This is a genomic window from Tibeticola sediminis, assembly GCF_003843835.1.
Taxonomy (GTDB): Bacteria; Pseudomonadota; Gammaproteobacteria; order Burkholderiales; family Burkholderiaceae_C; genus Tibeticola; species Tibeticola sediminis.
In genome coordinates this window covers 900,361-957,274 of sequence record NZ_RKQL01000001.1, presented here as the reverse complement: position 1 = coordinate 957,274, position 56,914 = coordinate 900,361, and the positions used below count along the sequence as shown (strand labels likewise).

General features: G+C 66.3%; 47 protein-coding genes and 1 pseudogene (2 of these 48 running past the window's edge). 31 read left to right on the top strand and 17 right to left on the bottom strand.

Translation table 11 applies throughout. The features are described 5' to 3' along the window. Positions 1-1,107, bottom strand: partial view of a methionine adenosyltransferase gene (metK, locus tag EDC62_RS04430; RefSeq protein WP_124220838.1) — the 5' portion only. Its footprint begins 75 nt before the window's first position; the window shows 1,107 of its 1,182 coding nt (coding positions 1-1,107); the start codon lies at positions 1,105-1,107; its stop codon lies off the left edge, out of view. Between the two features lie 148 nt (positions 1,108-1,255). On the opposite strand from metK, the gene EDC62_RS04425 reads away from it, so the two are divergent. Next, complete coding sequence (locus tag EDC62_RS04425; protein ID WP_124220836.1) at positions 1,256-2,101, top strand: lysophospholipid acyltransferase family protein; 846 nt, start codon at positions 1,256-1,258, stop codon at positions 2,099-2,101. Continuing rightward, positions 2,088-3,032, top strand: a complete 945-nt coding sequence (locus EDC62_RS04420; RefSeq protein ID WP_124220834.1) for a lysophospholipid acyltransferase family protein — start codon at positions 2,088-2,090, stop codon at positions 3,030-3,032. Before EDC62_RS04425 ends, EDC62_RS04420 begins: the two co-directional genes overlap by 14 nt. 80 nt (positions 3,033-3,112) lie before the next feature. Here the strand turns inward: EDC62_RS04420 and EDC62_RS04415 are convergent, their stop codons facing one another. Together EDC62_RS04415 and yihA are read right to left on the bottom strand one after the other, a co-directional pair. Then, positions 3,113-4,030, bottom strand: coding sequence for an alpha/beta fold hydrolase (locus EDC62_RS04415; protein WP_124220831.1), 918 nt, complete (start codon positions 4,028-4,030; stop codon positions 3,113-3,115). Between the two features lie 56 nt (positions 4,031-4,086). Beyond that, entirely contained in the window at positions 4,087-4,752 is a 666-nt protein-coding gene (yihA, locus tag EDC62_RS04410) for a ribosome biogenesis GTP-binding protein YihA/YsxC (RefSeq protein ID WP_124220829.1), read from the bottom strand. A 140-nt stretch (positions 4,753-4,892) separates the two neighbouring features. Here yihA and EDC62_RS04405 point away from each other — a divergent pair, with 140 nt between their 5' ends. The 5 genes from EDC62_RS04405 (at position 4,893) to EDC62_RS04385 (ending at position 11,176) form a co-directional block, all read left to right on the top strand. Then, positions 4,893-5,510, top strand: coding sequence for a c-type cytochrome (locus tag EDC62_RS04405; protein ID WP_124220827.1), 618 nt, complete (start codon positions 4,893-4,895; stop codon positions 5,508-5,510). 323 nt (positions 5,511-5,833) lie between these two features. Continuing rightward, on the top strand, positions 5,834-7,990 hold the full coding sequence (locus EDC62_RS04400) for a cytochrome c biogenesis protein ResB (RefSeq protein ID WP_124220824.1): 2,157 nt from the start codon (positions 5,834-5,836) through the stop codon (positions 7,988-7,990). Next, on the top strand, positions 7,987-9,324 hold the full coding sequence (gene ccsB, locus EDC62_RS04395) for a c-type cytochrome biogenesis protein CcsB (RefSeq protein WP_124220822.1): 1,338 nt from the start codon (positions 7,987-7,989) through the stop codon (positions 9,322-9,324). Before EDC62_RS04400 ends, ccsB begins: the two co-directional genes overlap by 4 nt. 194 nt (positions 9,325-9,518) lie before the next feature. Then, positions 9,519-10,529: a protein-methionine-sulfoxide reductase catalytic subunit MsrP gene (gene msrP, locus EDC62_RS04390; RefSeq protein WP_124220819.1), complete on the top strand. Its 1,011-nt coding sequence runs from the start codon at positions 9,519-9,521 to the stop codon at positions 10,527-10,529. An 8-nt stretch (positions 10,530-10,537) separates the two neighbouring features. After that, positions 10,538-11,176 (top strand): protein-methionine-sulfoxide reductase heme-binding subunit MsrQ, encoded by a 639-nt coding sequence (locus EDC62_RS04385; RefSeq protein ID WP_124220817.1) that lies wholly within the window; start codon positions 10,538-10,540, stop codon positions 11,174-11,176. Positions 11,177-11,211: 35 nt separating this feature from the next. Here the strand turns inward: EDC62_RS04385 and EDC62_RS04380 are convergent, their stop codons facing one another. Together EDC62_RS04380 and EDC62_RS04375 are read right to left on the bottom strand one after the other, a co-directional pair. Continuing rightward, a complete protein-coding gene (locus tag EDC62_RS04380; RefSeq protein ID WP_124220814.1) occupies positions 11,212-12,471 on the bottom strand; it encodes a nitronate monooxygenase in 1,260 nt (419 codons plus the stop codon). 209 nt (positions 12,472-12,680) lie between these two features. Then, positions 12,681-13,607 (bottom strand): prenyltransferase, encoded by a 927-nt coding sequence (locus EDC62_RS04375; protein ID WP_245968734.1) that lies wholly within the window; start codon positions 13,605-13,607, stop codon positions 12,681-12,683. Between the two features lie 185 nt (positions 13,608-13,792). Between EDC62_RS04375 and EDC62_RS04370 the strand changes: the two genes are divergently transcribed. Genes EDC62_RS04370 through EDC62_RS04360 form a run of 3 tightly spaced genes read left to right on the top strand, consistent with a single transcriptional unit; the run spans position 13,793 to position 16,311 of the window. After that, complete coding sequence (locus EDC62_RS04370; protein WP_124220811.1) at positions 13,793-15,463, top strand: FAD-dependent oxidoreductase; 1,671 nt, start codon at positions 13,793-13,795, stop codon at positions 15,461-15,463. Between the two features lie 24 nt (positions 15,464-15,487). Further along, positions 15,488-15,745 carry a DUF2783 domain-containing protein gene (locus EDC62_RS04365; protein ID WP_124220809.1) on the top strand — a complete coding sequence of 86 codons (258 nt, stop codon included), beginning with the start codon at positions 15,488-15,490 and terminating at the stop codon, positions 15,743-15,745. A 14-nt stretch (positions 15,746-15,759) separates the two neighbouring features. Next, on the top strand, positions 15,760-16,311 hold the full coding sequence (locus EDC62_RS04360; RefSeq protein ID WP_124220806.1) for a VOC family protein: 552 nt from the start codon (positions 15,760-15,762) through the stop codon (positions 16,309-16,311). A 251-nt stretch (positions 16,312-16,562) separates the two neighbouring features. Here EDC62_RS04360 and icmF read toward each other — a convergent pair whose 3' ends face one another. After that, positions 16,563-19,871, bottom strand: coding sequence for a fused isobutyryl-CoA mutase/GTPase IcmF (gene icmF / locus EDC62_RS04355; protein WP_124220804.1), 3,309 nt, complete (start codon positions 19,869-19,871; stop codon positions 16,563-16,565). Positions 19,872-19,913: 42 nt separating this feature from the next. After that, complete coding sequence (locus EDC62_RS04350) at positions 19,914-20,759, bottom strand: PPK2 family polyphosphate kinase (protein WP_124220801.1); 846 nt, start codon at positions 20,757-20,759, stop codon at positions 19,914-19,916. Between the two features lie 170 nt (positions 20,760-20,929). On the opposite strand from EDC62_RS04350, the gene EDC62_RS04345 reads away from it, so the two are divergent. The 4 genes and pseudogenes from EDC62_RS04345 to cqsA all read left to right on the top strand — a co-directional run bounded on the left by EDC62_RS04345 (position 20,930) and on the right by cqsA (position 23,717). Then, complete coding sequence (locus EDC62_RS04345) at positions 20,930-21,175, top strand: metal-sensing transcriptional repressor (RefSeq protein WP_124220799.1); 246 nt, start codon at positions 20,930-20,932, stop codon at positions 21,173-21,175. Between the two features lie 18 nt (positions 21,176-21,193). After that, positions 21,194-21,706 (top strand): annotated as a pseudogene (locus EDC62_RS13135) (MBL fold metallo-hydrolase); the annotation flags it as partial. Positions 21,707-21,901: 195 nt separating this feature from the next. Then, positions 21,902-22,318, top strand: a complete 417-nt coding sequence (locus EDC62_RS13130; protein WP_245968757.1) for a rhodanese-like domain-containing protein — start codon at positions 21,902-21,904, stop codon at positions 22,316-22,318. A gap of 130 nt (positions 22,319-22,448) precedes the next feature. Continuing rightward, a complete protein-coding gene (gene cqsA, locus EDC62_RS04335; protein WP_124220795.1) occupies positions 22,449-23,717 on the top strand; it encodes an alpha-hydroxyketone-type quorum-sensing autoinducer synthase in 1,269 nt (422 codons plus the stop codon). A 66-nt stretch (positions 23,718-23,783) separates the two neighbouring features. Here cqsA and EDC62_RS04330 read toward each other — a convergent pair whose 3' ends face one another. Further along, positions 23,784-24,785, bottom strand: coding sequence for a response regulator (locus tag EDC62_RS04330; RefSeq protein ID WP_124220793.1), 1,002 nt, complete (start codon positions 24,783-24,785; stop codon positions 23,784-23,786). After that, positions 24,782-26,068 carry a sensor histidine kinase gene (locus tag EDC62_RS04325; protein ID WP_124220791.1) on the bottom strand — a complete coding sequence of 429 codons (1,287 nt, stop codon included), beginning with the start codon at positions 26,066-26,068 and terminating at the stop codon, positions 24,782-24,784. Before EDC62_RS04325 ends, EDC62_RS04330 begins: the two co-directional genes overlap by 4 nt. Positions 26,069-26,214: 146 nt before the next feature. On the opposite strand from EDC62_RS04325, the gene EDC62_RS04320 reads away from it, so the two are divergent. Both EDC62_RS04320 and EDC62_RS04315 read left to right on the top strand, forming a co-directional pair. Continuing rightward, the gene (locus EDC62_RS04320; protein WP_124220789.1) at positions 26,215-26,883 is read left to right on the top strand and encodes a helix-turn-helix transcriptional regulator; all 669 of its coding nucleotides are present in this window, start codon (positions 26,215-26,217) and stop codon (positions 26,881-26,883) included. A gap of 31 nt (positions 26,884-26,914) precedes the next feature. Continuing rightward, positions 26,915-27,688 carry a type III pantothenate kinase gene (locus tag EDC62_RS04315; RefSeq protein ID WP_124220786.1) on the top strand — a complete coding sequence of 258 codons (774 nt, stop codon included), beginning with the start codon at positions 26,915-26,917 and terminating at the stop codon, positions 27,686-27,688. A 147-nt stretch (positions 27,689-27,835) separates the two neighbouring features. Here the strand turns inward: EDC62_RS04315 and EDC62_RS04310 are convergent, their stop codons facing one another. From EDC62_RS04310 to EDC62_RS04300, 3 genes are all read right to left on the bottom strand, one after another. Further along, positions 27,836-28,513 carry a TetR/AcrR family transcriptional regulator gene (locus EDC62_RS04310; protein WP_124220784.1) on the bottom strand — a complete coding sequence of 226 codons (678 nt, stop codon included), beginning with the start codon at positions 28,511-28,513 and terminating at the stop codon, positions 27,836-27,838. An 89-nt stretch (positions 28,514-28,602) separates the two neighbouring features. Further along, entirely contained in the window at positions 28,603-29,892 is a 1,290-nt protein-coding gene (locus EDC62_RS04305) for a patatin-like phospholipase family protein (protein ID WP_124220781.1), read from the bottom strand. 72 nt (positions 29,893-29,964) lie between these two features. Then, positions 29,965-30,654 (bottom strand): phasin family protein, encoded by a 690-nt coding sequence (locus EDC62_RS04300; protein ID WP_124220778.1) that lies wholly within the window; start codon positions 30,652-30,654, stop codon positions 29,965-29,967. 286 nt (positions 30,655-30,940) lie between these two features. Between EDC62_RS04300 and EDC62_RS04295 the strand changes: the two genes are divergently transcribed. The 8 genes from EDC62_RS04295 (at position 30,941) to EDC62_RS04260 (ending at position 39,240) form a co-directional block, all read left to right on the top strand. Beyond that, positions 30,941-32,926, top strand: coding sequence for an SDR family oxidoreductase (locus EDC62_RS04295; RefSeq protein WP_124220776.1), 1,986 nt, complete (start codon positions 30,941-30,943; stop codon positions 32,924-32,926). Positions 32,927-33,050: 124 nt separating this feature from the next. After that, positions 33,051-34,115: a dTDP-glucose 4,6-dehydratase gene (gene rfbB / locus EDC62_RS04290; protein WP_124220773.1), complete on the top strand. Its 1,065-nt coding sequence runs from the start codon at positions 33,051-33,053 to the stop codon at positions 34,113-34,115. Continuing rightward, complete coding sequence (gene rfbD, locus EDC62_RS04285; protein ID WP_124220771.1) at positions 34,112-35,038, top strand: dTDP-4-dehydrorhamnose reductase; 927 nt, start codon at positions 34,112-34,114, stop codon at positions 35,036-35,038. The genes rfbB and rfbD overlap by 4 nt, the downstream gene beginning before the upstream one ends. Further along, a complete protein-coding gene (rfbA, locus tag EDC62_RS04280) occupies positions 35,035-35,922 on the top strand; it encodes a glucose-1-phosphate thymidylyltransferase RfbA (protein ID WP_124220769.1) in 888 nt (295 codons plus the stop codon). The genes rfbD and rfbA overlap by 4 nt, the downstream gene beginning before the upstream one ends. Next, positions 35,919-36,467 (top strand): dTDP-4-dehydrorhamnose 3,5-epimerase, encoded by a 549-nt coding sequence (rfbC, locus tag EDC62_RS04275; RefSeq protein WP_124220767.1) that lies wholly within the window; start codon positions 35,919-35,921, stop codon positions 36,465-36,467. Before rfbA ends, rfbC begins: the two co-directional genes overlap by 4 nt. Beyond that, the gene (locus EDC62_RS04270) at positions 36,464-37,213 is read left to right on the top strand and encodes a glycosyltransferase (RefSeq protein WP_124220765.1); all 750 of its coding nucleotides are present in this window, start codon (positions 36,464-36,466) and stop codon (positions 37,211-37,213) included. Before rfbC ends, EDC62_RS04270 begins: the two co-directional genes overlap by 4 nt. Before the next feature lie 22 nt (positions 37,214-37,235). After that, the gene (locus EDC62_RS04265; RefSeq protein WP_124220763.1) at positions 37,236-38,012 is read left to right on the top strand and encodes an ABC transporter permease; all 777 of its coding nucleotides are present in this window, start codon (positions 37,236-37,238) and stop codon (positions 38,010-38,012) included. Then, the gene (locus EDC62_RS04260; protein WP_124220761.1) at positions 38,002-39,240 is read left to right on the top strand and encodes an ABC transporter ATP-binding protein; all 1,239 of its coding nucleotides are present in this window, start codon (positions 38,002-38,004) and stop codon (positions 39,238-39,240) included. The genes EDC62_RS04265 and EDC62_RS04260 overlap by 11 nt, the downstream gene beginning before the upstream one ends. Here EDC62_RS04260 and EDC62_RS04255 read toward each other — a convergent pair whose 3' ends face one another. From EDC62_RS04255 to EDC62_RS04245, 3 genes are read right to left on the bottom strand one after another with little or no spacing between them, the layout of a single operon-like run. Next, positions 39,241-40,380 (bottom strand): glycosyltransferase family protein, encoded by a 1,140-nt coding sequence (locus EDC62_RS04255; RefSeq protein ID WP_124220758.1) that lies wholly within the window; start codon positions 40,378-40,380, stop codon positions 39,241-39,243. Beyond that, complete coding sequence (gene wecB / locus EDC62_RS04250) at positions 40,377-41,495, bottom strand: non-hydrolyzing UDP-N-acetylglucosamine 2-epimerase (protein ID WP_124220755.1); 1,119 nt, start codon at positions 41,493-41,495, stop codon at positions 40,377-40,379. Before wecB ends, EDC62_RS04255 begins: the two co-directional genes overlap by 4 nt. Further along, positions 41,492-43,561 carry a glycosyltransferase gene (locus tag EDC62_RS04245; RefSeq protein ID WP_124220752.1) on the bottom strand — a complete coding sequence of 690 codons (2,070 nt, stop codon included), beginning with the start codon at positions 43,559-43,561 and terminating at the stop codon, positions 41,492-41,494. Before EDC62_RS04245 ends, wecB begins: the two co-directional genes overlap by 4 nt. A gap of 108 nt (positions 43,562-43,669) precedes the next feature. On the opposite strand from EDC62_RS04245, the gene EDC62_RS04240 reads away from it, so the two are divergent. Together EDC62_RS04240 and EDC62_RS04235 are read left to right on the top strand one after the other, a co-directional pair. Then, positions 43,670-45,406 carry a PIG-L family deacetylase gene (locus EDC62_RS04240; protein ID WP_124220750.1) on the top strand — a complete coding sequence of 579 codons (1,737 nt, stop codon included), beginning with the start codon at positions 43,670-43,672 and terminating at the stop codon, positions 45,404-45,406. A gap of 25 nt (positions 45,407-45,431) precedes the next feature. Continuing rightward, the gene (locus tag EDC62_RS04235; protein WP_170159006.1) at positions 45,432-46,358 is read left to right on the top strand and encodes a GNAT family N-acetyltransferase; all 927 of its coding nucleotides are present in this window, start codon (positions 45,432-45,434) and stop codon (positions 46,356-46,358) included. On the opposite strand, the gene EDC62_RS04230 is transcribed toward EDC62_RS04235, so the two are convergent. Further along, a complete protein-coding gene (locus tag EDC62_RS04230) occupies positions 46,331-47,371 on the bottom strand; it encodes an acyltransferase family protein (RefSeq protein ID WP_124220744.1) in 1,041 nt (346 codons plus the stop codon). The two genes, EDC62_RS04235 and EDC62_RS04230, sit on opposite strands and share 28 nt — an antisense overlap. Beyond that, the gene (locus tag EDC62_RS12965; protein ID WP_170159005.1) at positions 47,368-48,042 is read right to left on the bottom strand and encodes a Crp/Fnr family transcriptional regulator; all 675 of its coding nucleotides are present in this window, start codon (positions 48,040-48,042) and stop codon (positions 47,368-47,370) included. Before EDC62_RS12965 ends, EDC62_RS04230 begins: the two co-directional genes overlap by 4 nt. Before the next feature lie 97 nt (positions 48,043-48,139). Between EDC62_RS12965 and EDC62_RS04220 the strand changes: the two genes are divergently transcribed. The 5 genes from EDC62_RS04220 to EDC62_RS04200 all read left to right on the top strand — a co-directional run. Beyond that, positions 48,140-49,459, top strand: a complete 1,320-nt coding sequence (locus tag EDC62_RS04220; protein WP_124220739.1) for a FecR family protein — start codon at positions 48,140-48,142, stop codon at positions 49,457-49,459. Then, on the top strand, positions 49,456-51,450 hold the full coding sequence (locus EDC62_RS04215; RefSeq protein ID WP_124220737.1) for a CHASE2 domain-containing protein: 1,995 nt from the start codon (positions 49,456-49,458) through the stop codon (positions 51,448-51,450). Before EDC62_RS04220 ends, EDC62_RS04215 begins: the two co-directional genes overlap by 4 nt. Next, positions 51,447-52,760, top strand: a complete 1,314-nt coding sequence (locus EDC62_RS04210; RefSeq protein WP_124220734.1) for a YbbN family protein — start codon at positions 51,447-51,449, stop codon at positions 52,758-52,760. The genes EDC62_RS04215 and EDC62_RS04210 overlap by 4 nt, the downstream gene beginning before the upstream one ends. A 282-nt stretch (positions 52,761-53,042) precedes the next feature. Then, the gene (locus tag EDC62_RS04205) at positions 53,043-55,601 is read left to right on the top strand and encodes a beta strand repeat-containing protein (protein WP_124220732.1); all 2,559 of its coding nucleotides are present in this window, start codon (positions 53,043-53,045) and stop codon (positions 55,599-55,601) included. 433 nt (positions 55,602-56,034) lie between these two features. After that, on the top strand, positions 56,035-56,914 hold the 5' portion of the coding sequence (locus tag EDC62_RS04200; protein ID WP_245968733.1) for a transposase. 95 nt of this gene lie beyond the right edge of the window; 880 of the gene's 975 nt are visible here — the first part of the coding sequence; it begins with the start codon at positions 56,035-56,037; the stop codon falls past the right edge of the window.

The following is a 56,914-nucleotide window of genomic DNA, read 5'->3' as shown; positions in this document are numbered from 1 at the left end:
GAAGTGGCCATAGGCCGCGGTTTTTTCGTAGATCGGGCGCTGCAGGTCGAGCATCTGAATGATGCCCTTGGGACGCAGGTCGAAGACTTCCCGCACGATTTCGGCGATGCGCGCGTCGGGGATCACGCCCGTGCCTTCGGTGTAGACGGTGATGTTCATCGGCTGCGCGACGCCGATCGCATAGGCGACCTGGATCTGACACTGCCGCGCGAGGCCCGCGGCGACGATGTTCTTGGCCACGTAGCGCCCGGCATAAGCCGCCGAACGGTCGACCTTGGTCGGGTCCTTGCCGCTGAAGGCGCCGCCGCCGTGCGGACAGGCGCCGCCGTAGGTGTCGACGATGATCTTGCGGCCGGTCAGGCCGCAGTCGCCCTGCGGGCCACCGATGACGAAGCGGCCGGTGGGGTTGATGAGGTATTTCGTGCCCTGCAGCCACTCCTTGGGCAGCACGGGCTTGATGATTTCTTCGATCACCGCTTCGATGAAGCTCGGCTTCATCCGGGTCTGGGTTTCGCTCTGGTCGGGGCTGTGCTGCGTGGACAGCACCACCGTGTCGATGCTGTGCGGCCGGCCGTCCACGTAGCGCATCGTCACCTGGCTCTTGGCGTCGGGGCGCAGGAAGGGCAGGCGCCCGTCCTTGCGCAGCTGTGCTTGACGCTCGACCAGGCGGTGCGCGTAGTAGATCGGCGCGGGCATGAGCTCGGGCGTCTCGTCGCAGGCGTAGCCGAACATCAGGCCCTGGTCGCCCGCGCCGGTGTTGAGGTGGTCGTCGCTGGCCTGGTCCACGCCCTGGGCGATGTCGTTGCTCTGCTTGTCGTAGGCGACGAGCACGGCACAGCCTTTGTAGTCGATGCCGTATTCGGTGTTGTCGTAGCCGATGCGCTTCAAGGTGTCGCGCGCGGTCTGGATGTAGTCCACCTGCGCGTTGGTGGTGATTTCGCCGGCCAGCACCACGAGGCCCGTGTTGCACAAGGTTTCGGCGGCCACGCGCGAGCGCGGGTCTTGGCGCAAGATGGCGTCGAGGATGGCGTCCGAGATCTGGTCGGCCACCTTGTCGGGGTGGCCTTCGGAGACCGATTCGGACGTGAAGAGAAAGTCGTTCGCCATTTGAATAAACTCCTGAGGTGGGCTGTGGACGGCGGGTTGCGCTGCCGTCGGCTCGGGAGCTTCGGCGAACGCTTTAGCAGAGTTTTTTTACGTCGCCCTGCAAGTTGCTCATTTAACTCAGCGACGAACGCCATTTTATTCCTCCCGAATGACCTCCTGGTTCCTGTTGTTGTCGCGCTGGCCGCTCGGTGCCCTGCATGCGCTGGGCGCGGCTTTGGGCTGGCTGGTGTTCCTGGCTTCGCCCACCTACCGGCGTCGTTTTCTCGACCATGCGGCGCAGGCGGGCTACCGCTTCGCTCAGGTGCGCGCGGCGGTGGCCCACGCCGGGCGCATGGTGGCTGAGTTGCCGCGGCTATGGTTTGGCCGCCCGGTGCCGGTACGCTGGGACGGCGCCGAACATATCGAGGCGGCGCTGGCCGCCGGCCGCGGGCTGTTGTTTCTCACGCCGCACCTGGGTTGCTTCGAGGTGACGGCGCAGGCCTATGCTGCGCGCTTTGCGCCCGTCCATGGGCCGATCACGGTGCTGTTTCGGCCCGCACGCCAAGCGGCGCTGCGCGAGGTGGTGGCACGCTCACGCGCGCGCGAGGGGCTGGCTGCCGCCCCGGCCACGCTCGCGGGCGTCAAGCAGTTGCTCAAGGCGCTGCGCGCGGGCCATGCGGTCGGTTTGCTGCCCGATCAGGTGCCGCCGCAGGGCCTGGGCGTCTGGGCGCCATTCTTCGGCCGACCGGCCTACACCATGACGCTGGCTGCGCGTCTGGCGCGGCAAAGCGGCGCTGCGCTGCTGCTGGCCTGGGGCGAGCGGCTGCCGCGCGCGGCCGGCTACGTCGTGCATGTCGAGCCGTTCAACGCGCCCCTCAGCGAGGATGCCACCCAGGCGGCCGTGCAGATCAACGCAGCGATGGAAACCCTGATCCGCTGCTGCCCCGAGCAATACCTGTGGGCCTACGCCCGCTACAAGACGCCGCGTGAGGAACTGCGCCATGACGACGCCTGAGCCCACCCCCGACGCGGCCGCACCGAAGGCGCCAGAGCCCGCATCAGCGCCCACGCGCCGCGCGGCGGGCTTCCACCCGGGCATTGCCTTCATGCGCCTGATCGCGCCGCTTCCGCTGCCGTGGCTGCGGGCGCTGGGCTGGCTGCTGGGGCAGGTGCTGTATGTGCTGGCCGTGCCCAGGCGGCGCGTGGTGATGGTGAACCTGCGGCTGTGCTTTCCACACTGGCCGGTGGTCGAGCGCCGCCGGGTGGCGCGCGAAACGTTCGTGCGCTTTGCGCAGGCGTGGCTGGACCGCTCGTGGCTGTGGCACGGGCCGGCCGAGCGGGTGCGCGCGCGCGTGCGGCTCGAGGGCGCGGTCGAGGCGCTCGCCGACCCGAAGCCGACCCTGGTCTTCGCGCCGCATTTCTACGGGCTCGACGCCGGCGGCATGGCGCTCACGCTCAACTTCCAGCGGCCCATGCTCAGCATCTACACGCCGCAGCCGAACCCGGCCGTCGATGCCTGGCTGCATCAGGGCCGCAGCCGCTTTGGCGAGGTGCAGCTCTTCAACCGCAGCGACGGCGTCAAGTCGCTCGTCTCGGCGCTGCGCAAAGGTGGCCTGCTGTATCTGTTGCCCGATATGAATTTCGGCCCCGAAGAGTCGATCTTCGTGCCGTTTTTTGGCGTCAGCGCGGCCACCGTGCCCTCGCTGTCGCGCTTTGCGCGGCTGGCGCGCGCGCAGGTGGTGCCGGTGGTCACCCGCATGACGCCCAGCGGCTACACGGTGCAGGTGATGCCGCCCTGGCAAGACTTCCCGACCGACGACGTGGTGGCCGACACCACGCGCATGAACCGCGAACTCGAGGGCTGGATCCGCACCATGCCCGAGCAGTACTACTGGGTGCACAAGCGCTTCAAGACCCGACCGCCGGGCGAGCCGGGGGTTTACTGAGCCTTCGTTTTGGAAGTTTTCAGTATTGTTGCCGGAATGCCGGCGTAAAATGGTCGTTGCTTGCTCTTAAAAGCAGAGCATCAAGGCCGCGCGAGGAAGTCGTCGATGTGTGCGCGAACGGCTTCGGGCTGCTCGTGCAGCAGCCAGTGGGAGGCCCGCGGTAGGCGGCGCACGGTGAGTCGCGGCACCCAGTGTTCGAGGCCGTCGAGCAGCGCCGGCGGCAGCGCCGTGTCAGCGAGCCCCCAGAGCACGAGGGTGGGCACGTCGATGCGCAGCATCTCCGGCGGCAGCGTGACGGCCGCAGCGGCAGGGTCGGCGGCGCTGGGTGGGCGCAGTGGCGAGGCCCGGTAATAGTTGAGCGGCCCGGTCAGGCCCTGGCGCCAGACGGCGCGGTAGCGCTCACGCAGCGCCTCGCTCAGCCAGCCCCGGCCATCGGGTGCTGCGGGGTCGGCGCAGGCGCCCATGTTGGTAAAGAAGGGCCAAAGCCGCGCGTAGTCGTCGGCCGCCAGCAGGGCTTCGGCGTCGGGCCGGCAGAAGAAGTTCATGTAGGCACTCGCCGCCTGTTGCGCGGGGTTGTGCTGCAACTCGCGCAGAAAGCTGCCCGGATGCGGGGCGTTGAGGATCACCAGGCGCTCGAGCCGCTCGGGGTGCTGATTGGCGAAGTTCCAGGCCAGCGCGCCACCCCAGTCGTGCGCGATCAGCGCGGCCAGCGGCGCATTCGGGCTTTCGATCTTTGCGAGCGCGGCGAGGTCGGCGACGAGGGGCTTGGCCCGGTAGGCGGCGACGTCCGACGGCGCGCTCGAGCCCGCGTAGCCGCGCAGATTGGGCGCGATGCAGCGATAGCCCCGTGCGGCAAATGCGACCAGCAGCTCGTCCCAAACGAAGGCGGCCTCGGGAAAGCCGTGCAAAAACATCAGCACCGGTTGGCCCGCGGCACCGGCGCTGCGGCAACTCAGCTCGATGCCGTGGGGCAGGGTTCGAAGCTCGGTCTCGACCATCGCAAACACTCCTCGATCCATCGCGGCGCCCGAGCGGCTTCTTGGTCCGCCCGGCCTCAAGCCGCGGGCTGCGGATGCGCCCAGCTCCACAGGCTCAGAGCCAGCTCGTCGATGCCCTGGCGCTTGAGCGCGGAGAAGAGTCTCGCCTCGCCGCCGCCGGCCTGCAGTCGCGCAATCGACAGCGCACGCGCCTGCTCGGATCGCGTGAGCTTGTCGGCCTTGGTCAGAAGCAACATGAATTTCAAGCCTTCTTCGACCCGAGGGCGGATGACTTCGAGCAGCACCTCGTCGAGTTCGGTCACGCCCAGCCTGGGGTCGATCAGCAGCACCACGCCCGTGAGGTTGGCGCGGCTCACGAGGTAATTGGCCATCACCTGCTGCCAGCGCCGCTTGTCCGCCAGCGGCACAGCGGCATAGCCGTAGCCCGGCAGGTCGGCGAGTACCGCGTCGGTCACGCCTTGCTTGCCGAGCGTGAACAGGTTGATGTGCTGCGTGCGCCCAGGCTTGCGCGAAGCGTAGGCCAACTGCCGCTGCTGCGTGAGCGTGTTGATGCAGGTCGACTTGCCGGCGTTGGAGCGGCCGACGAAGGCGATCTCGGGCACCTCGAGCGGCGGCAGGAACTTCAGCTCCGGCGCGGTGGTGAGGAAACGCGCGGTATGGAGCCAGCCCAAGGCAGTGGCAGGGGTCGGAAGTGAGGGATCGGTGGCGGCGGCGGTGTTCATGGGCGTGAGGAAAAAATGCCGCGTTGGACGCTGCCGGCAGGTTCACGACCGTTGCGTCGGATCAAATCCTAACGCCTATGGACGTAAAGGCCGCATTGTAGAATCAAGACCGCTCGCGCTCCACGATACCAACTCACACCATGAAGCCGATTACCACCCTCCTGCTGTTCGCTGCGCTCGCCGCCCCGGTTTGGGCTGCGGAGCAAAAAGCCCCCGCGAAGCCCGATCTGGCCAAGGGCCAGGCCAGCTATGCCGCCGTGTGCGCGGCCTGCCATGGTGCCGATGGCAATGCGCCGACGCCCGCCTATCCGAAGCTCGCGGGCCAGCATCCGCAGTACCTCTACAAACAACTGGTGGAGTTCAAATCGGGCAAGCGTGCCAATGCCATCATGAGCGGCATGGTCGCATCGCTGAGTGAGGACGACATGCGCAACATCGCCTATTGGCTCGCCAGCCAGAAGGCGCAGCCTGGAGCCGCCAAGAACAAAGACACGCTGCTCATCGGTGAGCGCATCTATCGCGGCGGCATCGCCGACCGCCAGATTGCCGCCTGTGCCGGCTGCCACAGCCCCAACGGCTCGGGCATTCCGGTTCAGTACCCGCGTCTGGCTGGCCAGCATGCCGATTATTCGGTGTCCCAATTGCAGGCCTTCCGCGACGGCGTGCGGACCAACTCGGCGCAGATGACCGGCGTTGCGGCCAAGATGAACGACCGCGAAATGAAAGCCGTGGCGGACTACATCGCCGGCTTGCATTGAGGCCGCGCGGATTCATCCGCGGGCGCGCCGCGCCTGCCATCCCGGGAGCCGTTCCCGCGTGGCTTAAAGGTTCGGTGTGAAGGGTTATATCAGCAGCCGTTAATATTGCGGGCCTAAGGCGACGCTGAATCAGTTCTCGCGATGCTGCGTGCCCGCCCGCTGCCGGGATGCGCGGCACGCGAGGGACTGGTTTAGTGTCGCCCTAAGCTTCACGCGCGTGGAACGTGGCGTGAACTTTCTGGGGCCTGGCGCATCTCACGAGGGCGGGGCTTGCAAGAAGCCCCGCCCTTTTTTGTTCATTGAGTGACAGTCGGCAGCCCAACATGACGGTATCCACCCAGGGTCTCGAAGTTTCGTTTGGATCACGCGCCTGGCGTTCGGCGGTGGAACTGGTCTCGTCGATGCGATTTGCGATTTCGCTGCTGACGGTGATCTGCATCGCGTCGGTCATCGGCACCGTGCTCAAGCAGCACGAGCCTTACCCGAACTATGTGAACCAGTTCGGTCCGTTCTGGGCCGAGGTCTTTCGCAGCATCGACCTCTATTCGGTTTACAGCGCCTGGTGGTTCCTGCTGATCCTCGCTTTCCTCGTGTTGAGCACCTCGCTGTGCATCGCGCGCAACACCCCAAAAATCCTCTCCGACCTGCGCAGCTACAAGGAAGATCTGCGCGAAACCAGCTTGCAGGCCTTTCATCACCGCGCCGAAGCGCTGCTGCCCGAGCCGCCGCAGACCGCCGCCGAGCGCATCGGCCGCCAACTGGTGCAGGAAGGCTGGAGGGTGCGACTGCAGCCGCGCGAGACGGCCCACGGCCCCGGCGTGATGGTCGCGGCCAAGGCCGGGCAGGCGAACAAGCTCGGTTATCTGGCCGCGCACAGTGCGATCGTGCTGATCTGCCTGGGTGGCCTGCTCGATGGGGACCTGATCGTTCGCGCTCAGATGCTGCTCAACGGCAAAACGCCCTACAACGGCGGCGGCTTGATTTCCGACGTGCCCGCGCAGCACCGGCTGTCCGAGCGCAACCCCACGTTCCGCGGCAACCTGTTCGTGGCCGAGGGGACGAGCGGCGACACCGCCATCCTGAGCCAGTCCGATGGCATCTTGCTGCAAGAGCTGCCGTTTGCGGTCGAGCTCAAAAAATTCGTCGTCGAGTACTACGAAACCGGCATGCCCAAGCTCTTCGCGAGCGACATCGTCATACACGACAAGGCCACCGGCGAGAAACAGGAAGCCCGAGTGGAGGTGAACCACCCCGCCAGCTACAAGGGCATCGAAATCTATCAGTCCAGCTTCGATGACGGCGGATCGAGGGTCAAGCTCAAGGCCATTCCGATGCGCGCGGCCACGCGGCCCTTCGAAATCGAAGGCGTCATCGGTGGCAAGTCGCAGCTGACGAAAGGGCAGGGCGACGACGCCGAGAAGCTCACGCTGGAATACACGGGCCTGCGCGTCATCAACGTCGAAAATTTGGGCGGGCGTGAGGGCGGTTCGGACGGTGCCGTCGATGTGCGCAAGGTCGATCTGCAGTCCACCCTGGCGCGACATTTGGGCTCGGGCAGCAAGCCCTCGGCGAACAAGACCCTGCGCAACGTCGGCCCGAGCATCAGCTACAAGCTGCGCGACGCATCGGGCCAAGCGCGTGAGTTCAACAACTACATGCTGCCCATCGATGCGGGCGATGGCGTCCCCGTGTTTCTGCTCGGCGTGCGCGAGACGCCCGCCGAGCCCATGCGCTATTTGCGCATTCCCGCCGATGACCAGGGCTCGATGGACGGCTTCCTGCGGCTGCGCGATGCGCTGGCCGATCCGGCGATGCGCGCCGAGGCGGTGCGCCGCTATGCGGCACGCGCGGTCGACCCGGCGCAACCGCAGGTCGCCCGCCAGCTCGAAGTGTCGGCCGCACGGACGCTGGCGCTGTTCGCCGGGGCCGACCCTCAGGCAGGGACCCGGGGGGCGGGCCTGCAGGCCATTTCCGACTTTCTCGAAGCCAACGTGCCCGAACCCGAGCGCGAGCGCGCCGGGGAGGTGCTGCTGCGCATCCTCAACGGCAGCCTGTTCGAGTTGCAGGCGCTGGCGCGCGAGCGCGCGGGTCTCGCGCCGCTGCAGGCCGACGACGCTTTGCGCCGCTACATGAACTTGGCCGTGCTCGCTTTGAGTGACCTCGCGTTTTATCCCGCGCCGATGGCCTTCCAACTGGTCGATTTCCAGCAGGTGCAGGCCAGCGTGTTCCAGGTCGCACGCGCGCCTGGAAAGGCCGTGGTCTATCTCGGTTGCGCCTTGCTCATCATCGGCGTTTTTGCCATGCTGTACGTGCGCGAGCGGCGGCTGTGGGTTTGGCTCGAGCCGGTCGCCGGCGCCGGCGAAGGCGCGCGAAGCCGCGCGCGTATCGCGATGTCCACCCATCGTCGCATGCTCGATACCGACCGCATTTTTGACGATCTCCAACGCAAGCTCTTGAACCGGAAGGACGACCAGCCATGAACACTGCCACCGAGGCTTTGACGCTGCACGAGGGCTATTTCAGCCGGCGAACGCTCTACGACTGGCTGTTTGCGCTGCTCGTGGTGGGCGGCGCGGGTTTCGCATTCGCGCGCTACGGCCACGCGATGGATGTCTATGAAAAAGGCATCTTGCTGTGTGCCGCGCCGCTGGCGATTTGGCTCGGCTGGTTCTGGGCGCCGCTGCGCACCCTGATGCTGGTGGTGGCCGCCGCTTCGCTGTTGGCCATCGTCTCTTATCAGGGCGACTTGAAGCGTGCCGATTCGGTGTTCTGGCTCAAATACTTCCTCTCCAGCCAGTCGGCCATCCTGTGGATGTGTTTGCTGTTCTTCATGAGCACCGCGTTTTACTGGGCGGGCATGTTCGCCAAGAGCCAGGCCGAGGTGTTCGAGGGGCTGGGCTCGAAGATTGCCTGGGTGGGGGTGGCCATGGCGCTCATCGGCACCATGGTGCGCTGGTATGAAAGCCACCAGATCGGCCCGGATATCGGCCACATCCCGGTGAGCAACCTCTACGAAGTGTTCGTGCTGTTCTGCTGGCTCACGACCCTCTTCTATCTATATTACGAAGCGCAATACCAGACGCGCGCGCTCGGCGCCTTCGTGATGCTGGTCGTCAGCGCCGCGGTGGGCTTTTTGCTCTGGTACACGCTGGTGCGTGAAGCGCAGGAGATCCAGCCGCTCGTGCCCGCGCTCAAGAGCTGGTGGATGAAGATCCACGTGCCGGCGAATTTCATCGGCTACGGCACCTTCGCGCTGTCAGCCATGGTGGCGTTTGCCTACCTCATCAAGCAGTCGGCCTCGGAGACGCGCTGGTACAAGCTCGCGCCGCTGCTGCTGCTGGGCATCGTGCTGTGTTTCGAGCCCATCGTCTTTCGCCAGTCGCCCAGCGCCATGGCCGCGAATTCGGGGCTGAGCAGCTATTGGGCGGTGTATTTCGGCATTTCCGCGCTGATCGTCGGCGGCATTTTGCTCGCGCGCAAGCGCCTGGCCGAGCGCCTGCCGCCGCTCGAGGTGCTCGACGACGTGATGTACAAGGCCATCGCGGTCGGCTTTGCGTTCTTCACCATCGCCACCGTGCTCGGCGCGCTGTGGGCGGCCGAAGCCTGGGGCGGCTACTGGAGCTGGGACCCCAAGGAGACCTGGGCGCTGATCGTCTGGCTCAACTACGCCGCCTGGCTGCACATGCGGCTCATGAAGGGCCTGCGCGGCACGGTCGCTGCTTGGTGGGCGCTGGTGGGCCTCGCGGTGACGACCTTCGCGTTCATCGGCGTCAACATGTTCCTGAGCGGCCTGCACAGCTACGGCACGCTCTGAGAGGCTGAGAGGGGATTGGGCGCCCCTACGGGCACGCCCAATTCCCTCTCAGCCTCTGACTCGGGCGCGGTCGGCGGGGCTGTTGCGAGATCACACGCCGTGGGGGCATTCCGCCACGGTGTTTTTGTTTTTGCCTAGCCTGAAAGAATTCGCATGGAACCCCGACAAATGTGCATCCCCACCGGAGGCTTCTCATGTTGATTCGAACCCAAGACCGCGGATACGAACATCCGCTGAGCAGCGAAATCACCCCACGCGCGCTGGTCGAGAACCGACGGGCTTGGCTTGCGCGGCTCGCCACCGGGGTGGCCGGCGCGGCCTTGGCGTCCTGGGCGGCGCGCGATGCGCTCGCGCAGGGGGGCGGTGCTGCCGTGCCGCGGCCCGGAAAGCTGCCGGCGCTGGCGGCGACGCGATCGGCGCTGCCCGGTGCCGTCACGCTCGAAAAGCTCACCGACTCCGCGGACGCGACCAGTTACAACAACTTCTACGAGTTCGGCACCGACAAAGCCGAACCCGCGCGTCTGGCGCACACGCTCAAGACCGCGCCCTGGTCGGTCGAGATCGACGGCTTGGTCAAAAAGCCCGGCCGCATGGCGCTCGAAGACCTGCTCAAGCTCGCCCCGATGGAGGAGCGCGTGTACCGGCTGCGCTGCGTCGAGGGTTGGTCGATGGTGATTCCGTGGGTCGGCTATTCGCTGGCCGAACTGATCCGCCGCGTCGAGCCGCTCGGCAGTGCCCGCTACGTCGAGTTCACCTCGCTGGCCGACCCGGCCACGATGCCCGGCGTGCGCTCGCGCGTGCTCGACTCGCCTTATGTGGAGGGGCTGCGGCTCGACGAGGCCCTGCATCCGCTCACCATGCTCGCGTTCGGCATGTACGGTGAAGTGTTACCCAAGCAAAACGGCGCGCCGCTGCGCCTGGTCGTGCCCTGGAAATACGGCTTCAAGAGCGCCAAGAGCCTCGTGCGCATCCGCTTTACCGAGCGCCAACCCGCCACCGCCTGGGGCCGGGCTGCGCCGCAGGAGTACGGGTTTTATTCGAACGTGAACCCCAATGTCGATCACCCGCGCTGGAGCCAGGCGACCGAGCGGCGCATCGGCGAGGACGGCTTGTTTGCCAAGAAGCGCAAAACGCTGCTGTTCAACGGCTACGAGGCGCAGGTGGCGAGTCTCTACGCGGGCATGGACCTGAAGGTGAATTTCTGACGCGGCCCATGCCACGCACGCGCGCACGCGGGCTGCTCTCGCCCTGGGCAAAAGTGGCGGTGTTCGTGTGCGCCGCTGTGCCCGCGGTGTGGCTCATCGGCGCCGCTGCAACCGATCGGCTGGGCGCCAATCCGGCCGAGAGTCTGTTGCGTGGCACGGGCGACTGGACGCTGCGGCTCCTGTGCGTGACGCTGGCGATTTCGCCGCTGCGTCGTGGGCTGCAGCAGCCCGCGCTGGCGCGTTTTCGGCGCATGCTGGGGCTCTACACCTTCTTCTACGCCGTGCTGCACGCGCTGGCCTGGGCCTGGCTGGATCAAGGCTTCGAGTGGGCCGACATGGTGCGCGACATCGCCAAGCGTCCCTTCATCCTCGTCGGGTTCACGGCCTTCGTGCTGCTCGTGCCGCTGGCCGCGACTTCATTCAACCGGGCGATCCGCGCGCTCGGCGCGCGCCGGTGGCAGCGGCTGCACCGGCTCGTGTATGCGGTGGCGGGCCTGGCGCTGCTGCATTTTTTCTGGATGCGCGCGGGCAAGAACGATGATGCCGAGGTCGCGGTGTACGCCGCGCTGGTGGCGCTGCTGCTGGCCGAGCGCAGCCTCCATTTTTTCAAGAAAAACGCGGTTCTGCCGGCGTCGACGGGTCACTGAGTGCTCTCAAAAAAGAAGCGTCGCAGTGTGTGACGTCAGGCTTCCTCGAGCACCTCGGGCAGCGCGATGCGGTGGTCGGTGCTGAACTGGTAGTCGCGGAACACATGCTCGGCCGTCAGCAACTGATAGCTGCCGTCGGTGAGACGGTGCGAGGTGTCTTTGAGCCGGTAGGTGTAGTGGCCGCAGGTCCAGCACTTGAAGTTGCGCATGTGGGTGCACAAACACGTCTTGTCCCAGACATGGATGTCGCGTGAGCCAGGGTGCAGCGCCACTTCGCGGTTGTAGGCGTCGATGTAGGCGCACTGGCCCTTGGCGTCGAGCAGGTAACCGTAGGATTCGCAGCCGGGGCGGATGCCCGAGCCGATCGCCGGCGAGCTCTTGAGCATGCGCATCGGGTAGCCGGTCGGGGAGATCGTGTTGACCTCGATGTCTTCCTCATTGGCGCGGAAATATTCCTGCTTCACGTCGTCGGGCAGGCCGCACTCGTGCGTGACCGTAAAGCGGGTGGCCACCTGCACCGCCCGAGCCCCGTCTTCCAGGAATGAGACGGCGTCGGTGCCGGTGAAGATGCCGCCCGCGGCGATCAAGGGAATGTCGAGCTGCTCTTGCTCGAGCCAAGCGGCGATCTCGCGCACGATGGTGCGCAAATCGTATTGCGCCCAGTCGAGCCCAAAGCCCAGATGCCCGCCGGCGAGCGGCCCTTCGACCACGACGTAATCGGGCAGGCGCTCGAGCCGGGCGTTCTTGCGGATGAACAACTGCAGCGCGCGCAACGAGGACACGATGATGCCGAGCTTGGCGTCGCGAAAACGCGGATGGTCGGCAATCAGCGAGAACGAACCCAGGTGCAGGCCGGCGCTCAGCGTGATGCCGTCGATCCCGGCGTCGAGCGCGGATGCGAGCCGCACGCGCAGCGTCTCGGCCGGCCCGTTCATCGTGAGCTTTTCCATGCAGTTCACGAAGATCAGGCCCGAGCCCCGTTTGGCTTCCATCGTGCGGCCCACGTGCAAGCGCGTGGCTTCGGCCACATGGCCCAGGTCGAACTTCACGCTCGACTTGTCGGCATTGTCGATGTTGAGCTTGTAGAACTTGGTCTTTTCCTTGACGAAGCTGGTGTCGAAGCGCCGGTCGGCGACGTCGGTGATCAGGGCATCCGAAATATGTCCGATGCCGCCGAGGCGCGCGGCTTCGAGGGCCAGCTCGGCCGTTGAAATGTCGACACCCATGCCGCCCACGACGATGGGAACCAACTCATGGGAACCCAGTTGGAGACGGAAATCATCGACACGCTTCATGGCAAATTCGCTCGAGCGTCAGGCGCTCGCCGTTAGAACAATCGGTACCGAATTATCAACTTCTGGCCGTGGCCGCGCGAAAACCCCATGCGCATCCGCGGTTGTATGAACACCATCATGCGCGCCGAACTTGACGCCGCATTGACAACAAAGGCAATGCTGAACAAGTTCCCGTGATGGCGCGCGCGAGGGACTTGTTGAGCGTTGCCCTAAAGCGCGCGCGCCGCCAGGGCCAGCGACACCGACATCGCCAGCGCGTGCAGCACCGCCGCGGCGATCGTGTAGATGATCGCGGGCCGCAGCGCTTGCGGCGTTGTGGTATGTCGCCACAGGTAGACCGCCGCAGAAGCCGACAGCGGTGCCGAAAGCAGCCCCCAAATGGCGGTCGGCGGCTGGAGGTCGAACGCGACACCGACGGCCAAGAGCGCATAAGACGCGCTGGCCAGTGCGGTGTATGCCAGCGCGCTGCCTTGGGGCCCAAGCCGCACCGCCAGTGTGCGCTTGCCGACCTGGGCGTCGGCGGCGGCATCGGGGATGCCGTTGATCAGCAGGATGTTTGCGATCAGCCCTGCAAAGCTCGACGCGGTGGCCGCAGCCACCACGGAAACCGTGCCTCTTTGCACCGCGTAGGCGCCCAAAACCACCAACCACCAGGCGGCTGCAACGGCCAGTTCACCGAGGCCGCGGCGCATCAGCGACAGCGGCGGCGACGAGTAGGCCCAGGCCAGAAACAACCCGGCGAGCCCGATGCTGAAGACGACACCGCCACTGAGCACGGCGAGCAGCACCCCGGCGGGAATCACGAGCCCGAACAGCGCGAGCGCGACCTGCCGCGTGTCGTCCAGCGTGACGACGCCGTTTTGAATCAAGCGCGAGCCGCCGGTGAACGGGAACAGTCCGGCCGTGTTGGCCGCATCCGCGCCGCTGCGACCGTCTTCGAAATCATTGAGCACGTTGGCCGCCGCATGCGCGAGCACCGCAAGGCCGATCGTCGCAGCGGCGCGGCCCCAGGAAATGCCGCATCCACACGCGGCGGCCAAGGCGATGCCGAGCACGCAACCCGCCGCAGTGACGATGAGAAAGCCGGGGCGCGTCATGCGCCAGATGAGTTTCAGGTCGAGTGGGGTGGGGGACAAGGCAGGGTTCCTTCGAAGTGGGCATTCGCATTGTGCCCACCGACTCGGCAAAGTTGCCCGAAGACACGCCGGATGACACGCGAGGCGAGTGGCTGCTAAGATTACGCATCCGTAAATCAATTTACCAATGCGCGATTTTGAGCCCCGTTCGCGGGGGGTGCGCGCGCCCGAGGAGACCGATCAATATGGGCACCTATGTGTACCCGCAGTATCCCTACCGCGCCCCTGCCGACCTGCAGGCGGGCGCGCCGCAGCGGCGGCCGTTGATCGTCGTGGGGGCGGGGCCGGTGGGTCTGAGCGCCGCGGTGGATGCGCGGCTCAAAGGACTGCCGGTGCTGGTGTTCGACGAGGACGAGACGGTGTCGGTGGGCTCGCGCGCGGTGTGTTACGCCAAGCGGACGCTGGAAATCCTCGACCGGCTGGGCGTGGGTGATCCGCTGTGCGCCCGAGGGGTTAGCTGGAACGTCGGCCGCACCTTCCTGCGCGAAGAGGAGGTCTATCGCTTCGACCTCGTGCCCGAGCCCGGCCACAAGCGCCCGGGCATGATCAATTTGCAGCAGTATCACCTCGAGGAAACGCTGATTGCGCGCGCGCTCGAGCTCGGCGTGGATCTGCGCTGGAAGTACCGCGTGGTGGGCGTGCAGCCGCAGGAGGACCATGTGCGACTCACGGTCGAGACGCCCGACGGGCCGTTCGAGATCGAGGCCGACTGGCTCATCGCCGCCGACGGCGCGCGCAGCCCCATCCGCCGCATGCTCGGCCTCGACATCGAGGGCAAGGTGTTCCAGGACCGCTTCCTGATCGCCGACGTGGTCATGCAGGCCGACTTCCCGGCCGAGCGCTGGTTCTGGTTCGATCCGCCCTTCCATCCGGGGCAGAGCGTGCTGCTGCACAAGCAGGCCGACAACGTCTGGCGCATCGATTTTCAGCTGGGCTGGCAGGCCGATCCCGAAGAAGAAAAAAAGCCCGAGCGCGTGATCCCGCGCATCCGAGCGATGCTGGGCGACGCGCGGCCCTTCGAGCTGGAATGGGTCAGCGTCTACACCTTCCAATGCCGGCGGATGAAGGAGTTTCGCCACGGCCATGTGCTGTTCGTGGGTGACGCGGCGCACCAGGTCTCGCCCTTTGGGGCGCGCGGCGCCAATTCCGGCATTCAGGACGTCGATGACCTGATGTGGAAGCTGCAACTCGTGATCGAAGGCCGCGCGCCGCAAGCGCTGCTCGACAGCTACAGCGCCGACCGCGCCTTTGCTGCGGACGAAAACATCCTCAATTCCACGCGCTCGACCGACTTCATTACCCCGAAAAGCCATGTGAGCCGGGTCTTCCGCGACGCCACGCTCGCGCTCGCGCGGCACCACCCGTTCGCGCGGCGGCTGGTCAACTCCGGGCGGTTGTCGGTGCCCTCGTTTCTGACCGCATCGGCGCTCAACACGCCCGACACGGATGCGTTCGCCGGCGACATGGTGCCGGGCGCGCCGATGGACGACGCACCGATCGGCATCGGCGCCGAGCCCGGCTGGCTGCTCGATCAGGTCGGCAACCGTTTCGTCTTGCTCGTGTTTGCGCTGCGTCTCGAAGACCTCGACGCCGCCACGATGGCCGCGCTGCGCCGCTTGCGCCTCGGCGCCATCGCGGTCGAGCCGCTGATCCTCACGCCCGAGGGCGGCGCGGTCGAGGGCCTACGCGTCGTCGCTGACATCGAAGGGCTGGCCGCGCGCCGCTACGACGCCGAGGCGGGCGCGGTCTATCTGGTGCGTCCCGATCAGCATGTGGCTGCACGCTGGCGGGTCTTCGACGCGGCCGCGGTGCAGCGTGCGCTGGCGCGCGCAACGGCGGCGACGCCCGTCCTCTGAACCGCTGCAGGAAAGGAAACGGCCATGCCGCTCAACACCCAACCCAACTTTGCCGAACTCGGCCGGCGCGACTTTCGCGCTTACACATCGGGCGACGACTTCTACGAGGCGCTGATCGAGGCGCACCGGGGCCTGTCCGATGCGCAGAGCGAAGCGCTCAATGCCCGGCTCATCCTGCTGCTGGCCAACCACATCGGCGACCTGCGCGTGCTGCGCGAGGCCTTGCGCCTGGCGCGCGAGAGCGCCGAGGCCGACGCGCCCGCGCGCGCCACCCAACCCTGATCCCGGAGACTGCCATGAAGATCCGCCAAATCCACCACGTCGCCTACCGCTGCAAGGACGCGAAAGAAACCGTCGAGTGGTACCAGCGCCACCTGAACATGGACTTCATCCTGGCCTTTGCCGAGGACCATGTGCCCTCGACCAAAGCACCCGATCCCTACATGCACATCTTTCTCGATGCTGGCAACGGCAATGTGCTCGCCTTCTTCGAACTGCCAAACTCGCCCGAGATGGGCCGCGACCCGAACACTCCCGCCTGGGTGCAGCACATCGCGTTCGAGGTCGACAGCGTGCAGACGCTGATCGACACCAAGGCGCGCCTGGAAGCCGCCGGGATCGAGGTGGTAGGCCCGACCGACCACACGCTGTTCCAGTCGATTTATTTCTTCGACCCCAACGGCCACCGTCTCGAGCTTGCGGCAAACACCGGCACGCCGGAGCAGCTCGCCCGTGCCGCTGCCGTGAAATGGGACATGCTCAACGAGTGGGCGCAAACCCGCCGCGCCCCGCGCCATGCCGCCTGGATGCATGCGCTGGAATTCGAGGGCGTGCCCTCGCAGCCCTAAGGCAACGCTGAACAAGTCCCCCGCGCGTCGCGCATCCCGGCTCCGGGCGGTCTGCGTCGTTGCAAATCCTCGCCATAGCTTCGGCTATGGCTGCGGTTTGCGCCTCGCATCCCATCCCGCGGCCGGGCGCGCGCCATCACGGGAACTTATTCAGCGTTGCCCTAAATCGCTCTTGTTTTAAGAGCGAACGAAGACCGGAACACGCTGGCCTCTGCCGGTTTTTATTCAAAAATCCCGGTCCGATGCGGCCCTCACATGTTCCGCCGGTACTGCCCGCCGACCTCGAAGAGCGCGTCGGTGATTTGACCCAGCGAGCAGCAGCGCACGGCGTCCATCAGAACCTCGAACACGTTTTCATGCGCCATGGCAGCCTGCTTGAGCCGCTCGAGCATTGCGGGTGCCTCGGCGGCGTGGCGGCGGTGAAAGTCTTCGAGCCGATCGAGCTGACTTTGCTTTTCCGCCTCGGTGCTGCGCGCGAGCTCGAGGGTCTGCGGGATCGGGTCGCCGTGCGGATTGCGGAAGGTGTTGACGCCGATGATGGGCAGTTCGCCGGTGTGCTTGAGCATCTCGTAATGCATGCTCTCGTCCTGGATCTTGCCGCGCTGGTAGCCGGTCTCCATCGCGCCCAGCACACCGCCACGTTCGCTGATGCGCTCGAATTCGGCGAGCACCGCTTCTTCGACCAGTTCGGTCAGCTCGTCGATGATGAACGCACCCTGGTTCGGGTTTTCGTTCTTCGCCAGACCCCATTCGCGGTTGATGATGAGCTGGATCGCCATCGCGCGGCGCACGCTGTCTTCGGTCGGCGTGGTGATGGCTTCGTCGAAGGCGTTGGTGTGCAGGCTGTTGCAGTTGTCGTAGACGGCAATCAGCGCCTGCAGCGTGGTGCGGATGTCGTTGAACTGAATCTCCTGCGCGTGCAGACTGCGGCCGCTGGTCTGGATGTGGTATTTGAGCTTTTGGCTGCGCTCGTTGGCGCCGTATTTTTCTTTCATCGCCACGGCCCAGATGCGCCGGGCCACGCGGCCGAGCACGGTGTATTCGGGGTCCATGCCGTTGCTGAAGAAAAAGCTCAGGTTCGGCGCGAATTCGTCGATGTGCATGCCGCGCGCCAGGTACGACTCCACATAGGTAAAGCCATTGGCCAGCGTGAACGCGAGCTGGCTGATCGGGTTCGCGCCGGCTTCGGCGATGTGGTAGCCGCTGATCGAGACCGAATAGAAATTGCGCACGTCGTGGTGCACGAAATAGGCCTGGATGTCGCCCATGACCTTGAGGCTGAACTCGGTCGAGAAGATGCAGGTGTTCTGGCCCTGGTCTTCTTTCAAGATGTCGGCCTGCACCGTGCCGCGCACATTGGCCAGCACCCACTCCTTGATCTTGGCCGCTTCGGTATCGGTCGGTTCGCGGCCGTTGTCGGCGCGGAATTTGTCCATCGCCTGGTCGATCGCGGTGTTGAAAAACATCGCCAGGATGGTCGGTGCCGGGCCGTTGATGGTCATGCTGACCGAGGTCGCCGGGTCGCACAGGTCAAAGCCCGAATACAGCACCTTCATGTCGTCGAGCGTGGCCACGCTCACGCCCGAGTTGCCGATCTTGCCCCAGATGTCGGGCCGCCGGTCGGGGTCGTTGCCGTAGAGCGTGACCGAGTCGAAGGCGGTGGACAGCCGCTTGGCTGGCATGCCCTCGGAGAGCAGCTTGAAGCGCCGGTTCGTGCGGAAGGGGTCGCCCTCGCCGGCGAACATGCGCGTGGGGTCTTCGTTCTCGCGTTTGAACGCAAACGTGCCAGCGGTGTAGGGGAAGCTGCCCGGCACGTTTTCCAGCATCAGCCAGCGCAGCCGCTCGCCATCGTCTTCATACTGGGGCAGGGCGACCTTGCGGATCTTGTTGCCCGACAGCGTCGTGTGCGTCAGACGGGTGCGGATTTCCTTGTCGCGGATCTTCACCACGTATTCGTCGCCCGCGTAGGCCTTTTGCAGGTCATCCCATTGCGCGAGCAGCTTGGCGCAGGCGGGTTCGAGCCGCTCGGCGCGCGCTTCGGCCAGCGCCATCACCGTGCCGTAGGCGCCGGGCTTGGCGCTGCCGTCTTTGTTTGGGTCGGCTTCGAGCAGCATGCGTGCGGTTTCGCGCAGCTGTTGCAGCTCGCGCGCGAGCCGCGCCTGCGCCCGCGCGCGGCGCTTGTAGCCGCGCACCGTTTCGGCGATTTCCGCGAGGTAACGGCTGCGCGCCGCGGGCACGATCGGGGTCTGGTTGGTGCTGTGTCGCACCGTCACCGGCGCAAGCCGCCCTTCGCGCACCGGCAGGCCCAGGGCCGCCAGACGCGCGCGCAGCGCCTGGTACAGCGCCGTCACACCGTCGTCGTTGAAGCGCGCGGCCATGGTGCCGAACACCGGCATCTGCTCGAGCGGCACGCCCCAGGCTTCGCGGTTGCGCTGCACTTGTTTGGACACGTCGCGCAGCGCGTCCATCGCGCCCTTGCGGTCGAACTTGTTGATCGCCACGAACTCGGCGAAGTCGAGCATGTCGATCTTCTCGAGCTGGCTGGCGGCGCCGAACTCGGGCGTCATCACATACATCGGCACGTCCACATGCGGCACGATCGCGGCGTCCCCCTGGCCGATGCCGCTGGTCTCGACGATGATGAGGTCGAAACCCGCGGCCTTGCACGCCGCAATCACGTCGGGCAGCGCCTGGCTGATCTCGCTGCCCGTCTCACGCGTGGCCAGGCTGCGCATGAACACCCGCGGGCCCTGCCGCCACGGGCCGATCGCGTTCATGCGAATGCGGTCGCCCAGCAGCGCGCCACCACTTTTGCGCCGCGAGGGGTCGATGCTGATCACTGCGATGCGCAGCGCGTCGTCCTGGTCCAGCCGCAGGCGGCGGATCAGCTCATCGGTCAGGCTCGATTTACCCGCGCCGCCGGTGCCCGTAATGCCCAAGACGGGTATCTTTTTTGTAGCAGCAACAGACCGAATGGCGCTGGCATCCGCCGCAGAAAGCTTGGAATTCTCGAGCGCGGTGATGAGTTGGGCCAGCGCGCGCCAGGCGGCCTCGGTGTGGCCGGCGATGGCTTCGGGCGAAGTGGGTGCGAAGCCGCTCAGGTCGCGGTCACAGCGCATCACCATCTCGCCGATCATGCCGGCCAGGCCCATGCGCTGGCCGTCCTCGGGGCTGTAGATGCGGGTCACGCCATAGGCTTCGAGTTCGCGGATTTCGCTCGGCACGATGACGCCGCCGCCGCCGCCGAACACCTGGATGTGCGCGCCGCCCCGCGCGCGCAGCAGGTCTACCATGTATTTGAAATACTCGACATGGCCGCCCTGGTAGGAACTGACGGCGATTCCCTGCACGTCTTCCTGCAGCGCCGCGCTCACCACCTCGTCGACGCTGCGGTTGTGGCCGAGGTGGATCACTTCCGCGCCCATGCTCTGCAGAATGCGGCGCATGATGTTGATGGCCGCGTCATGCCCGTCGAACAGGCTCGCAGCGGTGACGAAACGCACCTTGTGCTTCGGTCGGTAGGCGGCGAGCGCCTGGTAGTCGGCGGATAGGTCGGTCATGGCAGTCGAAGAAGAAGAGGGCGAAGAAGAAAACAGGGAGGGTCAGTCGATCCGGAGTCCGGCCAGCGCCGGATCATCGGGCGGATAACTCAGGCCCATCGAAGCGAACACGTCGCGCAGCACGGTCGCGACCATCAGATTGCGGTGCAGCTTCGAGTTGGCCGGCACGACGATCCATGGCGCCCAGGGTGTGCTGGTCGCGCGCAACATCGCCTCGTAGGCTCGTTGGTAGTCGTCCCAGTGCTTGCGCGCCTCGAGGTCTTCGAGGCGGAATTTCCAGCGCTTGGTCGGGTCGTCGAGGCGCTCCTGCAGCCGCTCGCGCTGCTCCTCACGGCTGATGTGCAGCATGAACTTCACCACCGTCGTGCCGGTTTCGGTGAGCAGCCGCTCGAAATCATTGAGGTGCGCATAGCGCTGCCGTGTCTGCCGCTCATCGATCCAGCCCTGGACCACTGGAACCAACACATCCTCGTAATGGCTGCGGTTGAACACCATGATCTCGCCATCGCCCGGCACCTGAGCGTGGATGCGCCAGAGATAGTCGTGGGCCCGCTCCGCCTCGCTCGGCGCCTTCCAGCCCACGGTGCGCACGCCCAAGGGGCTCATGCGGCCGAAGACCCGGCGGATCGTGCCGTCCTTGCCCGAAGCATCGGTGCCCTGCAATACGACCAGCAACCGGTGCCGGCGGTCGGCGTAAAACAGGTTCTGCCACGCATCGAGGTCGAGCGCGAGCGCATCGACGGCGGCCTCGTCCCGCGCCTTGTCGCCACTCGAGAACGGCTTGGCCGAGGGCTTCAGAGCGGCGAGCGTAAAGACGCGGCCCTCGCCTGCGGCGGGAACCACCCAAGGGGCGAGGCGCTCGTCGGCACCGGAAAATGCAGCCGCCATGGCAGAAAGGGGTGAAGAATCGAGTTGACGTTTACGTAAACGTCAATCTTAGCGGCTGCGGCCGACCTTGTCGAACCGTGGCGCTTGCGGGGGATAGACGCGCAGGGCGCAGCCGTGCCCAGGGCGCTTCGCTATCATGGGACGATCATTCACTAGACCGAGGCCGTTTCATGAGCAGAATCGTCGACGCCGAGAAGAAGAAAGCCTTGTGCGCCCGTCTGGCCCGCATTGAAGGGCAGTTGCGCGGTGTGCAAAAACTCATCGAAACCGACGCCGACTGTGAAAAGATCGCGCAGCAACTGGCCGCCGCGCGCAAGGCGCTCGACAAGTCCTTTTTCTCGATGGTGGGCTGCATGATCGAGCAAGGAGACCAGCCGCCCGAGCATGTCGCCGAAATGCTCACCAAATTCGCCTGAAGCAAGCGGGAGCCACGCATGAACCCGATCCAGCTGTTCGACCCTGCGTCGAGCACCTTCACCTATGTGCTGTTCGACGAGGACAGCCGCGAGGCCTTGATCATCGACCCGGTTGACGAACAGCTCGAGCGCGACCTGCGCACCCTGCGCGAATACGGTCTCAAACTGCTGTGGACGGTCGAGACCCACGCCCACGCCGACCACATCACGAGCGCCGGTTTGCTGGCCGAGCACACGGGCGCCAAAACGGTCGCGCCGGCGGCCTGCGGCATCGCGACCGCTGCGGTGCAGTTGAAGCACGGCGATACCCTGGCCTTTGGCCGCGAAAAGGTCCTCGCCCTCCATACCCCGGGACACACCGCAGGCAGTATGAGCTATTTCTGGGACCGTGGGGCCGAGCGTCACGTGTTCACTGGGGATACCTTGCTCATCCGGGGCTGCGGCCGCACCGATTTTCAGTCCGGCGACCCGGCGGCGATGTACCGCAGTCTGACCGAGGTGCTGTTCGCGCTGCCGGACGACACGGTGGTCTGGCCGGGGCACGACTATCAAGGCCGCAGCCATTCGACCATCGCCGAGGAGAAAACCCAGAACCCCCGGGTTGCGGGCAAGACGCTCGAAGAATTCGTCGCGCTCATGAACGCGCTGAACCTGCCGCCTCCGCGGCGCATCGCGGAGGCCGTTCCAGCCAACCTGCGCAGCGGGCTGCGGCACGACGCCGAAGCCATGGGTGTCGATGCGCCCCGCCCGGCCGAAGGGTACGCGGGCGACCTCACGCCGCAGCTCGCCTGGGCTTGGGTGCAGGCCGGGCGCGCAGTGCTGGTCGACGTGCGCACCGATGCCGAACGCGAATGGGTTGGGTTCGTCCCCGGTGCCGAGGCGGTGGCGCTCAAGCAGTGGCCCGGCATGGTCCCGAACCCGGATTTCGACGCTGGGCTGCGCCGCGCCGCGGCGCAAGGCAAACCGCTCGTGCTGCTCTGCCGCAGCGGGGTTCGTTCCATCGCGGGCGCCCGGCGCGCCACCGAACTCGGGATCGAGGCCTACAACATCCTCGAAGGCTTCGAGGGTGACCCCGACGAACACGCGCAGCGCGGACACAAAGGCGGCTGGCGTTTTCACGGGCTGCCCTGGCGCCAAAACTGAGGCGCGAGTTGCCTGCGGCGCGCGGGAGGGGGTGAGCGTCCGCCTCACTCCCTGTCAATCCTGACAGTCGATTTCGTGACAAAAGTCACGGTTGGTGCCTTCAATGGGTTTATCACCCTCGGAGGCAGCCATGGAAATCGCTCAAACACGTTCGCAAAAACCAAACCCGGCCTGGAACTCGAGCGGCCGCTCGGCGCCGATCAGTGCGCATCTCGAAGCGCGGATTGTGCGGGAGTTTCGCACCCGCTGGGACACGCTTTGGGGCGGCCGCTCGCTTCTCCACGGCCGAGACGCCGGGCCCGAGGCCGTGCGCCTCAACGGCAATGACTATCTCAACCTGACTGGCTACCCGGAGATCGTCGCCGCGCAGACGGAGGCTTTGCGCCGGGATGCGGACTACGTCATTCAGTCGAGCGTCTTTCTGCTCGACACGCACCCGGCACGGGCGCTCGAGCGCGGGCTGGCAGCCTTCGTCGGTCATGAGGACGGCCTGATTTGCCAGTCGGGCTATGCAGCCAACCTTGGCCTGCTGCAAGCGATCGCGGACCCCGAAACGCCGGTGTATCTCGACACCCTGGCACACACCTCGCTCTGGGAAGGGGCTCGTCGTGCCGGGGCACCGATGCAGGTGTTCCGCCACAACGATCCGCAGCATTTGCAGCGCACCGTGGCACGCCATGGCCCTGGCGTCGTCGTCGTCGACTCGGTCTACAGCACCACCGGGGCCGTCTGCCCCTTGGTGGAAATGGTCGAGGTCGCCGAGCGTATGGGTTGCATGATCGTCGTCGACGAGTCGCACTCGCTGGGCACCCATGGCCCCCAGGGGGCGGGTTTGTGCAAAGCACTGGGCTTGAGCGAGCGCGTGCATTTCATCACCGCGAGCCTCGCCAAAGCCTTTGCCGGCCGCGCGGGCTTCATGACCCTGCCGACGAACATGCGCAACTACGTTCTCAGCACCAGCTACCCCAACATGTTCAGTTCCTGCCTGCTGGGGCATGAAATCGCGGCGCTGGCAGCCACCTTCGACGTCATCCAGCGCGCCGACGAAGCGAGGGCAGCCTTGCACCGGCAGACCCGACGCCTGCGCCGCGCGCTCGAAGGTTTGGGCTATCCGATCCACCAGGGCACCGAGCAGATCATTGCGCTCGAAGCCGGCACCGAGCCTGCGACCATGATTCTTCGTGATGCGCTCGAAGAGCGTGGCGTGTTCGGTGCCGTCTTCTGCGCTCCGGCGACCAGTCGAAATCGGACCATGGTGCGCCTGACGGTGCACGCCGGGCTGACCGATGCCGAGCTCGACTACACCGTCTCGGTGGCCGAGCAAATCGCCCCCATCGTCGAGCCGTGGAAATGGCCGCTCGCCCGCCGGCAGCGCGTGGGCGAGGCCGTGGCCGATTGACGCTCGGTGCGGGCGAGTCCACTTCTCCGAAAGGCCAGAGTCGCCGCCCCCGCGCGCGGCGCTGCCTCAGCCGCGCAGCAGACGGGCGCGGTCGAGATAGCTGCGGTAGGCGCTTGCGGCGCCGGGGCACCACGCCTCGGACAGGGCGATGCAGGCTCCGTAGAGTTCGGGGCCGCAGTCGAGCCGCTGCGCTGGGTGCCGCTCGGCCTGCCGCCGCGAACGCCCCAGGCCTAGGGTCAGTTCGGCGTCGAGCACGCAGCGCCCGGCGCGGATGTCGTTCTGTGTCTGGGCATCGAAGCCGATCTCTTGCGCGAGCTGCGCGAGCTCCTCGAGCCGTCTGGGCGTTTCGAGCTGCAGCCACCAGCTGCGCCCCTCGGCATCGAGCGCCAGTACGCCAAAGGGGTCGCCGATGACGAAATGCTCGACACACCCGCGCTGGTCCAGGGCAGCCCGCAAGGCGCCGGCGACGCTGGTGTCCCGCATGAGCTGCAGCTGGGTCCAGCTCAGCGTGTTGCGCCAGGTCTGCTGCAGGCGCTCGGACGTGAGCGCGCGCAGTTCGCGCACGCAGCTGATGAGGCGCTCGGTGATGTCGGGTGACTGCTTCGGGATGTATTGGTCGATGATGCCGCGGTTGAACGCTCGCACGGCGATTTGCTCGTCCGCGCGACCGGTCAGCAGCACGCGGTGCCCGGACCATTGCACCAGCTCGTCGAGCGCTTCGATGCCGTTCATGGCGGGCATCGAATAGTCGACCACGCAGACGTTGTGCCGCGCGTAACGGGCCTGTCCATCCTGCCGCCAGTATTCGACGAGCTGGGGGATCAGCGCCGCCCCGTCGCGCCAGCGCTCGAGCATGCGGCGGTGTTGCCACTCATCGGTGGATTCGAGCGGGGGCTCCTGTTGCAGGCTGCGGATGAAGGCCGCCGGTTGCTCGAACAGCGAGACCGCCCAATCTTCGGGCATGACCTCGGCGAGCATTTCCAGATAGTCGGGATCGTCGTCGAGGAACGCGACCCGACCCGGTCTCCAATAGAGTGGGAAGCAGGCGATATCGGTGGGTTTTCTCATGACTCGGCAACCGGCACGGTAAGGGACACGATGGCGCCGCTGCCTGCTGGGCTGCGAACCTCGATCACGCCACCCGCAGACTCGACGACCCGCCGGCAGAATGCCAAGCCCAGGCCATGACCGGTTCCGGCCTCGGTCGAATAAAAGGGTTCGAGCACATGCGGCAGCACCTCCGGGGCGATGCCCAGACCTTGATCCGATACCCGAATGCGGCCCTGTTTCCCCCGAATTCCGACCTCGAGGCGGATGCCTCCGGGTCGCAGCGGGCTGCCCGTCGCGTGCATCGCCCGCAGCGCGTTTTGAAGCAGATTGTCGATCACCCGCAGAAACTGGCTGCGACTGCCGCGAAACTCGAAGTCTTGGTGGACCTCGATGCGGATGCATTCACGTTCCTTGTCGCTACGGTACGGGTAGGCAGCGACCGCTTCACGGACCAGTTCGGCCGCCGAGATGCGGTCGCCATGGTCGCTGAGTTGAAGCAGCCGCGCATTGGCGATTTGCAGGTCGATGTGATGGTTCATGGACCGGGTGAGCTGGTGCAACCGCGCCGCCCATTTTTCGAGCGACTCGGGGCGCGGCCCCTCGCCGCTCTTGCGTTGTGCTTCCATGCGCAGCGCATCGGCGATCAGTGCGGTGGTGGCCAAGGGCGTGCGCAGCTCGTGCGCCATGATGCCGATCGTGGCCAGCGAATGCTCGATCCGCTCGCGCCGCAGGTTGGCGCCCGAAATGCCCAGCAGCAAGCCCGACATCCATGCGAATGCCAGGACGAAGGCGTGGGGCGGGGGCAGTCCACCCGAGTGTGCTTCGGTGAAGGGCAGCGCCAGCAGGGCCGCGAGCCCCAGGCCGAGCAACGAGCCTGCGGCGGCCACCCGCCAATCGGTCAAGTGGAAATAGATGACGATGACGGTCGCCAAGCTGGCGATCCAAACGTCGTTGTGACCGTTCATGAAGTACATCCAGCTGAAAAACAGCGGCAGTTGGATGAACAGCACGGTGGTGAAGACGCGCGCGCTTCGCTGGCTATGCGGACGCAGGGCGACCGAGTCAAGCACCAGGGGGATGCCGCATGCGGTCATCAACGCGCGCAGGGCGGCATCCTCGAACGGCTGCGGATACAGGTGTTCCCAGACGAAATAAAACAGCGGGTGGCCAATCATCGTGTAGAGCCCGAGCAGCTTGAGGCGCAGCGGCGAGGCGTGCAGGATCGGCTCCAGCGGCACCGCCAGCGTCACGTCACGCAGGCGCCGCATCCACGGATGACGCCAGAAAGAGCTCAGTTTCAAGGGTCGCTCGCTTGCCAAGGTCGGGTGGGTTCGTGCGAAATCGTGCACCGCGCAGGGGGCACGCCGGGTCGTCGTTGGGCGCCGAATTCGAGCAAACGGCGAACCCGGCAAGCCTGCTATTGTCTGAGTTTTGAATTCCCGAGGCGATGGACCACCCTGAGAACTCTGACAGCACTGCGCTCGACCCGCTGCTGGCCGACTGGTTGCTCGGCCTACGCAGTCAGTCGGTCGAGGCCGTCATCATTCTCGGGCCCCAGTGGCTGGATTCGGGGGCCACGCGGCGCGTGGTGGCCGTGTATCCGCCGGTGTTGCGCGTCGCTGCGGAGGCGCTGGCCCAGAGCGACGCTTTTGGCCCCGCTTGGACGGCGTCCGGCGCGCCCCTGGTGGCCTGGCAGCACCTGGCGAAGTCGGCATTCGACGAAGGCAATCGCTGGCGGCGCCTGTGTCTCGGACACGGTTTCCAAAGTCTCGTGCGGGTCGAGTTTGGTCTGCCGGGAGGCCGTGCGTTCGAGTGTTTTTTGTTCAGCTCCTGCGCTTTCCACGATCGCACCGACGCGGTCGGCGTCGTCTGGTCGGTGATGAATATCTGGCCGCAGTTGCGTCGGTCCATCGTCGAGGCCGAGGGCTTGCTCAGCCCGCGCGAGCGGCAATGCCTCGCGCTGACCTTCGACGGTCTGACCGCGCGCGAGGTGGCCGAACGGATCGGCTGCAGCGAGCGCACCGTGAACTACCACCTGGCCAATGCCATGGCCAAACTGGGCGTCGACAACAAGCTCGCAGCGGTGCAGCGTGCGTGCTGGCTCGGCGCGCTCTGAACGTCCCGGCACGCTTGCCATAATGCCAGCCATGACTTTTCTTGCGATCGACGTCGGCAACACGCGACTCAAGTGGGCGCTGTACGAACGGGCTCATACCGCGTCGCGCAAGCTCGCCGACGGCGTGGAATTCCTGGAGCACATCGAGTCGCTCGGCGAAGGGCCTTGGGCGATGTTGCCAGCGCCCACGCATATGCTCGGCTGCGTGGTGGCGGGGGAGGCCGTCAAGCGGCGGGTCCAGGAGCAAATGGAGCTTTGGGATGTCGCGCCGAACTGGGTCGTCGCCAGCGCTGCCGAGGCCGGGCTCATCAACGGGTACGACCACCCCGCGCGTCTGGGGCCGGACCGCTGGGTGGCGATGATCGGCGCGCGCCATCGTTTGCTGGCGCGCGGCGAGCGTCGGCCGATGGTCGTCGTCATGGTGGGAACCGCTGTGACGGTCGACGCGGTCGATGCGGACGGCCGCTTTCTGGGTGGGCTCATCCTGCCCGGACACGGCATCATGCTGCGCGCGCTCGAATCCGGCACTGCGGGCCTGCATGTGCCGACCGGCGTGGTGCGGCCGTTTCCCACGAACACGAGCGACGCGCTCACCAGCGGGGGCACCTACGCGATCGTCGGCGCCGTCGAGTGTATGCGCGAGCACCTGCGCGCCCATACCGGCGCCCGGCCCGCCTGCATCATGACCGGCGGCGCGGGTTGGAAGATGGCGCCCAGCATGGCCGAGGACGTCGAACTCGTCGAGAGTCTCATCTTCGACGGCTTGCTCGTCATGGCCGAGCACCGTTGGTCGCTTCAAAAATAAGAGCACCTAAGGCAACGCTGAATCAGTTCCTGCGATGGCGCGCGAGCGGCTGTTTCAGCGTTGCCCGAAGCGCCAGATGATGCCGGCACAACGGCCAAAGAGCGCTTGAAACCCGAGCGAACGCCGTCTTCGTGACGACGTCCTCGCCTACGCGGCGGATGGGTTGGCTCCGGCCGGTGCGTAGGCACCGGCGAGGGCGATGAGATGCGTGCGCTGCTCGGAGACGAGGTAGGGCGCGAGCAGATGCAACACATGGTGCGCCCCCCGCAACAACGCTTGCTGGGCGCGTTCCGGTTCCAGCGCGTGACGGGGATCGCGCACGTACTCGAAGCTCAACCAGTAGGTCAGCACCACGACCATGCTGGTGGCCGTCGGCTCCATTTCTTCGCGCTCCATGCGCAGAGCGCCTGAGCGTTTCATCCCTTCGAGCATGCCGCGGATGGCGCGCGTTTTATTGCGCAGCACGAGCTGGAAATGTGTTTCCAGCCGCCGGTTCTTGCTCAGCAGGTCGTTGAGGTCCCGGTAGAGAAACCGGTACTGCCAAATCAGCTCGAACAGGGAATGCAGAAAAAACCACGCGTCCTCGACGTCGCGCACGCCGTCACCGGCGGCCATTAGCTCCTGCGCCGCTTTTTCAAAGCGATCGAACAGGCTGTTGATGAGCTCGTCTTTGGCGGGGTAGTGGTAGTAGAGGTTGCCCGGACTGATGCGCAGCTCGGACGAAATCAAGGTCGTCGAGACATTGGGCTCGCCAAACCGGTTGAACAGTTCGAGCGTGACCTCGAGGATGCGTTCCGCGGTACGACGTGGGGCTTTCTTGACCATGGCCGGACTTTACGCCAACGCGAGGCCGTTGCGGCGCGCTCACACCGACATGGGATCGGCACGGCCGATCCTGAAATGCCCATGGCCGTTCAAGCAGCGCGGCGCTCCCGCTCCCGGTCGTGCACCCAGTCTGCGAGATCTTCGAGCAGTTCCTCGAGGCGGTTGAGTGCGACGCCGGTCGCGCTCGTCGGCACCACGGGCTGAACCAAATGCCGCCGCGGATCTTCGAGCGCCTCGAGGTCGAGCGCCATGCCGTGCCGTGCCAGACGGTGCGAGAAGCGGCTGCGGTGCGTGCGCAAATGGTGGCGTGTCTGCTGGTAGGCATGCTCGGCCAGTTGCCGGCGCTGGCTATAGCTGAAGGTGTTGGCGAGGTAGAGCTCCGGGTCTCGATGGTCCGGCTCGAACAGCAGGATGTCGGTTCCGGGGTAATGGCGCTCGTAGCCTTTCATGCCCAGCTCCAGCCGCGAGTGGATCATGGTGCGGAAGGTCTGGCTCAACACCGCGGGCAAGCCGCCTTCGATGATGCGCGGGATGCGCCGCCGCTCCGCCGGCAAGCCGCGCCGCAGCCAGTCCGCGAAAGCCGGGGCGGTGGCATCGAAGGGGACGAGCGGGTTCAGACACAACAGCAGATCGACCCCTTCGTCGAGCACAACGGTGGCATGCAGCGTCTTTTTCAAGGCACCGTCGACATAGTGCTTGCCGTCGATCTCGACCGGCGGAAACAGTCCGGGCAATGCCGAACTGGCCTGTACCGCGCGGGAAATCGGCACATGGTCCCAGCCGGGGCGGCCGAACGGAGCGGCCGCCCCGCTGTCGAGGTCGGTGGCAACCAAGGTCAGCCGCGTGCGCAGCCGCCGAAAATCGTTCGTGCGGCCCTCGCGTGAAAATAAGGCGCTCAGGCGGCGGTGTACCTCTTCATTACCAAAAACCCCGGTGGGCAGCGCGGGGCCGAGGCGCTCGAGCGCGCTGATCAGGGATCGGCGCTCGACGAAGAACCGCCACAGCGCCGACGTGCCCAAGGCCGGCAGCTGGCGCGCCCGTCGCGCGAATTCGCCCCAAGCCGGCTGCATGAGCCACGACGGGTCGAATACCTCGGCGCTCTCGTCGCTGTTTTCGATGAAGCCGCGACAAATCTCGCGCGCCGTCATGCCGTTGGCCAGCGCCGCCGCAATGAAGCCTCCGGCCGATACCCCGACGTAGTGGTCGAGTGCATTGAGCTTGAGCCCCGCGATCGACTCCTCGAGCGCGCACAGAGCACCGATTTCCCAAATGGCCCCCAGGGGCCCGCCGCCAGCGAGTGCCAGCGCCACTTTGGGGTCGGTCGTGCTGCGTGCGGCGGCCTGCCGCGACCGCCCGGGGTCAACGATGGATAAGCTCATGCTCGCAGTGTAGGGCCGGCGCGGGCGGCGTCAATCGGCGCCAACCATGTCGGTTGCGCTGTGGACGGCGCGTTAGGCGTTCGTCGCGGCGGTTTCAGCGGCTTCGGGCTTCATCTCGGGCGCGGTGGCGACTTTGGCCGATGCTGCGGCGCGCTTGCGTGCGGGCCGTGCGGGCTTTTCGGCGGGCTGCGCCGCCGGGGCGGCCGTCGCGCGGCTGCGCTTGGCGCGGGGCGCTTCTTCGGCCGGCTGTGCGGCAGCCTTCTTGGCAGCCGGTGCGCGCGGGGTGGCGGGCTTGGCAGCCGGCTTGGCTGTGGGTTTGGTTGCGGCCGGCGCCGCTTTGCCCGACAGCTTTTGCACGCTGTGGTTGAGATCTTCGATGCGGGCGATCAGCGCCTCCACGTCCTTGGCCGAAGGAACGCCCAGCTTGTTGAGGGCGCGGGCCACGCGCTCTTCGAAGATCGTCTCGAGCTTGTCCCATTGGCCCGTGGCCTTGGTCGTGATGCCCGTTGCCATGTTGGCCATCTTGTTGGTTGCCTCGTTGATCTTCTCTTCGGCGACGGCTTGGGTCTTGCGCTGGATGGCCAAGCCTTCCTTCACCAGAGTTTCGAACAGCTTGCCGCCTTCGTTCTGTGCCTTGGTGAAGGCCGCCAGGCCCGCGAGCCAGATTTGTTGCGCCGAATCTTTGACCGATGCGGGTGCGGCGCTGGCAGCGGCTGTCTTTTTGGTGCGGGCCGTCGCGGATTTCTGAACCTTCTTGACCATGGGATTCCTCCGTATGTGGTTTCGGTGACGATGGGCCGAACCGGAATCGACCGCTTCGGCAACCCTCGGGCTGAGGCTCCAAGCGTCTCGTGGGCCATCGCGGGATCGGCTGAAGCCTCGCCTGGGACGAGACAGCGTGCAATGTAGCTCTCGCTTCGGCGCGCGTGTAGGGTTTGGCTCCTAATCCATGGGGTTACGGCGCTTCCCTCGGGTTTATGCCCAGGCCGGATGGCCTGCCGCTGCGTCAGAATCGATGGCCATCTGCGATCGAAAACTGGAGGGATGTATGCGTTATTTCGTCACGGGGGCGACCGGGTTCATCGGCAAGCGCCTGGTCCAGAAGCTGCTCGAGCGGAAAGGCTCGGAGGTGTATTTCCTCGTCCGACCCGAGAGCCTCGACAAGGTGCCCGAGCTGCGCGCCGCCTGGGGGGTGAGTGCCAAGCGGGCGATCCCGATCGTGGGCGACCTCACACAAAAGAAGCTCGGTGTCGGCGCCGAGGACGTCAAGCGTCTCAAGGGTCAAATCGACCACTTCTTCCATCTCGCCGCGGTCTATGACCTCGGTGCCGACGAAGAACAGCAGATGGCGGTCAACGTCGAGGGCACGCGCCATGCAGTGGAACTCGCGCGCGCCATCGAGGCTCGGCATTTCCATCATGTCTCGTCGATCGCCGCTGCGGGCCTGTATGAGGGCGTGTTCCGCGAGGACATGTTCGACGAGGCGGAGAACCTCGACCATCCGTATTTCAAAACCAAGCACGAGAGCGAGCGTGTCGTGCGCACCGAGTGCCGCGTGCCGTGGACGGTGTATCGGCCCGCGATGGTCGTCGGCGACAGCCGCACCGGCGAGATGGACAAGATCGACGGGCCCTACTACTTCTTCAAGCTGATCCAGCGCATGCGGCAGATCTTGCCGCCCTGGATGCCCTCGATCGGACTCGAAGGGGGACGGATCAACATCGTACCGGTGGATTTCGTCGTCGACGCCATCGACCACATCGCGCATCACGTGTCGGACAGCGGCAAGTGCTTCCACCTCGTCGACCCCGTTGGCTACCGGGTCGGCGATGTGCTCGACATCTTCAGCCGGGCGGCGCATGCGCCGAAGATGAATGTGTTCGTCAATGCAGCCTTGCTGGGCTTCATCCCGAAGAGCGTCAAAAAAGGCCTCATGGCCTTGGGGCCCGTGCGGCGGGTTCGCCATGCCGTGATGAAGGACTTGGGCTTGCCCGAGGATGTGCTGACCTTCATCAATTACCCGACGCGATTCGATTGCCGCGAAACCCTCGCGGCACTCAAGGGCACGGGCATCGCGTGTCCGAACCTCAAGGACTATGCCTGGCGGCTGTGGGACTACTGGGAGCGGCACCTCGATCCGGAGTTGCACATCGATCGTTCGCTTCGCGGCACCGTCGGCGGCAAGGTCGTGCTCGTCACGGGAGGCTCATCGGGCATCGGTTTGGCCGCTGCGCACAAGTTTGCCGAAGCGGGCGCCACGACGCTGATCTGCGGGCGCGACCCCGAAAAGCTCGAGGCCGCTTGCAAGGAGGCCGAAGCGCGGGGCTATCGCTTCATCGCCTACACGGTCGACATCGCCAACATGGCCGATTGCGACCGGTTCATCGCGCAGGTTTTGAGCGAGCACGGCGGCGTCGATTTCCTCATCAACAACGCCGGCCGCTCGATCCGCCGCGCCATCGAATCGAGCTACGACCGCTTCCATGACTTCGAGCGCACCATGCAGCTCAACTACTTCGGCGCCTTGCGTGTGACCATGGGCTTGCTGCCCGGGATGGCCCAGCGCCACAGCGGGCACATCGTCAACATCAGTTCGATCGGGGTGCTCACCAACGCCCCACGGTTTTCGGCTTACGTGGCCAGCAAGGCGGCCCTCGACGCCTGGACGCGTTGCGCGGCCAGCGAGTTTGCCGATCAAGGCGTGACCTTCACGACGATCAACATGCCGCTGGTGCGCACGCCCATGATTGCGCCGACCAAGATCTACAGCAATGTGCCGACCCTCTCACCCGAGGACGCCGCCGAAATGATTGCGCAGGCATGCATCTTCAAGCCGGTGCGCATCGCGACAAGGCTGGGCATCACGGGGCAAATCCTGCACGCGCTGATGCCGCGTGTGGCCCAAATCATCATGAACACCAGTTTCCGGATGTTCCCCGACTCGCCCGCAGCCAAGGGAGACAAATCGGGCAAGCCCCAGCTCTCGCCCGAGGCGCAGGCCTTGCAGCAGATGATGCAGGGCATCCACTTCTGAGCGTCGGCAGGAGCGGGGCAGGCGCTGGGCCGCGCGATATGCCCGTGGTCGCCGTGGCCCGATAATCGGCAGCATCCGCGCCGCGCGGCTTTGCCGGCGCTCCCTCTCCTTTTCGGCTCGTTTCATGATCCTCGTGACCGGAGGCGCCGGCTTCATCGGCGCCAACTTCGTGCTCGACTGGCTGGCGCAGAGCGACGAGCCGGTGGTGAATCTCGACAAGCTCACCTACGCGGGCAATCTCGAGAACTTGGGCCCTCTGCAAGACGACCCGCGCCATGTGTTCGTGCGGGGTGACATCGCCGACCGGGCGCTGGTGGCTCGACTGCTCGAACGGTATCGGCCGCGGGCCGTCGTTCATTTCGCGGCGGAAAGCCATGTCGACCGCTCGATTCAGGGCGCAGCCGATTTCGTCCAGACCAACATCGTTGGTACCTACGCCTTGCTCGAGGCGGTGCGCGCGCATTGGGCGGCGCTCGAGCCGGCTGAGCGTTCGGCGTTTCGTTTCCTGCATGTTTCGACCGACGAGGTTTATGGCTCGCTCGAGCCGGGCGAGCCCGCGTTTACCGAAACCCGCCGCTATGAGCCCAACAGCCCCTACAGCGCGAGCAAGGCGGCCAGCGACCATCTCGTGCGGGCTTGGCACCACACCTATGGGCTGCCGGTGCTGACGACGAACTGCTCCAACAACTACGGCCCTTACCAGTTCCCCGAAAAGCTCATTCCCTTGATGATCGTGCATGCGCTGGCCGACCAGCCCCTGCCGGTGTACGGCGACGGCCTCCAGGTGCGCGACTGGCTCTATGTGGGCGACCACTGCGCCGCGATTCGCCGGGTGCTCGAGGCCGGTGTTCCTGGCGAGGTCTACAACATCGGCGGCCGCCAAGAGAAAACCAACATCGAGATCGTGCGCACGCTGTGCGCGCTGCTCGACGAATGGCGGCCCCGCGCCGACGGGCGCAGCTACGCGACCCAAATCACCCATGTGCGCGACCGGCCCGGCCATGACCGTCGGTATGCGATCGATGCGCGCAAGATCGAACGGGAATTGGGCTGGACGCCGGCCGAAACCTTCGACACCGGCATCCGCAAGACCGTGCGGTGGTATCTCGATCATCCGGATTGGGTGGCTCGCGTCCAGAGCGGTGCCTATCGGCAATGGGTGCAGACCCAGTACGCGGCGCTCCGATGAAGATCCTGCTGTTGGGCAAGAACGGCCAAGTCGGCCGGGAACTTCAACGCAGCCTCGCGCCTTTGGGGACCGTGGTGGCGCTGGGGTCGAAGGACGAGCGCTGGCCGTCGGATTTCACGCAGCCGCAATCGCTGCGCCAAACCGTGGAGGCGCTGCGGCCGCAGGTGATCGTCAACGCCGCGGCGTACACGGCCGTCGACCGGGCCGAGTCCGAACCCGAACAGGCCCGAAGAGTCAATGCCACAGCGCCCGGCGTGCTCGCCGAGGCGGCCGAGTCTTGCGGCGCGTGGCTGGTGCACTATTCCACCGATTACGTCTTCGATGGCTCGGGGACGCGCGCCTGGACCGAAAGCGATGCGCCCGCACCGCTCAATGTCTACGGGCAGACCAAGCTCGAAGGCGAACAACAGGTGCAGGCACGATGCCGCCGCCACTTGATTCTGCGCACGAGTTGGGTCTATGGGCGGCACGGGGGGAACTTCATCCGCTCGGTGCTGCGCCTGGCGGCCGAGCGCGAGGAGCTCCGCTTCGTCTCGGACCAGATCGGTGCGCCCACCGGTGCGGATTTGATTGCCGATGTCACGGCGCATCTGCTGCGTTCGGTCACGCGCTCGGAAATCGGTACGTCTGAACCCGCCGGAATTTACCACCTGGCCGCGGCGGGAGAGACGAACTGGTATGCGTATGCGGCCTACATTCTCGAGACGGTTCGCGCCCACCCCAGGGCACCCGCGCTGCGCGCGCGGCGTCTCGATCCGATCCCGAGTCAAGCCTACCCAACGGCCGCGCGGCGGCCCCTGAATTCCCGGCTCGATACCCGCAAAATCCAGCAGCGGTTCGATCTGGCTTTGCCCGATTGGGGCGAGGGCGTGCGTCGCTTGCTTGAAGACTGGCTCCAACCCCCGGTCATTCCTCACTCATGAAAACATCCCGTAAAGGCATCATCCTCGCCGGCGGATCGGGCACGCGGCTGCATCCGGCGACGCTCGCGATCAGCAAGCAGCTCTTGCCGGTGTTTGACAAGCCCATGGTCTACTACCCTTTGAGCACGCTGATGCTGGCGGGCTTGCGTGAGGTGCTGGTGATCAGCACGCCGCAGGACACGCCGCGCTTCGAGCAGTTGCTGGGCGACGGTCGCCAGTGGGGTATGTCGATCGCCTATGCGGTCCAGCCCAGCCCCGACGGTTTGGCGCAGGCTTTTCTAATCGGCGAGCGCTTCATCGTCGGCTCGCCCTGTGCGCTGGTGCTCGGCGACAACCTTTTTTACGGGCACGACTTTGCTTCGCTTTTGCGTTCGGCGGATGCGCAGACGCGAGGTGCGACAGTGTTTGCCTATCACGTCCAGGATCCCGAACGCTATGGCGTGGTCGAATTCGATGCGCAGCGGCGCGCCGTGAGCATCGAAGAAAAGCCGGCTCGGCCCAAAAGCAGCTATGCGGTCACGGGCCTCTATTTCTATGACGAGCAGGTGGTGGAAATCGCCAAGGCCGTACGCCCGAGCGCACGCGGGGAACTGGAAATCACGGCCGTCAATCAGGCGTATCTCGAGCAAGGCCAGCTCAACGTGCAGATCATGCAGCGCGGCTACGCCTGGCTCGACACCGGCACCCACGAAAGCCTGCTCGATGCGGGCCAGTTCATCGCCACGCTGGAAAACCGCCAGGGCCTCAAGATCGCGTGCCCCGAAGAGATCGCCTGGCGCAACGGCTGGATCGATGACGCGCAACTCGAGCGCTTGGCGCAACCGTTGGCGAAAAATCGTTACGGACAGTATCTGCTGCGGCTGCTGGATGAGGAGCGGCGATGAAGGTGATCCGCACGCCGATCGACGATGTGCTGATCCTCGAGCCCAAGGTGTTCGGGGATGCGCGGGGCTTCTTCTTCGAGTCGTTCAATCAGCGCGCCTTCGATGCCGCGCTGGGGTGCTCGACCCGGTTTGTGCAGGATAACCACAGCCGCAGTGCGCAGGGCGTGCTGCGGGGCTTGCATTACCAGATCCAACAGCCGCAGGGCAAGCTGGTTCGGGTGGCCTGCGGCCGGGTGTTCGATGTGGCGGTCGACCTGCGCCGCTCCTCGCCGAGCTTTGGCCGCTGGGTCGGGGTCGAACTCAGCGGCGATAATCACCGGCTGTTCTGGGTGCCGCCTGGATTCGCGCATGGCTTCGTCGTCTTGAGTGAAAGCGCCGATTTTCTTTACAAGACCACCGACTACTACGCGCCAGAATTCGAGCGCTGCATTGCCTGGAATGACCCGGACCTCGCCATCGATTGGCCTTTGGGAGGCATCGAGCCCAGATTGTCTGAAAAAGATCGGGCGGGTCGGGCTTTTCGAGAAGCGGACGTATTCGAATGACCATTAAAAAACCGGTGACCGTTTCCATCGTCAGCCACGAGCATGGAGACGAAATTCCCTTGTTGCTCGGCGACTTGGCCCAGCACGCCAGCGGCGACATCCATGAAGTGATCGTGACCTTGAACGTGCCCGAGCCCGCTCTGGCGCATTGGATCGAGGAGCGCGAATGGCCGTTCGTGATGAGCATCGTCCGCAACGTCAAGCCGCTCGGATTCGGGGCCAATCACAACCAGGCGTTCGGCTGGTGCAAAACCCCGTATTTCTGCGTGCTCAATCCGGACATTCGTCTTGCCGAGAATCCCTTCCTTCCGATGCTGGAGCGGCTGCGGGATCAAGCCATAGGCTGCACCTATCCGCTACAGTCCGATGGCCGCGGGCCGGCGAAAGACCTCGCGCGGGAAGTTCCGTCGCCCTCGGGGCTACTGCGTCGCTATCTCGCGCCGCGCGGCACGGCACCGATCGCGGCCAAGCACTGGATCAACGGCGCGTTCATGCTGTTCCCATCCATGGTTTTCATGAGGATAGGCGGCTTCGATACGCGCTTCTACATGTATTGCGAGGACGTCGACCTCTGCCTGCGGCTGCGTGCGCATGGCTGGCGGGTGGAGGCGACCGCTGATGCGCAGGTGCAGCACCTGGCCCAGCATGCGAGCCGACGGCGTTTGCAGCATCTCTGGTGGCATTTGCAGAGCCTCTGGCGGCTTTGGCACACGCCCCAATATCTCGCGCTGACGGGACGGCGTTGAGCCCTGGCGTTCGACGGGATTGATGCACCAGTGGATTTATCTGTACCGGCAGTGGCTGCGCCGGGAGGTTCAGGGGCGTTACCGCGGGTCCATGTTGGGCGTGGCCTGGACCTTGCTACAGCCGGTTTTGCAATTGATGGTCTTTACGCTCGTGTTCTACCGGTTCATGGGCGTTCGATGGCCCAGCGCAGCCGCGGCAGGCGCCGAGTACTATGGTTTGCAGGTGTTCATAGGCCTCGCGGTATTCAACTTCGTGGCCGAGGTGCTCAACCGGTCACCGCAATCGATCCTCGGGCAGCCCAATCTCGTCACCAAGGTGCGGTTCCCTCTGGTGTTGCTGCCGGCGGTGACCGTTGGCGCCGCCGGCGTGCAGGCGATTTTGAGCTTGAGCTTGGCCATGTTCGCTGCCCTCGTTTGGGGCAGCGTCGCATGGGCGTGGCTGAGCGTGCCGGCCGTGCTGGTGATTCTGGCTGGGTATGCGCTCGGTTTGGCCTGGTGGCTGGCCGCGCTCGGAGTGTATGTGCGCGATACCGCGCAGATCACGCCCGCGGTGACCTCGGTGCTCATGTTCATCGCGCCGGTGTTTTATCCGGGCAGTGTCTTCCCGGATTCCTGGAACTGGCTGGCCTGGGCCAATCCGGTAGCCTGGGCCATGGAGGCGCTGCGCGCAGCGCTGATGCAAGGGCAGCCACCCGACCCATCCCTGCTCGTCGGCCACGGTCTTGCAGCGGCTGGCTCAGCGGTCTTGGGTTACCTCTGGTTCCACCGCTTGCAGGAAGGCTTTGCCGATGTGCTCTGACTGGGTGATCGAGGCCGAACAACTCGGTAAGTGCTACCGGCGATACCGGCACCCGATCGAGCGGCTGCGCGAGGCGCTGTGGCCTCGCGGTAAGACCGCCGCGCAGGAATTTTGGTCGCTGCGCGACGTGACGTTTCGGCTCGGGCGAGGGCAGGCGATGGGCATCATCGGCCTCAACGGTGCGGGCAAGTCGACCTTGCTGCAGTTGATCGCGGGCACGCTCACGCCGAGTACCGGCCGGGTGCGCACCCAGGGCCGCATCGCGGCCTTGCTCGAGTTGGGCTCGGGCTTCAACCCGGAATTCACCGGGCGAGAAAACATCTTTCTGAATGCGGCGACCCTGGGCCTCAGCGAGCGGGAAATCTCCGAGCGGCTCGATGCCATCATCGATTTTTCGGGCATCGGTCATCACATCGACCAGCCCGTCAAAACCTACTCGAGCGGCATGTATGTGCGGCTGGCTTTTTCGATTGCCACGAGCGTCGAGCCCGACATCCTCATCGTCGACGAAGCGCTTTCGGTCGGCGACGGGGCGTTCGCACGCAAGTCTTTCGACCGCATCATGGAAATCCGCCAACGGGGTGCCACCGTCTTGTTTTGCAGCCACGCGCTCTTCCATGTCGAGGTCTTCTGCGACACGGCGATGTGGCTGCATGAAGGCCGGGTGCGTGAGCAAGGCGAGGTGACTCGGGTTTTGGCGCACTATCAAGAGTTTCTCGACCAAGCAGCCGCGCCGCCGGTGGTCGCGCCCCATGCGGCCCATGACCCGACGCAGGCGGGCAACCCGATTCAAGCTCCGGAATCGCTGCAAGGCCAGGCGCGCCTGGTGGCGGTCCGCGTGGCGCTCGACGGGCAGGTCGGGGATGAACTCTACGGCCGCAGCGGGGCATCGACGCTGCGCGTCGAGATCGACTTCGAGTCCGATCCCGCGCTGCCCGCACCGACGGCGGCAGTCGTCCTTTCCTCCGAATCGGGGCGCATTCTGGCGACGCAGTTTTCCCTCGGCAGTGGACGGCCACTGACCCGCGACCGGCAGGGCCGTGCGACGGCTGTTTTCGAGTGCGACCATTTGCCCTTCAACAAAGGTCGGTACCGCGTCGGCGCCTACATCCTGTGCGAACGTGGCATCCACGTCTACCAATGGATCGATCCGGTCGCCCACATCAACCTTCACCGCGACACGCTGGATTTGGGTTTCTTCGTTTGGTCCGGCCGCTGGGGTCCGTAGTTACCGCCCATTCGTCTCGGCGGTGAACCAGGGAGCCAGTCGCTCCCATCGCCGCGCCCACGCATGCTCGGCGCAAAAGCTGGCACGCGCGTGTTCATCGGCGGCGGCTTGGGCCAGCGCACGCAAGGCTGGCGCGCTCGGTTGCGCGTCGAAGAACAGAACCTGATCATTGGGGCCGCGGGCGCTCATGGTGCCAAACCGGGTACTCAAAACGCCGAGTCCCGCCGCGCGGTACTCGTAAAACTTGACCGGATCGACATGGCGCGTCAATGCGTTGTCCAGGAAAGGGATGAGTCCGATGTCCGCCTCCAGAAAGACGGCATCGAGCGCTTGATGGGCCAACGGACCGAGCCGTTGAACGTTGGACGGTAAGGCACAGGGCGGCGCTTGGTGGCAGGGACCGATCAAGCGGATCGGCGAAGCTGGGAAACGCCGGGCCAGAGCCAGCACGGCTTCCCAATCGAACCAGGGCGCGATCACGCCGACATAGACGAATCGCGGCGGCCCGTTCGGTGATGGCAGGCGCCTCGTGGTCATGCCGGGGTCGGGCGGCACCAGGCCATTCGAAATCACGCAGGCCCGCGTGTCTGGGGGGTCGATCCCCAGGCGCGTGAGCAGCGACGGTGCCGACGCGACCACCTGGTCGCAGCATGCCGCCAGCTGGGTTTCGCACTGGGACAACCATTGCCTCGATCGCCCGCTGCTGAACTCCGGGATGGCATCCATCACGTCGAACAAGCTGGGGCGGTCGGCATAACGGCGCTGCAGCGCCAGCGCCAGTGCGCAGGGTTTCCCAAACGCGAGCCAGGTTTGTCCATCCACCCAGGCGTCGAGTTGCCGCAACACCCGGGTCTGGAGCCGTTCGTTGATCGCACGGCCCGCAGACCAAGGCTCGAAGGGTAGGGCCGGCACGCGCAAGCGCTGGATCCAGGCGTCTTGGGTCCAAGCGTCCGCCAAGGCGGCTTTCCGCCCCGCCCCGAGACGCAGTCTCGACAGATCCGACCATCGTGGCAGGCGCGCCGGCGGCGGTTCGATCCACAAAACCTGCGCTCCAAAGCGCTCATGCACCCAGCGCACGAAGTGATGAGGCCGCTGGGCGAAACTCGCCAGGGGTACCGGTGAGAGGTAGAGCAGTTTCATCGGCGCTCGCTGGCACGCAGGTCGCCCAGCAGGCGCGTCACGATGCGTTCGGCGGCGTGGCCATCTCCAAACGGCGAGCCCGCACTGGCCATCCGCGCGTAGAGCGCGTCATCCTCCAGCAAGGCCCGGGTCCCCTCCACGATCGCCTCGGTCATCGTGCCAACCAAGCGATTGGCGCCGATCGCGACCGCTTCGGGGCGTTCGGTTTCGTCCCGCAGCACGAGCACCGGCACCCCGAGTGCGGGGGCTTCCTCTTGGATCCCGCCAGAATCGCACAAAATCAACCGCGCCCCTCTCATCAGCCAGCAAAAATGGCCATAAGGCACGGGTTCGATCAAGCGGATGTTGGCGAATCCGCTCAGAAAACGCTGCACCGCTCCGCGTACCGAGGGGTTGGGATGCACCGGCAGAATCCAATCGATTTCGGGGTATCGCGCTGCCAGGGCGCGCAAGGCATCGGTAATCCGGATCAGCGCGTCGCCGTGGTTTTCCCGGCGGTGGACCGTCACCAAAACGTAGGGACGCCCCTCGTCCCCAGGCAAGTCGGCCGGGCGGGGCATCGCCAAGACCTCGAGCAAGGCATCGATCACCGTATTTCCCGTCACCTCGATGTGGGCCGCGGGATGGCCTTCGCGCAGCAAGGCCGTCCGCGCGCCTTCGGTGGGCGCGAAATGCCAGCGTGCCACTTGCGCCGTGAGTCGGCGATTCATTTCCTCCGGAAACGGCAGCAGTGGGTTTTGGGTGCGCAGCCCCGCTTCGACATGCGCAAACGGAATACGCCGGAAGAAACTCGCCAGCGAGCCTGCGAGCACACTCACCGTATCGCCCTGACCCAAGACCGCATCGGGTTGCGCCGCTTCGAGCCAAGCGTCCAATCCCGCCAGCGCCCGCGCCGTCAGCGCCCCGAGCGACTGGTGTTCGCGCATGACCTGCACGTCATGCACGGCGTGCAGCCCGAACAAGTCCAAAATCGGTTGCACCAGGTCGCGATGCTGTCCGGTCAGCACCAAGCTGCAACGGGCGTCGGGCACGGCCTCGATGGCTCGAATCACCGGAGCCATCTTGATCGCCTCGGGCCGGGTGCCGACCAAAACCGCCAGGTGCCAGCGCTTCATTCCGACGACTCCAGCACTTCGGCGGCGCTTGCACGATAGCGGTGCGGCTCCCAGCGCCCCCATTTTTCCTCATAGAGCCGCCGGTTGCGCTCGAAGATCTCCTGTTTGCGCCGTGCCCCTTCCTGGTCGAAGCTGGCGGAGAGCTCATGGTAGACGAACACATCTTCGGCGCATCCGATCGCATAGCCCGCCGCTTGCAATCGGCGGCAATAGTCGTCGTCCTCGAAGAAGCCGGGAAAAAACCGCTCATCCATCGGCCCGATCTGCGCCCACACCCGGCGCGGCAGCATCACGCAGAAAAAGGCCGCGGTTTGCAAACGCATCCATTGTCCGGCGTGCGCCCGGGTGTAGGCCCGCGCTGCCGCCAACACGGCCTCAGGCCCGTCGCCCGGCAATTCCACCCGTGCCTCATTCCCGATGTTGTTCGTCACCGGGCAGAGCAAGCCCAGCTGCGGTTCGCGCTCGAAGTGTCGCCGCAGGCCTCGCGCCCAGCCCGGTGTGACGATGGTGTCGTTGTTGAGCACCACCAGGTAATCCCCCGTCGCATGGGCCATGCCCGCATTGACGCCACCCGCGAAGCCGAGGTTTTCGGCTTGGATGATCGCTCGACGCCGCTCGGGATCCTGGGCTTGCCAACGCGCCAAGCCCTCCGCGGTCTCATCGCGCGAAGCGTTGTCGACCGCAATCACTTGCAGCGGCACACCGTCGGCGCAGGCTTCCAAGCTCTCGAGGCAGCGCTGCGTCAGTCGCCACTGGTTGTAGCAGACCACCACCACGCTCACGCTCGGCTCGGGCAGAGCCTGCAGCGCCGCCTGCAGCGTTCGTGCCCGCGCGTCCCAGGTCTGTTGCTGGGCGTAGGCCATGCGCCGCGCCGCAGCCTCGGCCGCTTGCCGCTTGTCGGCAGACTCGGCGAGCGCGGCGCGGATCGCGCGCTCGAAGCCGTCGACATCACGCGCCAGCGCCACCAGCCCCTCGGCCGCGAGCGGGCTCAGTTCCGGCAGATCGGTCGCGACCACGGGCTTACCGGCGCTCAGGTATTCATAGACCTTGACGGGATTGGTTGCCATGGTCAGCGGCGTGCGTTGGAACGGGATGAGGCATACATCAAATGTGGCCAACCACCGCGGCAGTTCGGCGTAGGCGACTTCGCCGGGCAGGCGTACATGGGCATGATGCGCCAACGCCCGGCCCGCACCCGCGGTGTCGTCGCCCACCAGCACCCAATCGACGTCCGGGAACCGGCCGGCCAGCGCGTCGACCAGCGCCAGGTCGAACCAGCCTGCAATCGCCCCGTAATAGCCCACGATCGGCTGCGGCTTGGGCGGCAGGGCCATGGTCTCGGGTCGCGCGGCTTGCCGAAAGTGGGCGTCATCGGCCGCATTGCGCACCATCGCCACGGCGCGCGCGTGCGGCCGCGCCCAAGCCTCGAGAAAGTCCGAAGTCACGATCGTCAGGTCGCTTTGCGCCAGCAGTTCCAGTTCCCGGGCCTCATGGGCCGGGGCCGTGTTGTCGAAGCCCGCGTGGTGATCCATGCAGTCGTAGACCAGCAAGGCATCGCCAAAGCCGCGGGCCAGTTCCAGCCAGAACGGGTGCTGCACCACGCACACGGCGGAGTCGATACCCGCGTTCTGCCAAAGCTGCGCCAGGCCGGCGCGCAACTGGGCCAAGGCTTGGACGTCGGGAATGTGCTCGTAAATATTGGGGATCGTCGCCGCATGCAGCGCGATCTGGTACACCGCAGCCGCACCATCGATGCACTCGACCGCATACCCCACGTCGGCCTGCGGGAGCAGATGAGGCGTGAGGTAGAACACCCGCCCCCCGGTTTGACGCGCCAGCGCCAGTGCCAATTGCTGCGGCCGTTGGTGGCGAAAGTGCCAGTCGATCACGCCGAAAAACACCCAGTCACGAATACCCGGCTTGGCGGCGGGGCCGAGATAAGTCGACGTCCTTGCTTTATGCCAGCCTGCGGCTGCGGGTCCTGCCTGCCAGCGACGGCGCTGCTGCTGCAGCCAGCGTTTCCAACTCGGGGGCAATGGGAGGCGGTGATAGAGTTCGCGAAGCATCACGATTTTGCGACGAGCGTCGCCGACAAAAACCACAAAGTGTAGTTCCAGCCCAGCAACGGGGCCGGAACAGCCGGCGCTGGCTGCACACAACGACTTCTGCCCTTCATGCTAGACCGCTCCCCCGAACCAGCGCTGACCCACCCCGCTCACCAAGCCGCTTTGGAGCCGCGAGCGCTCGGCCGTGTCCTGTGCGTCGCCCCCCACCCCGATGACGAGGTGCTCGGCGCGGGCGGCTTGCTCGCGCAGCTGGCCGACGCCGGGCTCGACCCGAAGGTGCTGCTGCTCACCCATGGCGAGGCGCAGGACGAACCCTCTTTGGGGCCGCCGCAACACGCCGGTGGCCGCGTGCAGGAGTCGGCCGCGGCGGCCGCACGGCTCGGCTACGCCCCACCGATCACGCTGTCGGGGTTCCCAGATGGTGGCTTGCGCCATTCCCCCGCGCTGATCGACGCTCTGGCTCGTGCTTACGCCGAACACGCCAGCCAGACGGTGCTCCTCCCCGCCCTCAGCGAACCCCACCCGGACCATCAAGCCGTGGCGCTCGCCGGACTCGCTGCCGTGTTGCAGCGGCTCGAGGCGGGGCAGGGCATCGAGCGCGTGCTGTTTTACGAGGTCGGCTCACCTACGATTCCCAACGTTTGGGTCGATATCTCAGCGGTTGCCGAGCGCAAATGGGCAGCCATCGAGGCCTTCGGCTCGCAATTGCGCGTGCAGCCCTATCTCGAACAGGCCCAGGCGCTTGCCCGCGTGCGCGCGTTCGGACATACGGGCTGCGCCGCGGCCGAGGCGTTCTTTTCCGTGGATGCGACCGCTTTACGGCAGCAAGGACCGGCTGCAGCCGCATGGTTTGCCCAGCGCCGCGCGCATGCGCTTGCGCTGCAACCGGCCGACCTGCCGCGCGTCGCCGTCCTGATCCGCAGCATGGACCGCGACTGCCTCGCCGACGCGCTCGCCAGCGTCGCGGCGCAGACCTATCCCAACGTCGAAGTGTGGGTGCTCAATGCCAGCGGCCGCCGCCACCGGCCACTGCCGCTGCCCGATTCAGCGCTGGTCTGTCACCTCATCGAGCCGACAGAGGCCGAAACCGAGGACGCCTGCGCCTCGCAGAGCCCTGCGCTCGGCCGGGCACAGGCGGCGAACCGGTTGATGGAAGCGGCCGACGCGCCGCTGGCGATCTTTCTCGACGATGACGATCTGCTGTTCCCCGAGCATCTCGAACGCTTGGTCGCAGCGCTCGAGCGCGCGCCACAGGCCGTTGCTGCTTACGCCGGCGTGCGCGTCGTCGACGCGGCGGGCCAGACCATCCGCGAGTACGACCTGCCTTGGGCACCCCAGCGGCTCAGGGGCATCAACTTCCTTCCCATCCACGGCGTGCTGTTCCGACGCGACGCGGCGCGGCGCGCGCAGGTCCGCTTCGATGAAACCCTGCCCGTGCTCGAAGATTGGCACTTCTGGTGCCAGCTCGCCGCGATCGGCCCCTTCGAGCATGTGCCCGGCATCAGTGCGCTCTACCGCCAGGGCCAGGGACATTCGCAGCTGGCCAATCCCGCGCACCCGCAACATTGGGCCGTCTGGCATCGCCGCATCCTCGAGCGCGAGCTCTTCCGATGGTCCGCCGCGCAGGCGGCAGACATCCTGGTCTGGCATGCCGTCGCGTTGGATGCGCGCGAGACCGCCTGGCAGGCGACCCAGGGCCAACTGCGAGCGACCCAAGCCCGGCTGCACGACACCGAGGCCCGGCTGCGCGCCGCTGAGGTTGAGCTGACCCTGATTCATCGCTCGCGTATTTGGCGTTGGACCCGCCCCTTGCGAGTGCTTGCCCGAGCCTTGCGTGGCGACTGAAATGAAAGCAGTGGATATACGGCCCATGGCCCTTCATGACATTGAGTCTGGGTGCTCTCTTTTCCATGCGGTCTTTGGCCAACCCCGCAGCCCGGGCGAGTGGCTCTGGAAGTTTGCCGAGGCTCCCGTCCTCGCATCGACCAATCTGGTCGGCGTGGGTTCGAACGGCCAGTTGGTGGCGCATGTGGGCGCGCAGATGTTCGAGGGCCGTTGGGGCGACCAATCCCTGCGCTGGGTTCAAGTTTGCGACGTCATGGTGCATCCCCAGGTGCGTGGCGATTTGGGCCCGGGCAACCTCTACCGCAAGCTCATGCGTGCGCTCGATGACACGCTCCAGCACCTCGGCCCTGCATCGTGGCCGATGTTTATTTACGGCTTCCCGGGCATACGCCCCGCGCGTCTGGGGGAGCGCATGGGTCTCTACCGGCGGCTCTACACCTGTGCGGCGCAGCAAGGCGGCGACCCTCCGCGCGGGCTGCTCGCGCGCTGGCGCGCCACCCAGGGTTGGCGTGCGCAGGCCGTGCCGTGGTCTACTTTGCGCGATCCAGGTTTGGCCGCGTTCTGGCGCCGCGCCGCGGCGCCATCGGTTGCCGGCATCGGCCTGCTCAAAACCGCCGCCTACCTCGATTGGCGCTACGCTCGTCATCCCACGCAGCGCTACCGCCTTTGGCTGCTGCGCCGCACCTGGGCATCGCCCCAGGGCTGGCTGGTCACGCGCGAAGCCGGCTCACCTGAGGTGATCGACGCCAGTCTGCCCGCAGACCTTCCGCTGCGGCAGGCACTGGCCGCTTTGGCTGCGGCCAGCCGAACCGGCGGCTGGTGCTGCTGGCTGCCGGGGGATTTTCCGATGGTCGCGACTCCGATCATCGCGGTGGAGATCAGCGGCACAGGACGTTTCCACCCCGACTGGCCGCTGCCCCGGTTTCAGCCGGGCGATACCGACGTCTTTTGAGCCGCGCGCCGCTGCGCCCACCGTCGGCCCCAGCGACGAGCCGGCGCCTCGACCGCCCGATGCAGCCCCTCAGCACTCAAAAACAGGAGCACCAAACCCAGCAATAGCGCTGGCCAAGCTCCCAAAACTTTCTGAAAAAAGACCGCCACCGGCAGCCACGCCATGTGCAACAGATAAACCCCATAGCTCAGCCGGCCCGACCACCATCCCAACCCGCGCATCCAGGGGCTTGCGGGAACGGCCCATGCCGTACCCGCAAGCCACAGCGCAAAGGCTGCCGCCGTCACGCCGCCGAGCTGACCATTCTTCCAATCGTGCCCGCCGGCCCAGCGCTCGAGCACAGGGTACAACAGCACCGTGGCCACGCCCAGCGCCACGCCCAGCACGGCTGCGAACCGTCGTGCCCCAGGCTCCGCCTGCCGCCCCCAATGCCAGGCCCATGCGCCCAACAGGAACTCCACCGCCATACCCGGCAGGTGGTGCAGCGCAAGATAGGCCAGGTTCTGCGCAGTCCCGTCTGCCGCCCTCATCAAACCGATCCGCAGCGCGATCGCCACCGCCAGCATCGCGGCGAACCCCCGCAGCCCCCAGCGCGCGCACACCCAGGCCAAGACCGGCAGCAGCGCGTAGTACTCCAGCTCCGCGGGCAGGCTCCAAAACGCCGGGTTGTAGTAAAAGGCCATCTCCCGGCTTTGCAGATGCGCCAGCACCACATGCTGCGGCAGGTACAGCAGCGGCTTTCCGGCAGCGGCAGCCAAGGCGACATAGACCGCCAGCGCCGCCCAATACGCCGGCAGCAGCCGCATCGCACGCCGCACGGCATAAGGCAGCAGCGGCCCCACGCCACCCCACAGGCTCGGCGCGAACACAAAGCCGCTCAGTACAAAAAACAAATCCACGCCCACGAAGGCATAGCGGCCAAGGTTCGGCTCGAAGCCCAATGGCACCGCCCAATGCGCCCAAACCACCAGCAGCGCCGCCGCGCCACGCCAGGCCTCGACCGACCAGATCATGTCGGGTTCTCCGCCTGCGCCAAACGCCTCAAGGCCGCGGCTTGGCGCACGCGCCAAAGCTCGCCCTCGCGCAGCACCACGCCGTCTTGCTGCAGCCGCTGTAACACGCGGGTGACCGTCTCGCGGGTCGTGTTGAGCCGCCAGCCCAACTCGGCGTGCGTGGGCAGCCGCAAGCTCCCGTCCGGCTCCATCAGATGCAAGAGGCTCGCGCAGACCCGCGCGCTCACCGGGTGCACCGCCAAGAACTTTTGCCACGCCGCCATGTCGTTGACTTGCTGCGCCAGCCAGCGCGCCGCGCGCCAAGCCATTTCTGGCATCTGCAGCAGTTCCAGGGCCAAGGACTGTTGCAAAACCGCAACAGTGGCGGGCCCCTGGCTCGCCACCCAGCGCATCGGCAAGCGGCGTTCCGCTAACAACTGCGCCAAGCCCAGCACCTCACCGGCCGACGCGGAGACCAACGGCGCTTCCCGCCCATCCAAGGTGCGCTCCAAGGCCTGCACGCTCCCCTGAACCACCAGTCCGAACCCGGTGAACGCGCTCCCATCGGGCGGCAGAACCTCGCGGCGCCGCAGGCTCCACAATTCCATGCGGCTCGCGGCGAAACTCAACGCGGCTTCGGGCGCCTGGGCAAAGAAAGCGCTGGCCTGCAAAACCAGGGGCGATACCGGCAAATCCTCTCCTCTCTTCGGGCGGGGCTTCGTAAAATGAGATCGTCTCAAACGGACGCAGCGGGCATTTTGCCTTGCGTCGATCGACCAGGAGCCACCCATGTGGACCCAGATACGCCAGCTGACCTCGCTCATGTTCGCCCTCGTGCTCGGTGCGCTACACGCCCACGCCTGGGCGCAGCCGCCAGCGCTGGTCTCGCCGGTCGCGCGTGTGGCGCTCGCCGTCGGCGAAGCGCAACGCATCGACGCGCGCGGCCGTATCCAGCCCATTGCGCTCGGCACGGAACTGGCCGAGCAAGACCGCATCGTCACCGGCAAGGACGCCATGCTGATGCTCGTGTTCAGCGACCAGGCGCGGCTTGCGGTGCGGCCCGAAACCGAACTCGTCATCCGCAGCTACCGCATCGACCCCTCGGGCGCAGACACCCGCATCCAACTCGACCTCGTGCGTGGCGCCATGCGGCAAATCTCGGGGCAGGGCGCGCATCTGCAGCCCGAACGGTACCGGCTCAACACCCCCATCGCGGTCATCGGGGTGCGCGGCACCGACTTCTTGGCCAAGGTCGGCAGCAGCGGGGTCGAGACCTATGTTCATGAGGGCATGATCGTCGTGCTCCCCTCGGGTGGGGCGGAGGATGCGGCCAGTCCCCTGGCTACCTTGAGCGCCGGCAACGCGGCGCAATACCTCATCGTTCACCCCGGCGGGCAGATCGAGCGACGCAGCGTCTCTCCGGCCGACATCGAAGCGATTTTCGGCATTCGGCTGATGGCCGCCAGCGCCACGCGGGGCGCAGACACGGCCCGCAACGGTGCAGCAGGCCCGTATGACTCTGCGCTGGCAGCGCTCGAGAGCAATCGCAGCGCTTCACTGCCTCAGTCCTCTCCTGCCGCTGCGCCCGAAGCAACGCCCGCCGTCCCGCTGCCGCAGCATCTCGTCTGGGGCCGCTTTTCGGGCGCGGCGGATCTGCCCTGGCGGCTGGCGGTCGATTACGCCACCGCGGCGGCGGGGCGCCATCCCACGGTCGGGGAACTCGGCCAATTCGCGCTCTTCCGTGACGATCCGCGGGACAGCCTGGACCGCAATCTTCGCGGCCAAGCCGACTTCGCGCTGGCGGCATCCGACGCCCTGCTCATCCAGGCCACGCAAGCCAGCCCCGTGCAGGTCAGCGCCCCCGCGCTCTCGCTCGACTTCGACCGCATGCGCTTTGCCACCCAGTTGACGCTCAGCGCCAGCGGTCAGCCGCCGCAAACCCTCGCCGCCAGCGGCAGCGTCAACAGCGACGGCATCCTGCTCTCGGTCGGGCCGCAACAGCGCGTCGCCGGTGCGCTCACCGCCAACGGGCGCGAGGCCGGTTACTTCTTCAACCTCCAATCCGCCGCCGGCCTGTACCAGGGCATGACGCTCTGGACGGCCAAATGAGCGCTGCCGCGCCCGCGCGGTTCGGGCGCGTCTACGCGTCGCTCGCGCTCCTTGCCCTGGCCTTGGCGCTTGCCGCAGGGATCACGCCACTGCCCGCCAGCCGCGCAGTCGACCGCCTCTGGCAAGACCAGCTCATCCGGCTGCAAACCCCCGCCTCGGCACCAGAGGAACTCATCCTCATCGACATCGACGAGCGCAGCCTGCAAGAGCTCGGCCCCTGGCCCTGGCCGCGGCCGCTGCTGGCTCAGTTGGCCGAGCGTCTGCGCGCTCTCGGCGTGCGGCTGCAGGTTTGGGACCTGCTGCTGCCCGAACCCGCTGCGGGCGACGCCGCACTGCAGCGCCAGCTTGCCGCCGGCGACATCGTCCTCGGCCAAGCCCTGGTGCTCGACCCCAGCGTGCAGGACCCGCCGCAGCAGGGCCGCCTGCAGCCCGCCGCCGACGCGCCGCCGCTCTGCAGCCAGCACGCCCCTTGGCGCGGTTACCTGGGGCTCGCCGAAAGCCTCGCGCCGCGCGCGGTCGGCCACCTCAGCGCCACGCCCGACCCCGACGGCCGGCTGCGCCGCCTGCCCGCCGTCGTCTGCGGCCCAGCGGCCGCCACCGGCGCGCTCCTGCGCTACCCCCAGCTGGCGCTGGCCGCAGCCGCCGCCAGCCCAGCCGACTCACCCTGGCGCTTGGAGCCGGGTCAGGGCTGGCTCGACGCGCCGCAGTGGCTGCAGCGCGGCCGCTGGCGCTTCGCGCTCGACGCCCAGGGCCAGCTCAGCATTCCCTACCGCCGCCCGCACGATCAATGGCCTGCGCTCAGCGCCCGCCTGCTGCTGCAGCCCGATGCGCCCTTGCCGTCGCTCCAAGGTCGCATCGCACTCGTTGGTGCCACCGCAGTCGGCGTCGGCGACTTCATGCCCACCCCGCTGCACCCGCATGCGCCCGGCGTCAGCATTCATGCCGAGTTGATCGCGCAGGCGCTCCGTCCCGGGGCCTGGCCTGGCGTTGCCTTGCCGAATCCGGGTCTGCTCGCCGCGGCACTCACCTTGTTGGGCGCGCTCGCCCTGGGGCCGTGGTGGCGCGTGGTCGAACTGCCCTACCGTTCCGGCCGCTCGAGGAGGGCGCCGGGGCAGCCCGTCCCGGCCGAGTCCGCCGCGCCCGAACCGGCTCGGCCCGCGCCCGGCGCCGCCGCCCTCATCGGCTCGGCGCTGCTCGCGCTTGCGCTGCCTGCGCTGCTGGGTGCCTGGGCGCGGCTGCAAGCAGGCCTCGCCTTGCCGCTCGCCGCGCCGACGGCGGCCATCCTCAGCCTCTGGCTGGCCCTGCTCGCCACGCAATGGGTGGCGCAGCGTCGGCGGGCGCAGGCGCTCGCGCTCCTGCTCGAAAGTTTCGTCCCGCCGCAGCTCGCGCGCCACATCGCCCATCAGGCCGTCGACAGCGAGAGCCTCGGCCAAGCCTGCCAAGGCAGCCTGCTCGCGCTGCGCATCGACGGGCTCGACGCCTGGGTGGCGCGGGTCGACAGCTTGCAGGCGCTCGCCCTCATTCATGCCTTGCACAGCACGGTTCAGTCCGTGGCGCAGCGCTACGGCGGCACCATGGAGCACGCCCAGGGCGGTGTGCTCTACCTCGGCTGGCCCGGGCGTTCCATGGCCGACGTGGACGCCGCCTTGGCGTGTGCGCGTGCCGTGTACGCGGAACTCACGCCCCTGCTGCGCCAGAACGAACGGCCCGATCGGCCCTTGTCCGCCTACGTCGCGCTCGAAAGCGGCAGCTATCTGCTCGGGCTCGTCGGCGGCCCCCGCAGCCGCCGCAGCGTGCTGCTCGGGCCAGCGGCCAACGACGTCGCCGCCATGCTCGCGCTCGGGCCGGAGCTCGCCGTCGCCATCCTCGTCGGCCCCGCCGCCGCGCAGGCGCTCGAGCTGGGGGGCTCGGCGCCGCCCCTGCACCCGCTCGGCCGCTTCCTGTTGCCCGACCGGCCCGAAGCGCAGCCGCTTTGGTGGTGTACGCCATGAAGCGGCGCGCTCGGGCCGGCGGCCGCCCCTTCAGTCGCCACTTCGGCCGCCTGCGTAACGCTGCGCCCCTGCTGGCCGCTCTGCTCGCCCTGGGCCATGCGCAGGCGCAGCCCACGCCAGAGCCGGTGCCACCCCATTCCACGGCCACACCAACCCCTGAGGCAAGCAGCCCCCTGAGCCCCGAGGCCCAGGCCGCCTGGGAAGAAGCCCAGCAAGCGCTGCAACGGCAGGACTGGGTGCAGGCCGAACTGCTGCTCGAACGCACCCTCATGCTCAGCCCCGAGCATGCCGAAAGCCTCGTGCAGCTCGCCCTCGTCTTGCTGCACCGTGGTCGCATCGAAACCGCGCAAGCCCTCATCGCCGCACTCGAAGCCGACCCCCGCACCCCCCCGGCCCAGCGCGCGCGCCTCGCCCAGTTGCGCACCGCTGCCGCGAGCCCTTTGCCCGCGGCACCGGATGCCCCCGCCCACACCACCGTCCAGCTCGGCCTCGGACGCAGCAGCAACCCCTTGGCCGTCACCAGCGCGCGCGAAATCCGCCTCACCCTGCCCGGCGGCGATCTCGTCGCGGCCTTGAACCAGCGGCCCGAGCCTGCGAGCCTCGCCACGGCGGAAGTCAGCCACCAGGCCGCCAACGGCACCGAATGGGCCGCCCAGCTTCGCCGCAGCAGCCTCGCCGGCACGCCCACAGCCTGGCGGCTCGGCGCGCTCATTCCGCTGGCGCCGGGTGCCCCTGCGCCCGCTGGCAGCCCCTGGGCGCTGCAGCTTGGCGCCCAGTACGGCCTCGACGGCAGCGGCCGCAGCAGCCTGCAGCTCGCCCACCGCTGCGGCCTGGGCGCCAACGGCGGCAGCGCTTGGCTCTGCGGCGTCGGCGTGTTCGAAGAAAACACCGGGCGCCGCGGCTGGCTTGCCCGCGCCGTCGTGGCGCGCAGCGATGCCTTGCCCACCGCGTCCGCGCAGTCGGTGGCGGCGCTCGGCTGGGTCGAGGCCGAAATCGTCCGCCACAGCGCGCAGCCCGACCTGCTGCGCCTGGGCGCCCAGCTCTCCTGGCAACCCGCACCCGCATGGCAGGCGACCGCCGCGCTGCAATGGCAGGGCGATGCCTCCGGCTACAGCCCCTTGCTGGCTGAGGGCGCGCCGCGCCGCCTGCTCACGAGCCAAGTTGCGCTGCGGTGGCACTTGCCGCTCGCCACGGCCGGGGGGCGCTGGACGCTGCAACTTGCCACCGCTCAGCGCCGCGCCAACCTGCCGCTTTTTGCCTGGCGCGAGCACAACGCGCAACTGCTGTGGCAGCGCACGCTGCGCCACTGAACCGGCTGCGTTTCCGACACTTTTTTGGGTCGCTGCGGTCAGTCCCTGTTCCAGCAGGCGTCGGAGAGGGCGGCGGTCAGGGGTAGCCGGGGGCATCGGGTCGGGTACCTCCATCCACCCGAGTGTCTGCTTTGCACCACACTTTGCGCGCGGTTCCTGTGACGCCCGTCACATGCTAGGGCTGGACTTGGATCAATGCCCGCATACAATGGGTGCGTCCCCATGCGGCCGTCTAGCCGCGGCGGGGTCGATTCCTCCCTTTCCATTTCAGGAGTGCAACCCATGGCTATGACCATTCAGCAACAAACCGATGCCTATCGGTTCTTTGCCATCGCTTTTGGTGCCGCCCCCGGCGTCACCTACATGAACCAAATCGCCGACGCCTACGCGGCCGGCATGACGACCAAGCAAATCGTCAACGTCTACACCACCAAGCCGCAGTTCACCTCGGTGTATCCCAACTTCTACACGAACGCGCAGTTCGCGAACGCCTTGATCGAAAACGTCGTTGGCACCTCCGCCAGCGCCGCCGCCAAGGCGCAAGCCAAGGCCGACGTCGAGGCTGCCCTCAATATCGGCTGGACTCGTGGCGACGTGATCTACCAAATCTTCACCAACCTGGCCAACAAGCCCTTGACGGATCCCGACTGGGGCAACACCGCCAAGCTGCTGGCCAACCAAGTGGCCGTTGCGCGGTACTACACCGAAGTCAAGCTTGGCGACACCACTGACCTGGCCGTCCTTAAGTCGGTCATCGCCGGCGTGACGCCGACGACCGACGTGTCGACGCCGGCGGCGCTGGACGCGGTGTTGGCCGGTGTGGCGACGGGGCAGACGTTTACGCTCACTACCGGTCTGGATAACGTCCCCGGTACCAGTGGCAACGATACGATTAACGGCACTCATAGCACGCTGACCCTGGGCGACGTGATCGACGGTGGCAACGGCAACGACACTCTATACATCGGTGACACCGGTACGGGCGCCAATTTTAACCTCGCCACCATCAAAAACGTCGAAAACCTCATCTACCAGGCCGCCACCGGCGCAGCCAGTACCCTGAACCTGGCAGGCCTCAGCGGTCTGCAATCGGTCACGTACCAGGACCTCAACAGCACGGCCCAAAATGTGACCATCAACACCAAGGGCAACGCCACGTCGGTGACGGTCAAGAATGCCGCTAGTGTTACGGTAAGCGATGCCGCTACCACCGACACGCTCGCCTCGGTCTCCATCGATGGCAATTCCGGCGCCGCAACCATCACGTCGGATGCGCTGACCAGCCTGTCGCTGGCCAATACCAACCAAAACGCCACTGTTACCGCCGCGGCGGGTACGCGCACGCTGAATGTGACGGTGAACAACGTCACGGGTGGGGCCGCCATTCAGGACAACACCGCAACCGCGGTGGCGATTACGGGATCGAGCAAAGCGTCCAGCATCGGCCTGACCGCAGCTGCTGCGACCAGCCTGTCCTTCGCGGGTGACGCGGCCGTGACCCTGACCGCCGCTCCGGGTTCGGTGACGGGCATCACCTCCACCAACACCGCCGGGGTGACCATCACCACCGCGCTGGGCACCGGCGTGTCCTTCACCGGTGGTGACGGCAAGGACAAGGTCGAAGTCGGCGCCACCACCAAGACCATCGACATGGGCAAGGGCGATGACACGGTCGTCATCACCACCGGCGTGACGGCCTTGGGCAGCGGTGGCAGCCTCAAAGGCGGCGATGGCACCGACACGATTTCCATGGACGCTGATGACGCGGCCACCGCGACCGCAAGCTCCACCTTCGCCAATTCCATCGACGGCTTCGAGCGCCTGGACATCAGCGGTGCCGCCGGTGCGGCAGTGTCGGTCAACCTCGCCAACCTCGACAACATCGCCGATGTGCGGGTGTCGGCGAACATTGGTCAAAACTTGACGCTCGACAACCTGGCCACCAACGGCACGGTGACCTGGACGACAGGGCAGACTGCCGGCACATCCACCACCATCAACGTTGCGGGCGCTGCGAGCAACTCCAGTGACATCATCAACCTGGCCATCTCGAATACGGCAAGCATCAGCGCGCAAACCGTGACCGTCGCCAACGTCGAAACCGTCAACCTCAACACCGACGATTCCGCGGCCACGCCCAGCGGCACCATCGCTCACACCCTGACGCTGGATGCGGCCAACGCCAAGACCCTGAATGTCACGGGTGACGCCGGCGTGACCCTGACCCTCAGCGCCGGCAGCACGGCGCTGGAGACCATCAACACCAGCGGTGTGACCAAGGGGGCGGTTTCCGTCACCACGGTCGGCACAGGCAGCGTCACCCTGACCGGCGGCGATACCAACACCACATTCAATGCCTCTACGGTAGGAGCCACCAAGTCCGCCACTATCGTCACGGGTGCCGGCAACGACACCATCACCGGCGGCGCGGGTGACGACACCATCAACGCAGGCAATGGTACCAACAGCATCACCGGCGGCAGCGGCAAGGACATCATGACCGGCGGCACCGGCGTGGATACCTACGTATACACCGCTGCGACCGATTCCCAAGGCACCAAGGTGGACGTCATCACCAACTTCCAGGTGGGAGCGGGCGGTGATGTGATTGATGTGTCCGCGATTTCCGGCACGGCAGGTCAATTCCTCGGAATCGCGAATGGCTATGGTGCTGTTCTGACTGCATTGGTCAACAATAACAAAACCAACGCTGTGTTCGACAGCTCGACCTCTACGCTCTACATCGACGTTGACGGTGATGCAGCGCTCACAAGCGCCGACATGGCCATCCAGCTCACCGGTGTGACCTCCGGTCTGGTGGCTGGAAACTTCGTGCTCTAACTCCGATTGTCAAGTCGTTTGCGCCTGTCACACGACGCGGGCGCATGCTTGGCATCCGCACCCCGCCCCTCGCAAGAAGGGCGGGGTTTTTTATGTGCGCCCGGCACGGGCGTCGGCAACGAGGACACCCACTTACTGGTGAAATGAATAAATAAAGGACACCCACTTACTATTGACACTACGAGCTTTCCTTCGAACACGCCACCTGAGAAGACAACTGCATGATTCTCTGCTCTGCCATCCTTCGCCCATGACCCGCCCCCGCTCAACTCTGGTTTCGCTCTCCGACACCGCGTGGTATCACGTGGTCAGCCGCTGCGTGCGGCGTGCTTTCCTGTGTGGTGAGGACGCCCACACGGGCAAGAACTTCGACCACCGGCGCGGTTGGATCGAAGCGCGCATCCGGCAGCTCGCCTCGGTCTTTACCATCGATGTGGCCGCTTATGCGGTGATGAGCAACCACTACCACATCGTGCTCCGGGTCGATGCCCAGCGCGCGCAGGCCCTGAGCGATGACGAGGTGCTCATGCGATGGACGCAGCTTTTCACCGGCCCCCTGCTGGTTCGGCGGTACCTCGATCCGTGCACCCGGGTCGAGTTGGGTGCGGCGGAGCTGGCGCGGGTGCAGGAATGGGCGCAGCTTTACCGCGCCCGCTTGGCGGATTTGTCCTGGTACATGCGGGTGCTCAACGAGGGGATTGCGCGGCTGGCGAACCAGGAGGACCAAGTGAAAGGCCGCTTCTGGGAAGGTCGCTTCAAGAGCCAGGCGCTTCTGGATGAGCAGGCGCTGCTCGCGGCAATGGCCTATGTCGATCTCAATCCGATCCGCGCCGGGATGGCCAAGACCCCGGAAGCCAGCGACTACACCAGCGTGCAAGCGCGCCTGCAGCCGCAGGTGGTGGAAGAGCGCGTCCAGCACGCGATCGCGACGATGCAGGCGCCGTCTATCCTTGCGGCCCCTGAAAGCGTGGTCGTCAGGCACGACGCAGCAGAGGTCGCGGCGGCTCAGGAAGCGCCTGCGGCGAGCAAGGCTTGCGCCACCCTCGACACGAACGAAGCGGCGATGGCAGGACTGACGCCGGCCCCCTTGCTTCCTTTCGATGCGACAGGGCGTGAAGATTGGGCGATACCCTTCGCCTTCGAGGATTACATTGACCTCATCGAAACACTGGGCCGATGCGTGCACCCCAAGAAGCGCGGCTTCATCCCCGAGAAGACGCCGAAACTCCTGGAGCGCCTGGGCATCGACACGGAGGCGTTCATCGAACATGCCGCGAGCTTGCTGAAAGCATTCGGCAGCGCCATCGGCAAGC

Bases quoted from the DNA above. Each gene is read 5' to 3' on its own strand.
- EDC62_RS04315 (WP_124220786.1), top strand. From the start codon at position 26,915: ATGACTTTTCTTGCGATCGACGTCGGCAACACGCGACTCAAGTGGGCG.
- EDC62_RS04295 (WP_124220776.1), top strand. From the start codon at position 30,941: ATGCGTTATTTCGTCACGGGGGCGACCGGGTTCATCGGCAAGCGCCTG.
- EDC62_RS04255 (WP_124220758.1), bottom strand. From the start codon at position 40,380: ATGAAACTGCTCTACCTCTCACCGGTACCCCTGGCGAGTTTCGCCCAG.
- EDC62_RS04350 (WP_124220801.1), bottom strand. From the start codon at position 20,759: ATGGCGGCTGCATTTTCCGGTGCCGACGAGCGCCTCGCCCCTTGGGTG.
- EDC62_RS04385 (WP_124220817.1), top strand. From the start codon at position 10,538: ATGCCACGCACGCGCGCACGCGGGCTGCTCTCGCCCTGGGCAAAAGTG.
- EDC62_RS04305 (WP_124220781.1), bottom strand. From the start codon at position 29,892: ATGAGCTTATCCATCGTTGACCCCGGGCGGTCGCGGCAGGCCGCCGCA.
- EDC62_RS04420 (WP_124220834.1), top strand. From the start codon at position 2,088: ATGACGACGCCTGAGCCCACCCCCGACGCGGCCGCACCGAAGGCGCCA.
- EDC62_RS04370 (WP_124220811.1), top strand. From the start codon at position 13,793: ATGGGCACCTATGTGTACCCGCAGTATCCCTACCGCGCCCCTGCCGAC.
- EDC62_RS04210 (WP_124220734.1), top strand. From the start codon at position 51,447: ATGAAGCGGCGCGCTCGGGCCGGCGGCCGCCCCTTCAGTCGCCACTTC.
- rfbB (WP_124220773.1), top strand. From the start codon at position 33,051: ATGATCCTCGTGACCGGAGGCGCCGGCTTCATCGGCGCCAACTTCGTG.
- yihA (WP_124220829.1), bottom strand. From the start codon at position 4,752: ATGAACACCGCCGCCGCCACCGATCCCTCACTTCCGACCCCTGCCACT.
- rfbD (WP_124220771.1), top strand. From the start codon at position 34,112: ATGAAGATCCTGCTGTTGGGCAAGAACGGCCAAGTCGGCCGGGAACTT.
- EDC62_RS04245 (WP_124220752.1), bottom strand. From the start codon at position 43,561: ATGCTTCGCGAACTCTATCACCGCCTCCCATTGCCCCCGAGTTGGAAA.
- EDC62_RS04320 (WP_124220789.1), top strand. From the start codon at position 26,215: ATGGACCACCCTGAGAACTCTGACAGCACTGCGCTCGACCCGCTGCTG.
- EDC62_RS04240 (WP_124220750.1), top strand. From the start codon at position 43,670: ATGCTAGACCGCTCCCCCGAACCAGCGCTGACCCACCCCGCTCACCAA.
- EDC62_RS04220 (WP_124220739.1), top strand. From the start codon at position 48,140: ATGTGGACCCAGATACGCCAGCTGACCTCGCTCATGTTCGCCCTCGTG.
- EDC62_RS04360 (WP_124220806.1), top strand. From the start codon at position 15,760: ATGAAGATCCGCCAAATCCACCACGTCGCCTACCGCTGCAAGGACGCG.
- EDC62_RS04380 (WP_124220814.1), bottom strand. From the start codon at position 12,471: ATGAAGCGTGTCGATGATTTCCGTCTCCAACTGGGTTCCCATGAGTTG.
- EDC62_RS04230 (WP_124220744.1), bottom strand. From the start codon at position 47,371: ATGATCTGGTCGGTCGAGGCCTGGCGTGGCGCGGCGGCGCTGCTGGTG.
- rfbA (WP_124220769.1), top strand. From the start codon at position 35,035: ATGAAAACATCCCGTAAAGGCATCATCCTCGCCGGCGGATCGGGCACG.
- cqsA (WP_124220795.1), top strand. From the start codon at position 22,449: ATGGAAATCGCTCAAACACGTTCGCAAAAACCAAACCCGGCCTGGAAC.
- rfbC (WP_124220767.1), top strand. From the start codon at position 35,919: ATGAAGGTGATCCGCACGCCGATCGACGATGTGCTGATCCTCGAGCCC.
- EDC62_RS04345 (WP_124220799.1), top strand. From the start codon at position 20,930: ATGAGCAGAATCGTCGACGCCGAGAAGAAGAAAGCCTTGTGCGCCCGT.
- EDC62_RS04400 (WP_124220824.1), top strand. From the start codon at position 5,834: ATGACGGTATCCACCCAGGGTCTCGAAGTTTCGTTTGGATCACGCGCC.
- EDC62_RS04235 (WP_170159006.1), top strand. From the start codon at position 45,432: ATGGCCCTTCATGACATTGAGTCTGGGTGCTCTCTTTTCCATGCGGTC.
- EDC62_RS04405 (WP_124220827.1), top strand. From the start codon at position 4,893: ATGAAGCCGATTACCACCCTCCTGCTGTTCGCTGCGCTCGCCGCCCCG.
- EDC62_RS04330 (WP_124220793.1), bottom strand. From the start codon at position 24,785: ATGAGAAAACCCACCGATATCGCCTGCTTCCCACTCTATTGGAGACCG.
- EDC62_RS04265 (WP_124220763.1), top strand. From the start codon at position 37,236: ATGCACCAGTGGATTTATCTGTACCGGCAGTGGCTGCGCCGGGAGGTT.
- EDC62_RS04270 (WP_124220765.1), top strand. From the start codon at position 36,464: ATGACCATTAAAAAACCGGTGACCGTTTCCATCGTCAGCCACGAGCAT.
- EDC62_RS04415 (WP_124220831.1), bottom strand. From the start codon at position 4,030: ATGGTCGAGACCGAGCTTCGAACCCTGCCCCACGGCATCGAGCTGAGT.
- EDC62_RS04205 (WP_124220732.1), top strand. From the start codon at position 53,043: ATGGCTATGACCATTCAGCAACAAACCGATGCCTATCGGTTCTTTGCC.
- ccsB (WP_124220822.1), top strand. From the start codon at position 7,987: ATGAACACTGCCACCGAGGCTTTGACGCTGCACGAGGGCTATTTCAGC.
- EDC62_RS13130 (WP_245968757.1), top strand. From the start codon at position 21,902: ATGGGTGTCGATGCGCCCCGCCCGGCCGAAGGGTACGCGGGCGACCTC.
- wecB (WP_124220755.1), bottom strand. From the start codon at position 41,495: ATGAAGCGCTGGCACCTGGCGGTTTTGGTCGGCACCCGGCCCGAGGCG.
- EDC62_RS04310 (WP_124220784.1), bottom strand. From the start codon at position 28,513: ATGGTCAAGAAAGCCCCACGTCGTACCGCGGAACGCATCCTCGAGGTC.
- EDC62_RS04425 (WP_124220836.1), top strand. From the start codon at position 1,256: ATGACCTCCTGGTTCCTGTTGTTGTCGCGCTGGCCGCTCGGTGCCCTG.
- icmF (WP_124220804.1), bottom strand. From the start codon at position 19,871: ATGACCGACCTATCCGCCGACTACCAGGCGCTCGCCGCCTACCGACCG.
- EDC62_RS04260 (WP_124220761.1), top strand. From the start codon at position 38,002: ATGTGCTCTGACTGGGTGATCGAGGCCGAACAACTCGGTAAGTGCTAC.
- msrP (WP_124220819.1), top strand. From the start codon at position 9,519: ATGTTGATTCGAACCCAAGACCGCGGATACGAACATCCGCTGAGCAGC.
- EDC62_RS04215 (WP_124220737.1), top strand. From the start codon at position 49,456: ATGAGCGCTGCCGCGCCCGCGCGGTTCGGGCGCGTCTACGCGTCGCTC.
- EDC62_RS04300 (WP_124220778.1), bottom strand. From the start codon at position 30,654: ATGGTCAAGAAGGTTCAGAAATCCGCGACGGCCCGCACCAAAAAGACA.
- EDC62_RS04365 (WP_124220809.1), top strand. From the start codon at position 15,488: ATGCCGCTCAACACCCAACCCAACTTTGCCGAACTCGGCCGGCGCGAC.